Genomic DNA, 57,671 nt, shown 5'->3' with positions numbered 1-57,671 from the left:
CTTTTTGTCGTGTTTCTGGTTTTGAGTCCGATTATCCTTTTGCTTATCATCGCGCGTATTGCCATTTTTGTCATCACGTTTCTGTGGCTGATTTGACTTTGGTCTCGGGTTAGGTTTGTTTTGTTTTTGAGGCGTTTTAGACTTTTCTGGAGCAGGTTTTTGTGTGCTGCTTTCTTTTGTACTGTCCTTACTAGAATCTTTTACACTGTTTTGAGCCGTAGGTTCTTTTGTGCGTTCTGCACTAGGTTTGTTTTCGCGAGCAGGTTTCTGTACGCGTTTTCTAGGTGCTTTTTCAACAGGTTTTTCTGTTGGGCTTTCAGATTTTTTTTCAGAAGGAACAACTTCTTTTACCGCTTTTGGGTTGGCGGCTTGTTGGTCTAAAATTTGATAAACTAAATCTAATTTTTTTAATGAACGATATTTTGGAACGTTCAGTTTTTGAGCTATTTCCTGTAATTCAGGTAGCTTCATTGCTTTTAATTGAGATATTTCAAACATTGATGTTGAATTGAATGTTTTATTTTAATGTTGTTAAGTTGAATGATTCCGAAGAAAAATTGATCTTATTTTTTTGAAGAATTAATGCCTTACAACTCTGATAGTTGCAAATCATTACTGCAATTATACAACTTTATTTTCTTTTTTTTAGTTTAATTTTAAAAGAAACTGCTATTTTTGCTCTGGATAAATTAGATAATTAATGCTTCAAAGAATTCAAACTTTATATTTGTTATTGGCTGCTGTAGTTTCAGGTGGTTTAATTGGTGTGTTTGAATTATGGACCACGCCAGAAGATGTAAAAGTGTTTGCAATGGATATTAATTACATTGTAATTATGTTTATTGTATCGGCAGCATTATCGCTTATCTCCATAACAAGATTTAAAAGTAGGAAGTCGCAATTTATGTTGGGACGACTGAACATCATATTAAACTTTATTTTACTAGGATTATTTGTGTATCTGTCTCTAAACTTATCTGGAGAAACGGTTGTTTCTGAGAAGGGTATTGGGATTTTTCTTCCAATTGTTTCTATCGTGTTATTGGCATTAGCTAATAAGGCCATCAAAAAGGATGAAGATCTTGTAAAATCTGTAGATCGATTACGATAAACCTTTCATCTTAGTAGTATTAGTGCGTGAGCCCAAGGTGAAGATCTTGGGCTTTTTTATTTCTTAAATTCAATAACCTCTAAATTTTCAATTTTTTTCCCATCAATTGTAAAACGTAACATGGTGCGTACTTGATGAAAACCGTGTTTGCCTATGGCACCAGGGTTCATATGTATTAAATTGAGTTTTTTGTCCGGCATGACTTTTAAAATATGCGAGTGACCTGAAATAAAAATACGGGGCGGATTTTCCTTGATCATCTCCCGAACCCTAACATTGTATTTATTTGGATAACCACCAATATGGGTTATCCAAACATCAACATCTTCGCACATAAAGCGGTTGTCTAATGGGAATTCCATCCGGGCTTTTTCATCATCTATATTGCCATACACGGCTTTTAATGGTTTTAACGCTTTAATAGCATCGGTAACTTTTAAGTCGCCAATATCACCAGCATGCCAAACTTCATCTGCTTGTTTTACGTATTTTAAAACGTCATCATCCATATAACTGTGGGTATCGGAAAGTAGGAGTATTTTTGTCATGCTTACTTCCCAGGAATATGGGAGTCTCTTTTAATTTAACTTTTATTTGAAATTTCAAGAACGATTAAAATTCTATCTTTGCGTTTTACAAAAATAGCATAAACCATTGAGATATTTTATAGCGCTTTCATATAACGGAAAAGATTACCATGGCTGGCAAAATCAGCCTAATGCTATTTCAGTTCAAGAGGTTATTGAAAAAGCGTTGTCTACATTATTAGGCCAAGAGACACCTATTGTGGGAGCCGGAAGAACCGATGCAGGAGTGCATGCCAAAAACATGTTCGCGCATTTTGATACAGATGTTGTTTTTGAAAACGAGAATCTGTGTTACAGACTCAATGCGTTATTGCCTAAAGATGTAGCTATTCAGCATATATTTCCTGTAGCACCGGACGCGCATGCGCGTTTTCATGCTACAAGTAGAACCTATTTATATAGAATAGCTTTAGAGAAAAACGCTTTTAATTTTGAAAGCGCCTATTTTATAAAGCAAAAATTGGATATTCCAAAGATGCAAGCAGCGGCCGAAAGTTTATTAAACTATAAAGATTTTCAATGCTTTTCCAAAACAAATACCGATGTAAAGACGTATAATTGTACTATTATGAATGTGCATTTTGAACAGGTAGACGATGAATTACACTTTACCATTCAAGCCGATCGGTTTTTGCGTAATATGGTTCGGGCCATTGTCGGCACTTTAATAAATATTGGGTTGGGAAAAATTAATGAATCCGACCTACACACTATTATTCAATCTAAAAACAGACAAGAAGCAGGCTATTCCGTTCCAGCTCACGGTTTGTATTTAATTCATATTTCGTATCCAGAGACGATAAAAAATGGCAACTAAAACAGATAATAAATTATTAGATACCAATCTCCTTAAAAAGCTTGTGAAGTTCATGAAACCTTACAACAAGGTTTTTGTAGGTGTTCTTTTTGTGGTTATTTTATTAGCACTTCTAAGTGCTGCAAGACCATATATTTTACAGCAAGCTATTGATAATAATATAGCCACGAAAACCTTGGAAGGGTTTCTGCCTTATATTCTATTAATGGCAGCTTTATTATTGTTTGAAGTTATTAGTCAGTTGCTGTTTATATTTTATGCTAGCTGGTTAGGGCAAACTGTTGTTAAGGATATTCGGGTAACGCTATTTAACCACATGCTTCGTTTTAAAATGAAGTATTATGACAACTCGTCGGTAGGTGTTTTAATTACTAGAGCCGTAACGGATATGGAGCGAATTGCGGCTATTTTTGGCGAAGGTTTATTTATGATTTTCCGTGATTTGTTAACCATGATAGTCGTTTCAGCTGTAATGGTGTATATGAATTGGCAGTTGAGTATTATTGTGTTTTTAATGCTGCCTTTGGTTTTATATGCCACACGAATTTTTCAGAAGTATATGAAAAAGGCTTTTGAGGAAGTGCGTACGGAAGTTTCCAACCTAAACTCTTTTGTTCAAGAGCGTGTTACAGGCATGAAAATTTTACAGCTATTTACGCGAGAAGACACAGAATATAAAAACTTCAAAATAATAAATGAGCGTCATAAACAAGGTTGGCTAAAAACCGTTTGGTATAACTCTATATTTTTTCCAATTGCCGAATTATCATCATCTATTACCATAGGTTTAATAGCCTGGTATGGTGGTTTAAATGCCGTTGTGGATGATACCGCAACATTAGGAGATTTAACAGCATTTATCATGATGATTCCTATGTTATTTAGGCCATTGCGCCAAATAGCTGATAAATTTAATACCCTACAAATGGGGATGGTTGCTGCCAATCGTGTGTTTAAAGTTTTAGAAACCACCTCGCAAATTGATGACACAGGGACGCAAGTTGCCGCTCATTTTAAAGGCGATATTCAATTTGAAAAGGTGCACTTTAGTTATGTTTTAGATGAAGAAGTGCTTAAAGGAATTTCTTTAAATGTAAAAGCAGGAGATACCATTGCTATTGTTGGAGCAACAGGCGCTGGAAAGTCAACCATTATCAATCTATTAAATCGCTTTTATGAGATAAACAAAGGCGTTATTAAAGTTGATGGTACCGATATAAAAGAATTCACATTAGCGTCTTTAAGACAACAAATTGCTGTGGTTTTACAGGATGTATTTTTGTTTGCGGATACTATTTTGAGCAACATTACTTTAAATAATCCAAGTATTACAGAAGATGATGTCATTGAAGCCGCTAAAGCAATCGGGATTCACGAATTTATTATGACCTTACCTAATGGGTACCATTATAACGTGAAGGAACGTGGCGCTATGTTATCATCTGGGCAGCGCCAACTGATTTCGTTTTTACGGGCCTATGTAACCAATCCGAGTATATTGGTTCTGGATGAGGCTACATCGTCTGTAGATTCTTATTCTGAACAACTAATTCAAAATGCGACAGATAAAATAACCAAAAACAGAACATCCATTGTTATTGCACATCGTTTGGCAACAATTAAAAAAGCAGATCAAATTATTGTTATGGACGCTGGAAAAATTGTAGAACAAGGAACGCATTCTGAACTTTTAGAAAAAGAGAATGGATATTACAAAAATTTACACGACGTCCAATTTGCTAAAGAAGAAGAGGTAGCTTAATTCTGAATTATGTTAAGTCTTTTCTAATCAATTCAATTAATTCATCCGTGTCTTCAAACCTAATAAACTCACCATCCTTAAAATAGGCAATTTGACCCGTTTCTTCGCTAACAGCTAATGCTAAAGCATCTGTTTTTTCAGTAATTCCTACTGCAGCTCTGTGACGTAAACCAAAACGACTTGGTAAAATTTTATCATTGTTTACCGGTAAAATAACACGAGTGGCTTTAACAATATTATTCGAAATAATAATAGCACCATCATGAAGCGGGCTATTTTTAAAAAAAATACTTTCTATAATAGGTTGCGTTACCGTAATATTCATAGCATCACCTGTGGTAGTCAGGAAATCCAAATTATTATTGTGTTCTAAAACAATTAAAGCTCCCGTTTTAGACGAACTCATTTTAATACAGGCCGAAATAATAGTTTCCACATCCGTTTCATTTTCAGTTTCCGTTTTTAAAAACTTAAATTGCTTGAAAAATTTCCCGCGTTTACTGAAATTAGTGGACCCTACCATAAGTAAAAACTTTCTAATTTCCTGTTGGAAAACGACTATTAAAGCAATTAGTCCAACACTCATAAAACCACCCAAAATCTTGCTTAACATTTTCATTTGTAAGGTTTCAGTAACCAAAAAAATGAGGTAGATTATAACAATACCGATAAAAATGTTGATAGCAACTGTGCCTTTTACCAATTTATAAACGTAGTAGAGTAGTGCTGCTACAAGAACAACATCTATAATATCTATAACGGTAAATTTTAATAGGTCGTCAAAAATTTCCAAAGGCTCGTGTTTTTGTAAATGTAAGAATTATAGATTAATAAATAAATTCATTGTTATCAACTATCAAATCTTCAGAAGTCACTGAAATCAAAGCCGATTTCAAACTAATATAATCTTGAAATGTTAAAGATTCAGATAGGTGAAGAACGACTGGTTTTGATTTGAAAAGTGAATCCGTTTGCAAATCAGAAACCAATTTCTGTAAATTTCGTGTTTGTTCAGAATCTGCAAGCTTGATAAGTTTTAAAGATTCTATTTGAAGGTTTATACTAGACGTTTTCAAATCATTAAAAGCTTTTTTTGTGGAAGCTACTGAATCTTTTAAATGATAATAAACATCTGTAAATTCTATAAAACCTAGATTTTTAATACGCGTATCATTACAGGAATAATAATTTTTGGCATCTTCGTTTTTATGTAATTCAGAACCGCGTTTTTTGTTTTGAAGAAATTGAATTTCGGGAATCAGTTGTTTTAAAGTCAATCGCTTATCCACATTTACTAGCCAATTCGTGGAAATGATTAAATTTTTTCTATTTAGCTCTACCCCATTTACAGCCGTAGAATCGTAAAATAAATATGCTGGAGACACATCCAAAACCTCATGAACGTGGGCTTGTTGTACTTCAGGGAGTAAAATAACCTTGTCAGAACTACAAGCAACGACAAGTAAAGGGATTAAAAATTTAAAATATTTCATAAGTTTAATTCAATTCATTTGTTAGTTTAATGCATTCCATGGCTTCTTTTACATCATGAACCCGAAGGATGTTGGCGCCTTTTTGCAAGGCAATTGTATGCAACACAGTTGTACCATTCAAGGCGTTGTTGGCCGTGCTTTCTAATGTTTTATATATCATAGACTTTCTTGAAACACCTACTAATAGGAGTTTTTCAAGCATTTTAAAATGTTCTAAATGATTTAAAAGCGTAAAGTTTTGTTCCCGTGTTTTAGCAAAACCAAAACCAGGATCGATTATAATATCTGTAATTTGATGTTTTTTTGCCGCGGATACACGTTCAGAAAAATAAAATAATATGTCTTTTACAAGTGCCTCGTATTCCGTTAAGGTTTGCATAGTTTGTGGTGTGCCACGCATGTGCATCATAATGTAAGGAACTTGCAGTTTACCCACAACTTCCAGCATTTGATTATCCAACTTACCAGCCGAAATATCATTTATCAAAGCAGCTCCTGCTGAAATACTTGCCATAGCAACTTCACTCCGAAAGGTATCAACAGATAGTAAAATATTTGGAAATTCAGTAACAAGGGCTTGAATTACTGGAATTATCCTATTTAACTCTTCCGTTTCACTTACAAAACTAGCATTTGGTTTAGAACTATAGGCACCAACATCAATAAAGGTTGCGCCTTGGTGAAGCATCGTTTCCACTTGAGAAAACACCTCGTGTTCGTTTTTATATTTTCCACCATCAAAGAAAGAATCTGGTGTTAAATTCAGTATTCCCATGACTTTTGGTGTAGCTAAATCAATTAGGTTTCCTTGGCAGTTAATGGTCATATCAGGGTATCTGGTTTATAGTTTGAAAGTGGTATCTTCCCACAATCAATTTCAAAAATCAAGCACAAAATTAAGATATTCAGACTAAAATTGATGGGTATTTATGTCAAAATAAAAACAATCATCATTCAACTTTGAACTTTAAACAATTTAAGCGAAATTTACACAAAATTCAATAGTACACATGCCAAATACATCACAAGAATATGATGCTGTAATTTCTATTTGCAGAAACCTTTTCGAGAAAAAAATGTCAGATTATGGTAGCGCATGGCGTATTTTACGTTTGCCATCACTAACCGATCAGATTTTTATAAAAGCGCAACGCATTCGCGGTTTACAGCAAAATGCTGTTCAGAAAGTGGATGAAGGCGAAGTGAGTGAATTTATAGGCATTGTAAATTACTGTGTAATGGCATTGATTCAGATTGAAAAAGGTGTGGTAGAACAACCTGATTTAGATACGGAAGAGGCCGTAAAATTATACACAGAAAAAGTGGCTCTTACCAAACAACTTATGATGGATAAAAATCATGATTATGGTGAAGCTTGGCGTGATATGCGGGTGAGTAGTTTAACAGATTTAATCCTTCAAAAACTATTACGCGTTAAACAAATTGAAAACAACCAAGGAAAAACATTAGTAAGTGAAGGCATTGACGCTAATTATCAAGATATGATTAATTATGCCGTTTTTGCTATGATTCATTTGGGCGTAGCCAAAAATTAATTATAACACCTAATTAGGTTTAAAATAGCATCAATTTCACCATCCTGTTCATATACAGGGAATTTAAATTTTTAGTATCATGAAATACATTGTAGCATTTAGTCGGATATTTGTAGGCGTACTTTTTATCATTTCAGGTTTCATTAAACTGAATGATCCACTTGGGTTTTCATATAAATTGCAGGAATATTTTGGCGAAGGTGTTTTAAATCTCCCTTTTTTAGAACCTTACGCATTAATTATTTCAATTCTTGTAGTTGTTTTTGAAGTCGTTTTAGGCGTTTTCTTACTCATTGGTTACAAACCTAAATTTACAATTTATAGTTTATTGGCTATGATTGTGTTTTTTACATTTCTAACATTTTATTCCGCATATTTTGATAAAGTTAAAGACTGTGGTTGTTTTGGCGATGCCTTAAAATTAACGCCATGGGAGAGTTTTACTAAAGATGTGGTGTTGCTAGTCTTTATTTTAATTTTATTAGTTGGCATCAAATACATTAAGCCGCTATTTGGAAGACCCGTTATAACAACCGCCATTGCTTTATTGAGCTTCTTGGCCTCTTTATCATTTGCTTATTATGTTTTAATGCATTTGCCGGCAATAGATTTCAGAGCCTATAAGGTTGGGGCTAATATTCAAGAAGGCATGACGGTTCCTGAAAATGCGGCAAAACCTGTTCAAGAATTTACTTGGACATTTAACGTAAATGGAGCCGAAGAAATATTTGTAACCGACGGAAGTTACCCATCTGTGGATGGCGAGTATGTTGGTGTAGAATCCAAAGTAATTGATCCAGGGTATGAGCCTCCTGTTGTCGATTTTTCAATAGAAACAGAAGATGAAGATCTTACAGAGTACTATTTAGAAAAAGACAAGCTCATCATGATTGTCATGTATAATCTGGCAACTGCCGAACCGGACGGTGTAGCTAAATTGAAAGCTTTTTCAGATAAAGCCCTTAAAAATGGTTATACAGTAATTGGTTTATCAGCATCTGGAGCGGCTGAAAAAGAGCAGTTTAAAGCGTCACATAAATTAAATTTCGATTTTTATTTATGTGATGAAAAAGCGTTAAAAACAGTTGTTCGAGCTAGCCCTGGTATTGTTAAATTAGAAAAAGGAACCGTTGTTCAAAAGGCACATTGGAATGATATTGAGAAAATAAAACTGTAAGGATAAACACTAATAAAATAAAGAGATTTAATTCTGATAAGCTACCTATTACATAAAATCATGTATGCATTACTGACGCTTTTCGGGGTGGTAACAGTTATATTTCTATTGTTTAATGTATTGCCTGGTGATCCCGCTAAAATGATGTTAGGTCAAAATCAATCTGCTGAACAGGTAGAAGCCGTCCGTCAGAAATACGGTTTTGATAAACCGAAAACGACTCAATATTTTTATTACCTAAACGATTTATTGCCAATATCATTTCACGCTAAAAATGAAGCGGATTATACGTTTTTAAGACCCGGAAAATATGCTGCAACATCTTTGTTTTCTATTGGGAATACAACAACCGTTTTAAAACTGCCCTATTTACGGGAATCCTTTACCAAACAGGGTAAACGCGTCTCTGAAGTGATTGGAGAAACCTTACCAAATACAGCTATATTGGCCGTATCCGCCATAACTATTGCTTTGTTTTTAGGACTTATTCTTGGTGTGGTTTCGGCTATTTACAAGGATACATGGTTGGATAAAGGCATTCAAATTGTGAGTACCGTAGGAATGAGTGTGCCTTCATTTTTTAGTGCTATTCTATTCGCTTGGTTTTTCGGATTCGTATTACATAAATATACCAAATTGGAAATGACAGGCAGTCTGTATGAATTAGATGATTATGGACAAGCCATGCATATTCAATGGAAAAATTTAATACTTCCAGCTATAGTTTTGGGAATTCGGCCGTTAGCAGTGGTTATTCAGCTCATGCGAAATTCACTGTTGGAGGTGTATAATCAAGATTTTATTCGCACAGCAAGAGCAAAAGGCTTAAGCGAATATCAAATTATTAGAAAACATGCCGTTAAAAATGCCTTGAATCCGGTAGTTACCGCCATTTCTGGATGGTTTGCATCTATGTTGGCAGGTGCTGTTTTTGTAGAATATATTTTTGGTTGGAATGGTCTCGGTAAAGAAATTGTAAATGCTTTAAATACACTGGACTTACCGGTTATAATGGGTTCTGTATTGATAATTGCGGTAATCTTCATAATTATCAATATTTTTGTCGATATTATTTATACGTGGTTGGATCCAAAAGTAGCGTTGGAATAGAATCCCTGTGAAAACAAGAACTTTATAAAATCATGCTTAAACTAAAGTCAAGCAGCGCTCAAGTCAAATATATTATTTAAAAGAAGCATAAAGCATTATAAAAATAGGAATATGAGAAAACAAATAGTTGCCGGAAATTGGAAAATGAATAATGATTTGTCGCAAACCGAATTGTTAATTACCAATTTAAAAAGACAGGTAAAAACCTCTGAAGCAGAAATGATGATAGCACCTTCATTTACCAATTTATGGTCTGCTTTTGAATCGCTTCGGGAATATGATGTTGAAGTTGTTGCGCAAAACATGCACTTTGCAGAAAGTGGTGCCTATACAGGAGAGGTAAGTGCGGGTATGTTGAAAAGCGTTGGTATACAAACGGTAATTTTAGGCCATAGTGAGCGTCGTGCGTATTTTAATGAAACCGATGATTTATTAGCTAAAAAAGTTGATGCTGCTTTAAAAAATGATATGCGTGTAATTTTTTGTTTCGGGGAAGAATTAGCAGATAGAAAGTCTAATAATCATGAAACGGTTGTTGAAAACCAAATCAAGAATGGGCTGTTTCATTTGGAAGCAGATGCTTTTAAAACTATTGTCTTAGCTTACGAACCCGTTTGGGCAATAGGAACTGGCGAAACCGCTAGTCCGGAACAAGCACAGGATATGCATGCATTTATCAGAAAAACTTTAACCAATAAATATGGACAAAGCGTAGCGGATTCAGTTTCCATATTATATGGTGGAAGCGTGAAACCTAATAATGCACAGGAAATATTTTCCAAACCAGATGTAGATGGTGGCCTCATTGGTGGAGCAGCATTGAATGCCAACGATTTTATGGCTATTGTTAATGCATTTTAAGTAAAAATATATGTCAAATACAATTTATATAGGTTACGATTTTACCGTAACCCCATTGCAGCCAGCTGTTGAAATTTTAATAGCCGAACTAGGCTATGCCGGTTTTGAGAGTTTTGTGGAAACAGAAACAGGCGTTACGGCTTACATTCAGAAAGACGAATGGCGAAGCGATATTTTAGAAGATATTCAAATTTTAGATTCCGATGAATTTGAAATTACATTCGAATTCAACGAAATAAAACAAGTAAATTGGAATGCCGAATGGGAGCGAAATTTCAATCCAATTATTGTGGATGATGTCTGTGCAGTTCGTGCCCCTTTCCATGAAAAGTTCGATTCGAAATACGATATTATTATCGAACCCAAAATGAGTTTTGGAACAGGACATCATGAAACCACCCACATGATGATTCAGCATATTCTTAAAAATGATTTTACGGATAAAACCGTTTTAGATATGGGCTGTGGAACTGGTGTTTTAGCTATTTTAGCCGAAATGAAAGGCGCCAAAAAACTGGAAGCTATAGATATTGACAACTGGTGTTATTTAAATAGTGTGGAAAATGTGGAGCGTAACAACTGCCATAAAATTTCCGTATACGAAGGCGATGTTAGCTTGCTCAAAAATAAAGCTTACGATATAATTATTGCGAATATCAATAGAAACATATTGCTTCAGGACATTCCAGAATATGCTACTTGCTTAAATGCGAAAGGTTTGTTATTTTTAAGTGGATTTTATTTTGATGATATTCCGGTCATTGAAGAACTTTGTAATAAAATGAACCTTAAACGCGTTGATACATTACAACGTAACGATTGGGTTGCTTTAAAATTCGAAAAAGAATAACCGTTAATTGAAGCTGGCTTCAAATAACGATAAATTTAAAAATTATGAGTACCAAAGAACAAACATTAGAAGATGTTCTCCTTAAAGAAGAGGTTTTAAAGGAAAACGAAATTATTCTTTATAATGATGATGTTAATACCTTTGATCACGTTATAAATACTTTAATTTACGCCTGTGATCATACAGCCGAACAAGCCGAACAATGTTCTATTTTAGTGCATTATAAAGGACAGTGTACGGTAAAAACAGGTTCTTATAAAGAGCTAGAACCACGATGCTCAATGCTTTTAGAAGCAGGTTTGAGCGCGGAGTTAATTTAAAAAAGGTACCCAAATTTATTTGAGTACCTCATTTAAGGAAATCCACTTGATTAAGTGTTAATCCTCCGATTAATAGCATAATAAATATCAAAAATAATTAGCTAAAAAACTATGATTTTTATCAGTATTCAAAATGTTTCTTGGTAGTTATTAAGTCTTCTTTTATTTTCTTCAATCACAATAACGGAACGTTTTGATCATTTTTCGGTAGGCCATAAGCGGTTTTTCAAAAAGAAAAGGCTTTACAAATAGAAGTTATTGTAGGTGTTTTTTTTTAATGTATCCAAACTGATTTATATCATATATAAAACCGTTTTAAAGCTTTAAATTTAAAGATAAAGACCTTTATTTATGAATATCAATCAAATAAGAAATTTAGAATTTTTTCAAAACCTTGGAAGGTTGTTTTATGCTGTGGCTTTTGCCGATAAAAACATCGTTAAAGAAGAGTTTAGTACTTTAGTTTCATGTTTAGATAATTCGAGCTTCAGTCATATTTTTTTAGAAACAGAATTTAAATACCACGTTATATCAATATTTAATACATTGTATTTAGAACAAAGCGATGCACAAAAGTGCTTTGATGAATTTTTAGATTATAAAAAGCAGAATAATAACCTATTCTCAAAACCTATCAATGAAGCTATATTAAAAATGGCGAGTAAACTAGCAGCTAGTTTTTCTGGTCAAAACAAATCCGAGCTTATTATGCTTGCAAATTTGAGTATTGAATTAAAAAAAGGGAACTAATAAATTCGGTATTTAACTTTAAAATTGATTTGAATACTTAAAACATGGATTATACGGTGTAATGGTTTTAAATTCAGAAGTGTATTAAAAAAAATTAGTTTTTTAAATTGCTGCGCATTAAGAAAGCTCCGCTCAAAACATGCTTAAAACAAAAAAAACGCTCAAGCTAGCTTGGCGTTTTTTTTCTTATTTAAGTAATTTTCGTGACCTCGACTGGATTCAAACCAGTAACCTCTTGAGCCGTAATCAAGTGCGCTATTCAGTTGCGCCACGAGGCCGTTTTTGTGGGTGCAAATATATTCGTTTTTATATTATATGCCAAATAAAATGTCAATTAATCTAAAGCATTTTTTGTTACATATAATTTCCAGCCAAAAATTGCCATTTGAAATTTGCTGGCTTTGCTTAAATCCAAACGTTGTTTCGTGAAACTTGGTAGGATGGCTTTGTTTAATTTAGCTAAAAATTTAAAGATTTGTTTTTTCATAGGTGGCCAAAAAAATAGTATCTGTTCAAGATGTTAAATTTAAGAATTTAATAATCTATATAATAATTTATCCTAAAGTAGTTGCTTACATTTGCAAAAACCCTTTTTTATGAGATATAATTTACTTTTTGTTTTATTCATTTTTATTGGACTCCAATCCTTTGGTCAAATTGTTATTAATGAACTGGATTGTGATACGCCAGGTATTGATGATCAAGAGTTTTTAGAACTTAAATCGGATATGTCAAATTTTGATCTAGATGGTTATGTAGTTGTTTTTTTTAACGGTTCTAGTTCCGGAAACAACTCGAGTTATTTTACAGTCGATTTAGATGGTTATACAACAGATGAAAATGGCTTGTTACTTATAGGTAGTGATACTGTAACACCTTTTCCGCAACTTTTAATTGCGGCAAATACCATTCAAAATGGGCCCGATGCCGTTGCCGTTTATCTAGGAAGTGATTTTGATTTTCCCGAGGAAACGGTAGCAACTATTGATAATCTAATTGATGTGCTAATTTATGACACATCAGATGCAGATGATGTGGATATGATTGCCATCTTTAGTGCCCACCCAAATTTTACAGATATTCAACAAATTAATGAAGGTCCTGGAAATAATACCAATTCCATTCAGCGAAATAATGATGGAACCTACACATCAACAACACCTACACCTCGTGCTTTAAATGATGGTAGTGGAATAATTTTTAATAGTATTGCCATTTCAACTGATGCAGAACAGTATCAGGAAACCGATGCTATAACAATCACGTTTACAGCTCAAACCAATGTAACAGCAGATGCAACCTTTTCTTTTTCTATGGATAATGGCGGATTTAATGCGGCAGATTTTACAGGAAACACTACCGTAACCATTCCTAACGGACAAAATACGGTTTCAACAATTATAACATTGCTTGATGATGCGGTGGACGAAGGTGATGAAGAGCCTATTATTAAATTTGTAAACTTACCGTCACCTTATATTCCATTTAATAATTTTATAAAATTGCGGGTTGTGGATAACGACTTCACCCAAGCTAATTTTGGAACACCCTTAAATTCTACTTATGGAAACGTTACAAGTACACAACCTAGCGGTTATTATGATAGTTTGGATAATTTATCTGATGTTAATTTAAAACAAGCCTTACAAGACATTATTGCAGATCCTTCTGTCGTACGTGCTCAAACATATACAGATGTTATTGATATTTTAAAAGAAGCCGATCAGAATCCTGAAAATAGCAATGAAGTGTGGTTGGTATATTTAGAACAAGGACGTGCTAAATTGGATTATCAATTAAATTCAGTTAGTACGGGTAAATGGAATCGTGAGCACACATTTCCAAGATCTAGAGCTGGTTATTATAGTATTGAAGAAGACGAAATAGCGGACGGAAAGGACATTTTTTGGACCACTGAAGCCGATTCATTACGTCATGGAAATTCTGATGCACATGCATTACGTGCGGCAGATGGACCTGAAAATAGCTCAAGAGGTAATCAGTTTTATGGCCAATATACTGGACCTACAGGAACATTAGGAGGTTTTAAAGGTGATGTAGCGCGTGGCGTATTTTATTTAGCCATACGTTATAACGGATTGGATATTGTAAATGGTTACCCGGATGGAAACGTGGGACAATTTGGCGATTTACAAACCCTTTTAGAGTGGCATAGAAACGATCCGCCTGACGATTTTGAAATGAATAGAAATAATATAATTTATACCTGGCAATATAACAGAAACCCGTTTATAGATCAGCCAGATTTAGTAGAGTATCTTTGGGGAGATAATGTGGGTGAAGCATGGGTTCAACCTTTGAGTATTGATGAAAAAACCCTGGATTCCATTGTGATTTATCCAAATCCAACGTCTAGACGTGTATATGTAAAAGGACTGAATAATCGTGCTAATGCAACCGTTTATTCTATAGAAGGGAGAGCGTTATTCACCAAAGAAATTACTAATTCGTATATAGATTTAAACTTGTCAAGTGGTATGTATCTATTACAAATTACTTCTGATAATAAAACAACCACCAAAAAAATTATGGTGAATTAATTATAAAATCAAGCAAAAACACAAAGCCCAAACAGTACATGTTTGGGCTTTTTTATGCTTGTATAAAACTGGTTATTTCTGATTTTTGGTCGTAACAATTATAGCACCGTGTTTGCCTTTTTCGCCATATTTGGCCTTTGCCATGTCTGGTTTTAAAACATTTACGTTTTTAATATTATCGGGTTTAATAGCTTGCATGTCATTCCTAGTAGATGCTTTTCCGTTAATAAGTATTAATACCGTTTCGGGAATCTCCATAAGTTTCGTGTCTGTTTCTCCTGTCGAAATAACAATAACACCATCCTTACCTTTATCACCATATTTTTTCAGTTGATCCTTATTTGTAATAACATTGGTTTTAATAATGGTATTTGGATCAATTTGCTCCATTTCTTCGGGGGTTATTTCCTTGTTATTTAAGAGAATGAGAGGTTTCGTTTCAGTCGTAAAGGGATTGTTTTTATGGGGATTGGAATCCTTGATTTCAAAGGTGGTTTTTCCTTCAAAAATAATAACACCGTCTTTTCCTGCTTCACCATAGCGTTTTAAACCTTCGGTTTTATTTATGGCTGTTATACGTTCAGAAATAGTATAATTTTCATGTTTTAGGTCTTCTTTTTTATATGGTTTCCCATTTATAATATAAAGTGGATTTTCACCTAACCCTTGGTCTTCTTGAATAACTTTTTCTGTTCCTAATTGGGTGGTAGCGGTTTTTCCAAAGGTAATTCGGTCTTTACTCACTCGCGTTGTTTCATCATCAGAAAATTGAAACAAAATATCTTGTTTGTTTTCGGTTAGCCTTAAGGAAAATGGCTTAATGGTTTCTTGATTATCATTTTTAACCGTTACCCGTTTGGCATATTTGGTTCCTGCTTCATGTTTTGTTTTAATGGTGATTTCCCGAATGGTGTTATCCGCATTTCTGGAAACATTACTAAACTTTAATCTTGCGTTTTTATTAGAAAAATGGGATTCAATTTTAGCGAGCTCCACGGTGGTAGACTTTTCGGTAACCCTAAAGATTTGGGATGAGTTTTGAGTTTCAATGGAAGCTTTAGAAATATAAACCTCTTTCGTGTTAAAACTCATAAAAAATAAGGCCAAAGCAGGAATTACTAAAGCGTATTTCCATGCGTTTACAGTGTTCGATTTTGATGTGTGTAACATAACGATTCGTTTTTTGATTAATGAATTATAAAAATTATTCGCCATCACCAATTGATGAGTTGGTATGCTTGCCTTTAATAAAAGACGCTGATAGCTTTGTTTGCAATCGGTTTCCGACTGTATGTGTTTGTCTGCAATAAATTCTAAATTTTGCTGAAGTGCTTTTTTGTAAAACCAAACGAGCGGATTAAACCAAAATGCAATACACGTAAGTTGGGAAATAATTACATCTATAGAATGCCATTGCTTAACATGAATGCGTTCATGATTTAAAATGAGTTGTAGTTCGTCATTATTAAATGACTTGGGATTAAAGACAATTCTATTAAAAAATGAAAATGGGGCAATTGTATCTTCTGTTTTTATATAATAAATACCTGCTATTTGTTTCGAAGACTTATTCCGTATTAATTTGAAAAGTGACAGGAGATTCAAGATGAATTTTCCGAAGAAAAACAAAACACCTATACTATAAACCCAGAAGAATATGCTTTTTATACTAAAGTTTTCAGGTACAATTTGTTCCGTAATAGGCATGTTTGGAACTAATATGGAATTGAAATTTTGTGGAGCAACCTCTACATAAATGGGAATTACCAATAAAGGAAATAATATAGCTATAATTTGACCGCTCAATAGAAACCTACGGTTAGAATTAAAGAAGGTTTCCCGTTGTAAAAACAAAGTGTAACCAAAGTAGAATAGTGCTAATACAGCGGATACTTTTAATAGGTATTCCATGATTATTTGTTTTTCTCAATTAACGCAATTATTTCTTTCAGCTCATCCACGCTTATTTTTTCCTCTTGGGCAAAAAATGAAACCACGTTTTTATAAGAGCTATTAAAATAGTTGTCAATAGCTGTATTCATGAATTTCTTTTTGTACTGCTCTTTGGATACAATAGGGAAGTACTCGTGCGTTTTTCCATACGCTTTATAGCTAACATATCCTTTGTCTTCCAAATTTCTAATAATAGTAGAAAGGGTGTTATAATGTGGTTTTTCTGTTTCTATCGCGGCTAACACGTCTTTTACAAAGGCTTTTTTAAGCGTCCATAAAATGTGCATTATCTCTTCTTCCTTATTTGTTAATTTTTGCATTGCCAGTTATTTAAGTTTACGCAGTAATGGAAATGTATTATTGATGCATTCAAATGTATAACTGTTTTTATAGTTATACAACTGTAAATATAGTTATTTAACGAATTTTTTAGTTTTGATTATAAAATCATAGGAAATAGTATCTTCGCACCTCAATATATCAGAAATAAAAAGCTGTTTAAATTAAAGTAAGAATGAGTATAGTTTGGATGCTATTAGGTTTAGTGTTATTAGTAGTTGGTGGTGAGTTTTTAGTTAGATCTTCGGTAGCACTTTCCTTTAAATTTAATATTTCAAAATTAGTAATAGGGATGACGGTTGTGTCTTTTGCAACTTCAGCTCCTGAATTATTAGTTAGTTTACAAGCTGCTTTAGATGGCTCACCTGATATTGCACTCGGAAATGTTATTGGTTCCAACATAGCAAATATTGGCCTTGTATTAGGTATTACTGCCTTTATTTCACCTTTAACTATAGATAAGGATTTCTATAAATTAAATTGGCCTATGATGATGCTCCTTTCCATAGCATTATATTTTATGTTAAGGAGTGGGTTAATCTTAGACTTTAAAGAAGGTTTAGCTTTAATGGTTTCGCTTATCCTATTTTTATTTGTTTTAATACGTCGCTCTAGAAAGTCATCGGATATTGCGGCAGAAACAGATGAAGTGGACGAAACCTTACAAACCACCTCCAATTTTAAGGTAATTGTATGGTTGCTTATTGGAGGTGTAGCTTTATACTTTGGTAGTGAATGGTTAGTAGCTGGCGCTAAAGATATGGCATTCAGTTTGGGTGTTAGTGAACGCGTTATTTCTGTAACCATGGTAGCTATTGGTACTAGTGTGCCAGAATTAGCAGCATCTGTTATAGCAGCTATGAAAAAGGAAAAAGCTATTTCATTAGGGAATTTAATTGGGTCTAATATATTTAATATTGCTTCTGTTTTAGGATTAACAGCTATGATCCATCCAATACCTGTTAATAATCCTAATATATTAAGTCAAGACATCTTTTGGATGTTAGGATTTGCTGCTATACTTATACCGTTAGCATTTCTGCCAAAACGACTATCATTAGGTCGCTATAAAGGCGCCTTGCTTTTAGGGTCATATATACTTTTTGTGTATTTAGCGTTTATGGGAGGCAATTAGAAGGGTTCGGATTGATTAAAGTTGTTTTATTTTGTCTTAACCCCCTAAAAAAATAGGGGTCAATATTGTTTTTTAAAAAAAAAGTTTACTTTTGTACTCTAATTATTTTAAAAAACCACACACATGTCCACATTAAGATTTTATGCTATTAAGGAAACGTTGAACCGTAAGCCTATTAAAATTGATGAAAATGAACGGCGTTCCGCTATTTTTGGAGCTAACGTTTTTAATGAAGACACCATGCGTCAATATCTAACAAAAGAAGCGTTTGTTAGTGTTATGGATGCCATGCAAAACGGATCTAAAATTGACCGTCATGTTGCCGACCATATTTCTACAGGTATGAAAGAATGGGCTATTTCCAAAGGTGCTACACATTATACGCATTGGTTTCAGCCATTAACAGGAACAACAGCCGAAAAGCATGATGCTTTCTTTGAGCCTATTGGTAATGGTCGTGCTATTGAAAAATTTGGTGGTGGACAATTAGTGCAGCAAGAACCAGATGCTTCTAGTTTTCCAAATGGTGGCATTAGAAATACATTTGAAGCACGTGGTTATACAGCTTGGGATCCTACATCACCCGCTTTTATTTACGGAACTACCTTATGTATTCCAACCGTTTTTGTAGCGTATACCGGAGAAGCTTTAGATTATAAAACACCTTTATTAAGAGCTTTACAAGCGGTGGATGCAGCAGCTGTAGATGTGTGTAAATATTTTGATAAAAATGTTAAAAAAGTAAATGCATCTCTTGGTTGGGAGCAAGAATACTTTTTAGTTGATAGTGCTTTAGCAGCATCAAGACCCGATATCGTTTTAACCGGTCGTACAATGCTTGGGCATTCGCCAGCCAAAGGACAGCAGTTGGATGATCATTATTTTGGAACCATTCCAACTCGTGCTATGCAATTCATGAGAGATTTAGAAACCGAATGTATGTTATTGGGTATTCCTGCAAAAACACGACATAATGAGGTAGCGCCAAATCAATTTGAGCTGGCACCTGTTTTTGATGAAGCTAATTTAGCCGTAGATCATAACTCCTTACTAATGGACTTAATGCATAAAGTAGGGGAGCGCCACAACTTTAAAGTGCTTTTTCATGAAAAACCATACAAAGGTGTTAATGGTTCCGGAAAGCATAATAATTGGAGTTTAACTACAGACACAGGTATTAATCTTTTTCAGCCTGGAAAAACACCTATGAGTAATTTGCAGTTCTTAACCTTCTTTATCAATGCTATTAAAGCAGTTAACGATCATGAGGAAATAATTCGCGCCGCTATCGCATCAGCTAGTAATGATCATCGCTTAGGAGCAAATGAAGCGCCTCCAGCCATTGTTTCTGTATTCATAGGCGAACAGTTAACAAACGTATTAAGCGAGCTACAAAACGTGACGAACGGCAAATTGTCACCAGAAGAAAAAACCGATTTAAAACTAAACGTGGTTGGTAAAATCCCTGAAATTTTATTGGATAATACGGATAGAAATAGAACATCATCCTTTGCGTTTACAGGTAATAAATTTGAGTTTAGAGCTGTTGGTTCCAAAGCTAATTGTGCAAACCCAATGACCGTTTTAAATACTATTATGGCTAGGCAATTAATAGACTTTAAAACAGAGGTTGATGCATTAATAAAGAAAGAAAGTCTTAAAAAGGATGAGGCTATTTTTAACGTATTGCGAGAATATATTAAATTATCTCAAAACGTATTGTTTGAAGGAAATGGCTATGGTGAAGAATGGGAAATTGAAGCCAAAAGACGTGGGTTAAGTAACCATAAAACAACACCAGAGGCATTAAAAGCTAAAATATCTGAAAAGGCTATAAAACTTTTTGAAGATCTAGGTGTTATGAATCGTGTCGAGTCTGAAGCGCGTTACGAAATAGAAATGGAAGATTACGTTATGCGTATTCAAATTGAAGGACGTGTTTTAGGAGATATTGCTCGAAATCATATTGTTCCTGTTGCAGTGCGATACCAGAATATCTTAATTGAAAACGTAAAAGGCTTAAAGGAAATATATGGTAAAGACTTTAAGAAATTTGGACAAGAACAGTTAAATTTAATTGAAGATATTTCTGAACACATTGCATCCATTAATTCCGATGTAACGCTTATGATTAATGAGCGTAAAATAGCCAACAAAATTGGTGAAATTGATAAAAAAGCGGATGCCTATTGCAATAAAGTGAAACCTATTTTTGATGATATTAGATATCATTGTGATAAGCTTGAATTATTGGTTGATGATGAAATTTGGCCTTTGACAAAATATCGCGAATTATTGTTTACTAAATAACAATAAAATCATGCTAATATGCTCTAAACGCCTTACTTATGTAGGGCGTTTTGCATGAGCTAAAGGTTCTATTATGTAGTTTGTCTGATATATTTTGTAAGTCAACGAAAATATAATCTAACATGCAAATTTTTGTAAATAAATCGTATTTTTGATATGCTATTAATCATTACAAATTACATTATGAAAAGGCTTATTATAAGTGTTCTTATGCTTATGGCTGCAACCCTGATTTTTTCTCAAGCTAAAGATTCAATCGATGACAATGCGTCAAAGCAAGAAGTTGTTAGTCCAGAGAAAATGTCAACAACATTAGGGTAATATTTGAGTCGGTCACGTTGATGAATTTACCATATTAAAATTTTAAGTATTGTAATATACTTTAAAATTTTAATATGGTTTTTTTATGGCCTTAAATTTTAGTTTGTTGAGGTTATTCTTATAGGATATTTGTTATATTGCCCACTTGTTAAAAAGCTAATAATGAGATATCTTATTGCAAAATCATCATTTTTAACTCCAATGAAATGGTGTTTTGGTTTAATCATTTCAATTGGTTTATGGAATGGTAGTGCTAGTTTCGCTCAAAATAATTCGGAGCGTGTTCAAGAAACCCAATTACCTAAAACTGATTTCTATGATTATCGCGGCACACATGGTCTGGCTACGGCTTTAGGTTCGGCTGTAATAAATGGGGATTATGCCAATCCGGAATTTGGTATATATATGGGTTTTGGCTATAAAAAATCCATTATTCCACATGTAAATGTTAATCTAACATTTAATAAATTCAATCTCGTATATAAAGATTTGTTTAATAAAGGTTTCATGTCGTTCGATTTGAATGCGGAAGTTTTAGTTTTTCCGCACGAGCGTTTCTCACCGTTTGTGTTTTTTGGTGGTGGGGCAAATGCTTCTAACTATTTTGAAGCTGTAGATCCAAAAATGCAAGGAGGTCTCGGTTTAGAGTATATTATTTATGAAGGATTAAGTTTTAGAATTTTTAGTGATTATAACCACGTGTTTAGTGATGCGCTTGATGGTAAAATATATGGCGATGCGGATGATGTTTATTGGCGAATGGGTTGTGGTCTGAATTTTTATTTTGGTGGTGCCAAGAAAAAAGCCAAACTGTTAAATGCTGTGCCAACAATTATTAAAACTAACCCAATTCCTGCCGATAACTAAATAACAATTCTTATTTTTGTGGCTCAATTTTAGGATATGAGTGAAGAAGTAAGTAAACGATATGCACAAAGAGGTGTTTCGGCCTCAAAAGAAGATGTGCACAACGCCATAAAAAACATAGATAAAGGCTTGTTCCCTAAAGCTTTTTGTAAAATAGTTCCCGATTATTTAACCAACGATTCAGAATATTGCCTAATCATGCATGCAGATGGTGCCGGAACAAAATCATCATTAGCTTATATGTATTGGAAAGAAACAGGCGATTTGTCTGTTTGGAAAGGTATTGCACAAGATGCGTTGATTATGAATATTGATGATTTACTTTGTGTTGGTGCTACAGATAATATTATGCTTTCTTCAACCATTGGCCGTAATAAGAACAATATTCCTGGCGAAGTGCTTTCGGCTATCATTAATGGAACCGAAGCGCTTATTGCCGATTTAAAATCCTTTGGCGTTACTATTCATTCTACAGGTGGTGAAACAGCTGATGTTGGTGATTTGGTACGAACCATAATTGTGGATTCTACCGTTACAGCTAGAATGAAACGTGCCGATGTAATTGATAATGCAAACATAAAACCTGGAGATGTTATTGTAGGTCTTGAATCTTTTGGTCAAGCTACTTATGAGAAAAGTTACAATGGCGGTATGGGAAGTAATGGCTTAACATCTGCCAGACATGACGTGTTTCATAACTATTTAGCAGAAAAGTATCCAGAAAGTTTTGATGCAGCCGTTCCTAATGACTTGGTTTATTCGGGAGCTATGAAATTAACAGATAGTGTTCCAGATTCGCCAATTGATGCCGGTAAACTAGTGTTATCTCCAACACGAACCTACGCGCCAATTATTAAAGAAATTCTTGATGAATTTTCTAGTGATACCATTCATGGAATGGTGCATTGCAGTGGAGGCGCACAAACAAAAATCTTACATTTTATGGATAACCTTCATATTGTAAAAGATAATTTATTTCCAGTGCCACCGCTGTTTAAGCTAATCCAAGAACAATCTAAAACAGATTGGAAAGAAATGTACCAGGTGTTTAATTGTGGGCATCGTATGGAGTTATATGTAGATCCAAAAGTAGCAGATACGATTATTAAAATATCTAAATCCTATAATGTTGATGCTAAAATAGTTGGTCGAGTAGAAGCGGCTTCAGCGAAAAAACTAACAATAAAAAGTGAATTTGGTGAGTTTGTATACCATTAAGTTTTAAATCTCCCAAAAAAAAGTAGTTCAATGCATAAGAGTGTTTTTGTAATTTTTATTCTTCTCGTTCAATTTGTAAGTGCGCAACCAGATTCTTTATATTTTAAACCCGCTACTAACCCTAATATTCCCGTTTGGACAAATACCAATACGGCTGGGTTAGATATTAATGAAGTGGCATTTGTTAATTGGAATTCTGGAGGTAGTAACTCTATTTCAGCACTAATAGGACTTAAAAGTATGTTGCGTTACCAGTACCGAAATTTTATTTGGGACAGTAATTTACTTGCACGATACGGACTAAATAAGCAAGAGGAGCAAGAGTTTAGAAAAACTGACGATTTATTAGAAATTAGTTCCAGTTTAGGCTTTCGGAAAAATAAGTTAACTAATTGGTATTATTCGGCACGATTTAGTTTTAAAACGCAGTTTGCCAACGGGTATAGTTATCCAAATACCTCCAATGAGATTTCAAAATTTATGGCGCCTGGATATTTATTCCTTGGTGGTGGTGCAGAGTACGGAAAGAATATTGATAAATTTTCTCTGTATTTTTCACCCTTAACCCTGAAAACGACATTTGTTTTGGATTCAGCATTGTCAGACGCAGGATCATTTGGTGTTCGGCCTGCCGAATATGACTCAAACGGAAACCTGATTCGGTCCGGAGAACGTGTGAGAAAGGAATTAGGTGTTTTGTTAACGAGTGCTTATGAAACAACGCTATTTGAAAACATATCCATTCATAACCTCATGAGTTTCTACACCGATTATATCAACGATTTTGGAAATGTGGATATTGATTGGGAAATTGTTTTAGATTTTAAGGTGAATAATTTTGTTCGCGCAACTTTAGGTTCACATTTAAAATATGATAACGATGTTAAAATTCAGGAGGAAATTGTAAATGTGGAAACTGATGAAACGGAGTTTGTTCCGTTAGGTGCACGTATTCAATGGAAGCAATTGCTAGGTGTTGGTGTTGTTTATGAGTTTTAGAAAAAAAATAATTATTTGTTAACTTTTTTATGTTGATAAGTAATTAGTTTGCTGACAGTCAGTTTGTTATATATTTTTCTTGGAAACTTCATGATTTTTATCATGGATTAAGTTTAAAATTTTTCCGTTATTTACAGTTCGTAAAAAGCAATAAAATTTTAAATAAATATAATCCATGCCAACACAAACCAAAACCCTTACAAAACCAAAAACATATACGCAAGACGAAGCCTTTGAGGCATCCGTTAAATACTTCAATGGAGATGATCTTGCTGCACGTGTTTGGATTAATAAATATGCTTTAAAAGATTCTCAAGGCAATATTTATGAATTAACACCTAACGATATGCATAAACGTATCGCTAAAGAAATTGCTCGAGTAGAAGTCCGTTATCCAAATCCTATGTCTGAACAAGAGATTTTCGATTTAATTAAAGACTTTAAATACATCGTGCCTCAAGGAAGTCCAATGGCTGGAATTGGAAATCCATACCAAACGGGTTCCTTGTCTAATTGTTTTGTAATTGGTAATGATGGCGATTCAGATTCTTATGGAGGAATCATGAAAATAGATCAGGAACAAGTACAATTAATGAAACGTCGTGGTGGTGTTGGTCACGATTTATCGCATATTCGTCCAAAGGGATCTCCAGTTAAAAATTCAGCCTTAACATCTACAGGCATTGTGCCGTTTATGGAGCGTTATTCTAACTCCACACGTGAGGTTGCACAGGATGGTCGTCGTGGTGCTTTAATGTTATCGGTTTCCATAAATCATCCAGATTCAGAAGATTTTATCGATGCTAAATTAGAGCAAGGAAAAGTAACGGGTGCCAATGTATCTGTTCGTATTGATGATGCGTTTATGAATGCCGTTAAAAATAATGGTGAGTATACACAGACCTATCCTATATTTAGTAAAAACCCAAAAGTTTCTAAAACTATTGATGCCAACGGAATTTGGAAAAAAATTGTGCATAATGCATGGAAATCAGCTGAACCAGGAATTTTGTTTTGGGATACTATTATAAATGAATCCGTTCCAGATTGTTATGCCGATTTAGGGTATAAAACTGTGTCTACAAATCCATGTGGCGAAATCCCATTATGTCCTTACGATTCATGTCGTTTGCTAGCTATCAACTTATTATCTTATGTTGATAATCCATTTTCAAAACAAGCATCTTTTAACTTCGAATTGTTTAAAAAACACGTGGTTGTGGCACAGCGAATCATGGATGACGTTATCGATTTAGAGTTAGAAAAAATTGATGCAATATTGGCAAAAATTGACGCCGATCCAGAACAAGCTGAAATTAAAGCAACAGAGCGTAATTTATGGGTTAACATTCAGAAAAAAGCAGAAGAAGGAAGAAGAACAGGTATTGGTATCACAGCCGAAGGCGATATGTTAGCAGCTTTAGGTATTCAATATGGTAGTGAAGCTGGAAATGCATTTTCAGTGGAAGTTCATAAAACATTAGCTATTGAAACCTATCGAGCATCCGTTATGGCAGCGAAAGAACGTGGCGCTTTTGCTATTTTCGATTCAGAACGCGAAAAGAATAATCCGTTTATACTTAGATTAAAAGAAGCAGATGAAAAACTGTATTTTGATATGTTGGAGTATGGGCGTCGTAATATAGCCCTATTAACTATTGCACCTACAGGGACAACGAGTTTAATGACACAAACATCATCAGGTATAGAACCTGTTTTCATGCCTGTTTACAAGCGTAGACGAAAAGTAAACCCAAATGATAAACATGTACGCATTGATTTCGTTGATGAGGTTGGCGATTCTTGGGAAGAATATGTGGTGTTTCACCACCGTTTTAAGCAATGGATGGACGTAAATGGGATTGATTCTTCGCAAAACTTCACACAAGAAGAGTTAGATGATCTTATTAAGAAATCACCATATTATAAGGCAACGTCTAACGATGTGGATTGGTTAAGTAAAGTAACCATGCAAGGTGCGGTACAAAAATGGGTAGATCATTCTATTTCTGTTACTATCAACTTACCGAACGATGTAAGTGAAGAATTAGTAGGCGATTTGTATTTAAAAGCTTGGGAAGTAGGTTGTAAAGGTGTAACCGTTTATCGTGACGGATCGCGTTCCGGAGTACTTATTTCAAACGATGAGAAAAAGGAAGAAAGTCAAGCAGAAACCTTAACAAATTTCCCTGTTAAACGCCCAGAAGTGTTAGATGCTGATGTGGTGCGTTTTCAGAATAAAAAAGAAAAATGGATTGCATTTATTGGTTTAATAGATGGGAAACCCTACGAAATTTTCACAGGTTTAGCAGATGATGAAGACGGTATTTTAATTCCACGTTGGGCTGAAAAAGGCGTAATCATGAAAAGCCGAAACGAAGACGGAACCTCACGGTACGATTTTCAGTATGAAAACAAACGCGGATATAAAACAACCATTGAAGGCTTATCGCATAAATTTAATCCAGAATACTGGAACTATGCGAAGCTAATTTCTAGTACGTTACGTCATGGAATGCCAATTGATAATATTGTAGAGTTAATTAATAGTTTACAATTAGATAGTGAATCTATCAACACGTGGAAAAATGGTGTAGGTCGTGCATTGAAACGTTATGTTGCCGATGGAACGAAAGCTAAAGGTCATAGATGTACTAATTGCGAATCGGAAAATTTAATTTACCAAGAAGGTTGCCTCACCTGTAAGGATTGTGGCTCTTCAAAATGTGGTTAAAACAAAAAAATGTGTTAATTGTAAAAAAAACGCTATTTCTAATGAGATAGCGTTTTTTTAATTATAATCAGTATTTGCTGCTATTCTAAACCTTAAAGATGTAATTCTGAAACAAATTCAGAATAATGGTATTTGGTGTTTTGGAAGGTTCTTTAATGTTTTTTTACGCATTCAAGAATCGCAATTGGTTGGCGTGAATTTCATAGTACTTCCAATACAAAATTAGTGGCAACAACGCCATTTATCTCAACATATCCTGACTAATATATTTATAATCTTCTAACAATTTTAAATCCGTTATTAATTTAGAATGGCCATCTTTTATCAAATATAAATTATCGCTAGTTTCAATAATATCACGATATAAATGATCGGTTATAATGATAATTTTTCGCTGTTTTTCTTCAGCAATAAGCTCTTTTATTTTTTCAATATACAAAGGTACTACATGAGAAAATGGTTCATCTAAAAGCACAATGTCTGTCGGGCTTTTTAATAGCATGTATGTTTCCACAACACGACGTTCGCCACCTGAAAGCTGATGAAATTTATAGTTTTTATAGATGGAAAAGGATTCAAAAAGCGCAATGAATTCGTTCCAATTCACTTGAAATAATTTGAAAGCTGTTTGCAGTTTTAAGTTGTTGGGCGCAATTGGAAGTTGTGGTAGAAAATGAACGCGTTCGGTTCTGTACAAAGGTTTTAATATGGGTTTACTATCCAATCGGATTAGTTTATACTTTGGTTTTAAGGTGCCAAAAATAATATTCAGAATACAACTTTTTCCGCAGCCATTACTACCCAATATCCCGGTAACTTCACCCGTTTGGGCTTTTAGATAAATGCCATTAAGAATGCGTTTTTCTTTAAAATACAGCTCAACATTATCTAATTCTAAAATCATATAAAAACGCCAATCAACTTATAAAATAGGCTGGTTATAAAGATATCAATAATATAAATAATACCGAAGAGTTTGAAGGATGATATCCCCAAGTTCTTATAAAAAATGAGTTTGCGTTTGGCGGTTGTTTCGGAAAGGAAATACCATAAAAATCCGGTTAAAAATAGTTTTGCTAGGCAAATAACAGCATATTCAGAACCAAGAGAAATTAATAAAATAGTTGCCGCAAATGACCAAATTAGGTAAGGTTTGTAAAATAATAATATGGCTCCGAAACGTTGTATCATGAAATAAAAACGGAAAAATAGATTAATTATTTTTAAAGTCATTCATAAAAAATATATCAATTCATAAATTATCGTATTTTTGGGGTACAATTCAAGGAAGAAGATGTTAGACAAATTACAGATTATAAAGCAGCGTTTTGATGAGGTGAGTGATTTAATCATTCAACCGGATATTATTACAGATCAGAAACGCTATGTGGCTTTAAATAAAGAGTACAAGGATTTAAGGTTGTTAATGGATAAGCGTGAGGTCTATTTGGAGCTTACCAACAACCTAAAAGAAGCCGAAGAAATTCTAGATGATGGTAGCGATCCAGAAATGGTAGAAATGGCTAAAATGCAATATGAAGAAGCTAAAGAAGGGATTCCGAAATTAGAGGATGAAATTAAATTTATGTTGATTCCGAAGGATCCCCAAGATTCTAAAAATGCAGTGGTAGAACTACGTGCCGGAACTGGTGGTGATGAAGCGAGTATTTTTGCGGGTGATTTATTCCGTATGTATTCCAAATACTGCGAGAGTAAAGGATGGAAGGTAGACACGGTAGATTATAGTGAAGGTACTAATGGTGGATTTAAAGAAATTCAGTTTGAAGTTACGGGTGATGATGTATACGGAACGCTTAAATTTGAAGCAGGTGTTCACCGTGTACAGCGTGTTCCGCAAACAGAAACCCAAGGTCGTGTGCATACCAGTGCAGCAACGGTTATGGTATTTCCGGAAGCTGAAGAATTTGATGTAGAAATTAATCCGAAGGATGTTCGAGTCGATTTTTTCTGTTCGTCAGGTCCTGGTGGTCAGTCGGTAAATACAACCTATTCAGCCGTACGTTTAACGCATATTCCTACCGGATTGGTAGCCCAATGTCAAGATCAGAAATCCCAACATAAAAACAAGGAAAAAGCTTTTAAAGTATTGCGTTCCCGTTTATATGATATGGAATTAGCCAAGAAAATGGAAGAAGATTCTGCCTTGCGAGGCACGATGGTAACATCTGGTGATAGAAGTGCGAAAATTAGAACGTACAATTATTCACAAGGTCGTGTAACCGATCATAGAATTGGATTAACGCTTTACGATTTATCGAATATAGTAAATGGTGATATTCAAAGAATTATAGACGAATTAATGCTGGCGGACAACACCGAGAAGTTGAAGGCTAGTGATGAACATATTTAATTTTAAAGCCTCTATTTTTGAGGCTTTTTTTATAACATGACAACACAACAACTAACGGAACAAATCCAAAAAAAACAATCCTTTTTATGTATTGGATTGGATGTCGATTTAAATAAAATACCACACCATTTACTGGAGGAAGAAGATCCTATTTTTGCGTTCAATAAAGCTATTATTGATGCCACACATCATGTATGCGTAGCCTACAAGCCCAATACAGCATTTTATGAAGCTTATGGTTTAAAAGGTTGGCAAGCACTTGAAAAAACAATACATTATTTAAACGAAAAGCATCCGGATATTTTTACCATTGCAGATGCAAAACGTGGCGATATAGGAAATACAAGTAGCATGTATGCCAAAGCTTTTTTAGAGGATTTAGCCTTTGATAGTGTTACCGTGGCACCTTACATGGGTAAAGATTCAGTGGAACCGTTTTTGGCTTTCAAAAACAAACACACCATATTATTAGCTCTAACCTCTAATCAAGGTGCTTTCGATTTTCAAACGAAACAGATTGATGATAAAGAGTTGTACAAACAGGTTTTAGAAACCTCTAAAACATGGGAGAATTCTGAAAACCTCATGTATGTTGTTGGTGCGACTAAAGCAGAATATTTTTCGGAAATTCGGAAAATTATTCCAAACAGCTTTTTGCTCGTTCCTGGTGTTGGCGCGCAAGGTGGCAATTTACAGGATGTTTGTAAATATGGTATGGCTGATAATGTGGGCTTGCTCATTAATTCATCTCGTGGCATTATTTATGCATCCAATCAAGCCGATTTTGCCGAAGCTGCTGCCCAAAAAGCACAGGAGATGCAACAGGAAATGGCAAGTATTTTAAACCATGCAGATTAAAGATCAACTACAAAGACCTATTACTTTAAACAACAGGCCAAAACGTATAATGTGTCTTGTGCCGAGTATTACCGAACTAATTTGCGATTTAGGTTTGGAGTCATCACTGGTTGGTATTACCAAATTTTGCGTGCATCCGCAGCATATCACAACAAAGGTGGCAGTAGTTGGTGGAACCAAGCAAGTGCATTATGATAAAATTAGAGATTTAAATCCGGATATTATTCTGTGTAATAAAGAAGAAAATACGCTGGAAATGATTCGTGAGTTGGAAGCTATTGCAACAGTCCACATTAGCGATGTTAATACGGTTGAAGATTGTTTGGAGCTAATTGAAATGTATGGTACTATTTTTCAATGTTTACCTCAAGCCAAAAACCTAATTTCAAAAATTACAACCGTTAAAACAGATTTTGAAAACTTTATAAAATCGCAACCTGTTAAGGAAGTAGCTTATTTTATTTGGAAAGATCCTTGGATGGTTGCCGCAAATGACACCTTTGTTAACTATATGCTTTCGCTAAATAATTTCAAAAACACCTTTCAAAAGGCGTCGCGTTATCCTGAAATTGCTATGGAAAAAGTATATCCAACTATAGAGCTGGTATTATTATCCAGTGAGCCCTATCCATTTAAAAATGAACATAAAAGCCTCATTCAAACACAGTTTCCAAACGCCAAAATCCATTTAGTAGATGGCGAAATGTTTTCATGGTATGGCAGCCGATTGGTATTAGCTTTTGATTACTTTAAAACGTGGCATTGCACTGTTTTGACTTCAGAATAATCTGCTTTATTTTTCGAGCTTCAAAATATAACATATCGCTTAAACTTGTATCTGTCATACTCACATTGTAAGCTTCTTCAATAAAATTTTTATATGTATTCTCTAGTTCTTTTAAACCTAATATTTGTTTTAAATCGACTTTTACTTTTCCTATTTTACAGAATTGTGCACTCATAATTACTTGTTTTAAAAAGATATACGAGTGAAGCCTTGACAACAGATGTTGGTAAAAGTTAAAGTTAATCTAAAATTAAGACGAAATAGTTCGTTGTGAAGTCTCTCTATTTAAATACTTTAAACGATTTAATTTATTTAAAAGCTTAATGGCTTTAAATTCTGAAATATCGCTTTGTGCAGAATCTGTTTGCCTTAAATTATAAGCTTGTTCCACGAGTATTTTATAGCGTGATTGCAGTTTTATTTGGGACTGCTTGAGTTTTGAGAGATTTTCCATTTTTTGCCATATTGAATATTAAATATATTTAAAATATTGATAGAGAGCAAATTAAAATTAAAAATTGTTAATAAAAAAAATCGATTTGTTTTCAAACCGATTTTTAAACTAACTAACTCTGCAATCCAAAGTGAAATTGGACGCCTGTACTAAAGATCTATACAAAGATACTTCAACGCTTCAAATAGGATGTTATGAGGTTGTTATCAAATAATTAATCTTGTAAAGCAAACACTTTTCGTAAAATATCGGTGCTTCTAGAACTTAATTTAGTTCGGATATCTTTCTCTTCCACCGCAATCATTTTATAAACACCTTTTAGTGCTTCTTCGGTAACATAATCTGTTAAATCTGGATTCACATTAGATGTAAATGGAATACTATTATAACGCGTAATTAAGTTTGACCAAATTTGATCTGCACCTACTTTTTTAAAGGAGTTATTAATAATAGGTTGAAATTCTGTATATAATTCCGATTCTGTTCGGCCAGCCAAATAACGTGTTGCGGCATCATCGTTTCCTAATAAAATAGATTTAGCATCATTAAACGTAATGCCTTTTACAGCATTAATAAAAATAGGCGTTGCCGTTCCAACAGCATCTTCGGCTGCACGATTTAATACTTTTAAACCTTCATCTGCTAAACTTCCTAAACCAATATCGCGTAAGGCTTTATCTACTTTCTGTAATTCTTCTGGGAGGAGGATTTTTACAAGATCATTCTTATAAAAACCATCTTGTTTCATAAGTGTGCTCACTTGTTTGTCTATTCCTTGATCCAATGCTTGACGTAAACCATTGGCAATATCCGTATTGGAAATGCCAGGTGTGTTTTCAGGTAAATTATCAACTACTTGTTGCAGTTCAGCACATGCTGTTAGATTCAAAATTAGGACGAGGGCAATTAAACGTTTTATCATGATTTGTTTTATTCAATTTTGAACAAAGATAAATATTCAGAACATATATTATTTCAAAAGCCTTATTAATTTCTAGCCATTTCTAGGTCTCGTGCACATTAAAATCCTGAAATTCAATACTATTTTTAATATTCTTACTGAAAAATGCATGCGTAAAGGGCATCTCATGGCTCATCTTTAAATTAATACAGTAATATTCCTTAAATTTGCCATGCTTAAAAAACAATTTGAATGAAAAATATTGCACCATATAATCCAAAATATAAAGTACGAATCGTAACGGCCGCCTCGCTTTTTGATGGTCATGACGCATCCATAAATATTATGCGTCGTATTATCCAAGCTACAGGTGTTGAGGTGATTCATCTTGGACATGATAGAAGTGTTGAAGAGGTTGTAAATACAGCAATTCAAGAAGATGCAAATGCCATTTGCTTAACCAGTTACCAAGGTGGTCATAATGAGTATTTTAAATATATGTATGATTTGCTAAAAGAAAAAGGTGCTAGTCATATTAAAATCTTCGGAGGAGGAGGAGGTGTAATTTTACCTTCAGAAATTAAGGAATTAATGGATTATGGAATTACCCGTATTTACTCGCCAGATGATGGTCGTGAAATGGGTTTACAAGGCATGATTAATGATTTGGTTCAGCAATCTGATTTTGCCATAGGCGATTCTTTAGATACTAAAATTGATGAATTGCCAAGTAAAAATCCGAAGGCTATTGCTCGCGTTATTTCTTCAGCTGAAAACTTTCCGGATGTTGCTAAAAGTACCTTGGATAAAATTCATGAAAAGAATAAAAATTCAAAAACGCCAGTTCTTGGAATTACGGGAACGGGAGGTGCTGGTAAATCATCATTAGTTGATGAGTTAGTAAGACGTTTTTTAATCGATTTTCCGGAAAAAACGGTAGGTCTAGTTTCTGTGGATCCATCTAAACGTAAAACAGGTGGCGCACTTTTGGGTGATAGAATTCGTATGAATGCTATTAATAACGCTCGCGTTTATATGCGTAGTTTGGCAACACGTCAGTCTAATTTAGCGTTGTCTAAATATGTGCATGAAGCCGTTCAGGTTTTAAAAGCGGCAGAATATGATTTAATTATTTTGGAGACATCGGGAATTGGACAATCCGATACCGAAATTATCGAGCATTCAGATGTGTCTTTATATGTTATGACGCCGGAATTTGGAGCAGCCACTCAATTGGAAAAAATAGACATGCTTGATTTTGCTGATTTAGTAGCTATCAATAAATTCGATAAACGTGGTTCTTTGGATGCGCTTCGTGATGTAAAAAAACAATATATGCGTAACAATCATTTGTGGGACACTCCACAAGATGAGTTGCCAGTTTACGGAACCATTGCATCACAATTTAACGATCCAGGTATGAATACGCTTTATAAAGCTGTCATGGATAAATTGGTTGAAAAAGCGGATTCTGAATTACAATCAACCTTCCATATTTCGGATGAAATGAGCGAGAAGATTTTTGTTATTCCGCCATCAAGAACACGTTACTTATCAGAAATTGCCGAAAGTAATCGCGCTTATGATAAAACAGCCAATGAACAAGTTGATGTTGCACAAAAATTATATGGAATTTATAAAACGATATGTTCGGTTGCTAACATTTCTACCGAAAGTGAGAAATCGCTTTTAAACAAGTTTGGTTTTAATCAAGAAGAGATTCTTCACGCTGTTCAGAAGGATAAAGCCGACTTTGTTAAAATGCTTATAGCAGAATTTGATCGTGTTAAATTAAATTTAGACCCTTACAATTGGGAAGTCATTACCGGTTGGGATGACAAAGTAAACAAATATAAAAATCCAATTTATTCCTTTAAAGTTCGCGATAAAGAAATAAAAATTGAAACCCATACCGAGTCCTTATCACACACGCAAATTCCAAAAGTAGCCTTACCAAAATATCAAGCATGGGGCGATATTTTAAGATGGTGTTTACAAGAAAATGTACCTGGTGAATTTCCATACACATCAGGTTTATATCCTTTTAAACGTACAGGTGAAGATCCAGCACGTATGTTTGCGGGTGAAGGTGGACCAGAACGTACCAACAGACGTTTTCATTACGTAAGTGCAGGTTTACCAGCCAAGCGTTTATCAACTGCTTTTGATAGTGTAACGCTTTACGGAAACGATCCAGATTTACGTCCAGATATTTATGGGAAAATTGGAAATGCTGGTGTGTCTATTTGCTGTTTAGACGATGCCAAGAAACTCTATTCTGGTTTCGATTTAGCCAACGTGATGACTTCGGTTAGTATGACAATTAATGGTCCAGCACCAATGTTATTAGGCTTCTTTATGAATGCAGCTATCGATCAGCAATGTGAAATGTATATTAAAGAAAACGGCCTTGAAAAAGAAGTAGAAGCTAAAATAGCCAAACTTTATAAAGGTAAGGAGCGTCCGCAATATTATGGCGATTTACCAGATGGTAACAATGGTTTAGGCCTTATGTTGTTAGGTGTATCAGGCGATCAAGTATTACCTGCAGATGTGTATGCAGACATTAAAAAGAAAACCATTGCGCAAGTGCGAGGAACGGTTCAAGCAGATATTTTAAAGGAAGATCAAGCACAAAATACTTGTATTTTCTCTACCGAATTCGCTTTGCGCTTAATGGGAGATGTTCAGGAATACTTTATTGAGAATAATGTGCGTAATTTTTATTCGGTTTCTATTTCTGGGTATCATATTGCAGAAGCAGGAGCCAACCCAATTACACAATTGGCCCTGACTTTATCTAATGGTTTCACTTATGTGGAATATTATTTAAGTCGTGGGATGGACATCAATAAATTTGGTCCAAACTTATCCTTCTTTTTCTCAAATGGAATTGATCCAGAATATGCGGTTATAGGTCGTGTGGCCCGAAAAATATGGTCCAAAGCCATGAAAAACAAGTATGGTGCTAATGCTAGAGCGCAAATGCTGAAATATCATATCCAAACATCCGGACGTAGTTTACACGCGCAGGAAATTGATTTTAATGATATTAGAACCACGCTTCAAGCTTTATATGCTATTTATGATAACTGTAATTCCTTACATACCAATGCGTATGATGAAGCCATTACCACACCAACAGAAGAATCGGTGCGTCGTGCTATGGCTATACAGTTAATTATTAATAAAGAATTAGGATTGGCCAAGAATGAAAATCCAATTCAAGGTTCGTTTATTATAGAAGAATTAACCGATTTAGTTGAAGAAGCTGTCTTGTTAGAATTTGATAGAATTACGGAGCGTGGTGGTGTTTTAGGCGCTATGGAAACCATGTACCAACGTAGTAAAATACAAGAAGAAAGCTTGTATTACGAAACCTTAAAGCATAACGGCGATTTCCCAATTATAGGTGTGAATACCTTTTTAAGTTCTAAAGGGTCTCCAACAGTTCAACCAGCGGAAGTTATTCGCGCTACAGAAGCCGAAAAGCAAAATCAGATTACAACCTTAAAGAATTTACATGAGTCCAAAGACACGACGGACTTATTAAAAGATCTTCAAAATAGAGCCATTCATAATGAGAATATTTTTGAAGCTTTAATGGATGTTTGTAAAGTGTGTAGTTTAGGTGAAATTACATCTGCTTTATTTGAAGTAGGCGGTCAGTATAGACGAAATATGTAAGCTAATTATCTATGCAATTATAAAAAAAGAGGATAACATAGGTTGTCCTCTTTTTTGTTGGTAAAACTAACATAGTGCGTTTATTTCTTGGACGGTTTCCTACTTGATGAGCTGCAATGCGTCACGCTTACTTTCGTCAGAGCGTTTTTTTTGCTCCCAATACGGTTCGTTGATACTTTTTTTCAATTGCGCTTCCGTTATTAACCCATCACCATTATTTTCGGTCCACGCGAGAATTTTATACGGAAATTGTTTTTCAACATTAATCGTAACTGTTCTGTTATAATTCACGTACTGAACGGTGTAGTTTGTTGTGGAATCTGTTTCGGTTTTGCTAATTTCGGCTTTGGTAGCTTCTAAATCTTTATGGTTAAAACGACTGTATAATGTGGAGAAAATCATGTTGGTTTTTCCCAAAGGAAGTTGCCCTTTATGGATGCGAATTCGCGTCATCAATTCGTCTTCTAAAAGTGCAATAGGCATATCCTTTTCCGTATCTCCTTCTGCTTCAAAGTATGAGAATTCCTGAAAATGATAATTGCTTTCCTTCAAGTTGAGCTGCGTAAATGTATGTCCACACCATTCTTGGATACTTGTGTTTAGCTTTAAAGTATGCGGATGTTTTTGTGAGTTTATAGGTGTAAATGTTGAGCTTACAACAGAATAATCGTAGATCCCTGTATTGAATTTTCTAATATTATTAAGTTTCATAACTGATACATTATCTGCACCAGCAGCATCGGGATTGTCAAGTTTCACCTGTTTGCTTAATGAAAATGGTTCAGTAACAAAGATAAGAACCACTTCGCCATCACGAATTTCACCATAACGAGATTGCTTTAAAGAATAACTGTTCAGCTCGGCTTTGCCTGTATACCAATACGCTTTAAACTCGTCGTCCACGGCTGCTGGATTCCATTGTATTTCTGCCGTTGTTGCCGTATCGGCTGCCTTCTTATCCTGTTTACAGGCAAGCAACGAAAAAATGGCTAATACGCAATATGTTTTTAAAAGGTGTGTCATTTCTTGAAAGGATTTATTTATTGCTATGGACAGTGCTTATTAGATTCTTGTGGTTTTATTCAGGACGGATGAAATTTCTGTCTAACGGTTTTGTATAAGATTAGTGGCGTGTTTAAGCACCTAATTTAGCAAATAAATTACAGATAGAAAGTCCGCAAGGACTTTCGTAAGTAGGCTTTAACCAGGCAATTAATTTTAAACGGTGTTGGCAGTAATTTTTTATTCAGGTTCTCGTTTCTAAAGACTATTCAATTCTGCTAATTTGTCAAGTAGCAGACTTCTATAATTTTCTATATAATCAGGATATATAGCATTCCTAAAACGCCAAGATTTATGAAATCCATCATCATCTTCATATTCTAAATAAAATCCGCCATTTTCATTTGTGCAGTCGCTACAATCCAAATACCCATTCGGTTCATTAAATATTTCATTTGGTAATTCAGTTAACAATGATTCAAAATCTTGATAATTTGCATTATTCATAAGTTGAAAATTACCCTCAAAAAATGTGTTTTCAGGATAATCATAATCGATATCTCTATAAATATTTTCAGCGTCAATTTTGTAAATTGTAGAACAATCTCCAGAACAGCTCGAATCGGCAAACCATCCAAAAATTAGTTTTCCATTCCTTTGAGTATTTTCATTTCCATTGTCATCATCAGAACTACATCCCGATAAAATTAAAATTAATGATAAGCTTAAAATAAAATTTAGTTTTTTCATTTCGTAATATTTGGGTTAAATTATTGTCAACAATCACATACAACCATCTGTTCTAAACTAACTACTAAAATAACAATCTAAAACCAGTAAACAAGCAGAATAATGGGTTAAATTCCATGAGCTGTTTATAAAGAGACGCGGAGTTGTGTTTAAAATAAAAAATCTTTTTTTGCATCTTTTTGGAAATATTCACGTCTATTATATGAATTTAAAATTAGATAGTATGAAAAATATAGATTGTACATGTAACTGTTCAAGTTGTAAAGGTGGTAATTGTGCTGGATGCACCTGTGAAAACTGTACCTGTAACAACTGCAACTGTTAAGATGTGCTAAAAACATTGTAAAGCAGAACGTATTTAGTAAATTTATACTAAAGGTTCTGCTTTTTTAATATTGAGAAAATGACCACACACGATATATGGAATACCTATGCTGATGATATTAAATACTTTATTTTAAGTAAAGTAAAAGAGCCTGCCATTGCTGATGATTTGCTGCAAGAAACCTTTATAAAAGTGCATACCAAAAAGTATATGCTAAAAAATGATGAGAAGTTGAAATCTTGGTTATTTAGCATTGCACGCTTTACGGTTATGGATTATTTTAGAGCACAAAAAACCATAGCCAAATTACCGGAAAATGAATTAGTGGACACAGATTTTACGCCCGAGCATACGGAACATGACTGCTTAAGAAGCATAATAAAAAGTTTACCAAAAAAATATAGAGATCCCTTGTTTTTATCTGATATCAAAGGGATGAAACAAGCGGATATAGCACATCAATTACAGTTGGCATTACCTACCGTAAAATCGCAAATACAACGGGGTAGAAAGCTTATTACCCAAGGTTTCATGTATTGTTGTGACTTTACACGCAATGATTCTGGTTTTCTAGTTGGTGAAATAAAAGACAAAAAGGACTGTAAAATTTGCCGTTAAAATACCAATTCGCAAACGAGCTTGTATAATTCAACACCTTATTTTCAGGTGCCAAAGTTGTAATTATATTTGACGTTTAAAACCAACGATATAATGAAAGAAAACTACTTTAACCTGTACTATAAATTAGTAGCTGTGGTCTGCTTTTTTGTGGCTATTAGCTTTACCCAACGGGTTCATGCGCAAGCCTTTGAAATTACACCATCTTATGGGTATCAATTTGGTGCCAAATTAAATTATGGTGGAAATTATATTAAATTTAATGATAGCGACCAATATGGTGTTACCGTAGGATTTGAAACGTTAAATGAATTAATGGTTGAAGTCAGTTATATTCACAATGGTTCTGAAGCGTTAATAAAGGATTATTTTATTAGTCCTATTGAAAGTCGGTTGGCAGATTTATCAGCAGACTGGATATTGATTGGTGGTAACAGATATTTTGGTAATTCGGATAAAGTGAAGCCCTTTTTTGGTGGAAATTTAGGTATGGTAATTTTATCATCTAGCAATGAAAATCCTCTTTTAACCAACCGCTCGTATAGCGAAACAAAATTCGCATTTAGCTTTAAAGGTGGTGTAAATATCATGTTTAATGAAGTTGTCGGTTTAAACCTGCAAGCCAACCTTATGATGCCCGTGGATTATGGTGGATTTTATGTTTATGGAGGCTCTGGAGGAATTTCAACAGGCGCGGGTGCCAATAGTACAATTGCGCTTTTTGGATTTAGTGGTGGTTTCGTATTCAGAATAGAATAAATATTTAAACGGTATAAGTCTAAAACATTTAAAAAATGACCTCACAGGTTTAGCATCTGTGAGGTTTTTTTATTGTTATATACTTTACTTTCAGAAAATAAGAATCGGTATTAAAGTTGTAAGTTTGTGCCATTCAAATCAACAAACTAAAGTCTACATGTCCTTTAAAAAATTCCATCCCATACTTAAAGAAGCTTTACAGGCTCAAAATATGGAAGCACCATTACCATTTCAGAATGCCATTTTACCAAAACTAAAAGGTGGTATGGATGTTTATGGAATAGCGCCAGCGGGTGCCGGAAAAACAACGGCTTTTATTTTAGCGGCTGTTCATAAATTAAAAGCGGAAGCTTTTGAAGATTCGCCACGTGCTTTAATTATGGTGAAAGATAAAGAAGCAGCTTTGCACCTAAAAGACCAGTTTGAGCAGTTTACAAATGAAACCGATTTGCGTATTTATTGCGCCTATGATGAGTATGATTTGGAAAAGCAAAAGGAAGAAATTTATTTTGGAGTCGATATCATGATTGTTACACCAAAACGCTTAAATAAGTTATACTTTTTAAACGGAATTCATTTAGGACAATTGCAATTGTTTATCATGGAGGATGCCGAATTCTTAATGCGAAATAACTATCAGAATGATGTGTTGCGTGTGGCCGAAAGTTTAAAGAAATGCCAATATGTTATTATGGCTGAAAAGCTATCGCCTAAATTAAAAAGTCTTCAAGAAAATATGATGAGTAACGCGCACATTGTTACTGGTTAAATATCTTATAAGGTTAAGGTCCAGGTATGTTGCAACTGCTTGAATTTTTTCAGTTCTGAACGTAATAAAGGAAGGTAATCCTTGCCATCACTATTACAGTTTTCTAAACGTTTAATGTTTTTATTTAGCAAATACGTTAAGCGTTTTACTGAAGCAATGTGCTTGTATTTATTTTCAGAGTACCGCGCCTCTTCGGCTTTTGCTATTTCTGGTGCTAATGAAACGGATTGCTGAACAATATCTCCTGAAAAATATATAAATGCATTTTCCGAACCATCTTCATGTAAAGCAGATAAGTCTTGGTTTAAGTAGGTTGAAATGCTTCGCGAAAGCGTAATAATATCCATAGCCTTTTGATATAGAGGCGAATGGAATAAGCTTGAAGAGATGTGGGTAATCATATTATATTAGCAATTTTATCAAAAATAGCGACAAGTTTTCACATCTTACTTTCGATATTAAAGTAAAAGCGTATATTTGATTTAATAATCGACTTATTATTGTTAAATAACCTTAATATGAGTATTGATAGCTTAAATTGGAAAATATTAAAGTGTTTACAACAAAATGCAAGGACTTCCAATGCCGAAATTGGTAGGCAAATTGGTATTAGTTCGCCAGCCGTTTCTGAACGTATAAAAAAAATGGAAGATGCTGGGATTATTCAACATTATCATACAACCGTTTCCCCTTTTGAAGCTGGTTATCAGTTAAAAGCATTAATTACTATTCGTGCTTTTATGGGTATGTTAAAGCCGTTTTTAGAGAAAGTAAAAACCTATGATGAGGTTATTAATTGCTACCGTATTACAGGTAATGAGAACATTGTCATGGAAGTGGTTCTAAAAAACCAGAAACATTTGGAGGCTTTTATAGACCAATTAATTGTTTACGGTGAAACAAAAACACAGATTGTTTTATCGCATGTGGTTAAACATAATGCAGTGAAACCTTTGAAATAGTTAATTAAATTTTTAACACCTGTAATAAGAATTTACCCATTACGAAACCGCTTCATGTTTCTTTAAATAGCGCATTAATAACCATAATAAAGCAATACATAAAATGGATAACAGTGTCATGATGTACCAAGTGTTTTCAAAGCCTACGGAATCGGCGAGCTGCATTCCTGCGTTATGCCCAAAAATATGCGCTATGGAAAAAGCAATGCTGTAAAGTGCCATATATTCACCTTGGTTTCCCTTTTTAGCACGCTCCATAGCGAATGCATTTGAGAATGGAAATGTTATCATTTCGCCAACCGTCATAAATAACATACCAATTAGTAAAATGCCAATCCAAGGCGTAACATTGAGTACTACAAAACTAATTCCAACCAAAATAGCTCCAAAAACCATTAATGTTGTTTTGCTATACCCTGTATTTTCTAGCCACTTAATGAGTGGCATTTCTAAAATAAAAATGAAGGCACCATTTAAACCTAGGAGAATACCAATTTCTAATTCGGTTAAATAATGCACATCTTTATAGTAAAGCGGCATGGTTGAGAAATATTGTAAAAATACAATACCAAACATGGTCATGGCAGCTAGAAAAATCCAAAAGGCTTTATCTTTATAAGCGGATTGTGGGTTTTCATTAATGATACTATCTTGCGTTTTGGCTTTTTTAGGATGCAGAACATTTACTAATAAAATAGTGGCTAAAATACAGGTAATACCATCCACCCAAAAAAGTCCCGCATAACTCATAGTAGTTATAATGATACCGCCAACAGCCGGACCTGCAGAAAAGCCCAGATTTATAGCTAAACGAATAAGCGTTACAGAACGTGTTTTATTTTCAGGTTTACTGTACGCGCTTAATGCTACAAACATTGCAGGACGGAACATATCTGCCACCAACATAACCAAAAATATGCCCAAGCAAACACCAGCAAAGGTGTGTAAAAATTGCAAGCCTATAAACAGGATTCCTGTGGCTAGTAAACTTCTTACCATTACTTTATAATAACCAATTTTATCAGTTAGTTTGCCACCAAGCCATGAACCACAAACGGATCCTAATCCAAAAGCAGACATAACCCATCCCACTTGTGCAAAGGATAAGTTTAAATCTGTAGTCAGGTATAACGACAAAAATGGAATAACCATGGTGCCAGCACGATTAATTAATGTAATTAATGCCAGCCACCATATTTCTGAAGACAAACCTCGAAAGGTATCTATATAGCTGTTGTAAAGTTTTTTCATGTTAGTTATTGGTGGTTATATAAACTAAAAAATCCGACGCAATGGTCGGACTTTCATATAATGGTTATGTTCATTTAAAATTATTCACATACATATAGCGTCCAACTCATCAATGATGAGATATGAGATTTTCTATACGTGGTGACTCTTTTTAGCATGATGGTATGTTAATTTGCTTACCAAAGCTAAACAAAATATGAATAAGTTGTACTTTTGAAGTCAAAAAAATAATTCTCATGAAAATAGTTTTTAGTTTTTTAGTGCTTTTTATAGTAATTAGTTGTGCTCAAAATAAAGAACCATTATTAGGGGAAACAGAATGGCAGCGCCAACAAAATGCCGATTTTAAGGATGCCAGCAAATCGCCACTTAAAGCCAAGGATAGAAAGAATTTTAAGACCTTGGATTTTTTTCCTGTAGATTCTTCCGCAATTGTCAAGGCTACATTAAAACGAACGCCAGATTCCGATTGGTTTTTAATGCAAACCACAACCGATCGTGTTTCTAATGAGCGCGTTTATGGAATTATAACCTTTGAACTTCAGGGAAAAACGTTTGAATTATCTGTTTACCAAGGTCAAGATTTAATGACTCAAGAAGGTTTTGAAGATTATTTATTTTTGCCGTTTATAGACCATACTAATGGTGAAACTACTTATGGTGGTGGCCGTTATATTGATTTAAGAATTCCTGAAAACGATACAATGATTATCGATTTCAATAAAGCTTATAACCCTTATTGTGCCTATGACGAAAAGTATTCCTGTCCCATTGTGCCACGAAATAATTATTTAGACATTGAGGTAAAAGCAGGTGTGCAAGCATTTAATAAAAATTAAAGCGTCCAACAAATTTGTCAGACGCCTTAATTGCCACTAATCTAAACTTAATTTTTAATAATACGTTTGGAAATACGTCCGGTTTCAGTGGTTATTTGTAATAAATACACACCTTGTTGCAAGTTAGAAATCTCTATTTTTTCAAGATGATTCTGTATGCGCTTCACAACTTTTCCATTCATATCAATAACTATGAGTGATTTTATTTGAACGCTATTTGGTGTTTTAATATGTACATAATCTGTTGCTGGGTTTGGGTATATTTTTATTTTTGAAAGGGTTTCAGAATCTATACCTAAGGTCCCATTTATTTCAAATAATTTCTGATCATAAATAGACCAGGTACCATTGGCATTTTGAACGCGAATATGCAGGAAATGATCACCTTGAGCCAATCCTCTGGTTGTAGGAATCACTAAATTTTCATTTAAATCATCACCCGAAACGGTTATAGCTGTTGCTAACCCAAAACCTGGATCCGCATCTATATAGAATTCGGCAGCTGTAATAGAAGCCGTATTAACTTCGGTTTGTGGTGCTATATTAATGGCTCTGTGTTCATATAAACTCCATGTATTATTACCGTTTTTAACACGAACAAATAAACGATGCGTTCCAACTGGTAGTCCGTTTGTTGAAACGGTTAAAACGTCGTTAATTGTTGCCGCATCCGTTACATCTATGTTTGTTGCTAAACCCAGTCCTGGATCTTGGTTGAAGAAATATTCGGCTTCCACCATATCAAATGTATTTGTTTCAACAGGAGGTGCCATATTAACGGTTCTATGTTCATATAAACTCCATTGGTTATTACTGTTTTTAACACGGATAAATAAGCGATGCGTTCCTACTGATAAGCCACTGGTTGAAACGGTTAAAACGTCGTTAATTGTTGCCGCATCCGTTACATCTATGTTTGTTGCTAAACCCAGTCCTGGATCTTGATCGAAAAAATATTCAGCTTCCACCATATCAAATGTATTTGTTTCAACAGGAGGCGCCATATTAACGGCTCTATGTTCATATAGACTCCATTGGTTATTACTGTTTTTAATACGGATAAATAAGCGATGCGTTCCTACTGATAAGCCACTGGTTGAAACGGTTAAAACGTTGTCAATAGCTCCCGCATCTGTTACATCTATAGCTGTTGCTAAACCCAATCCGGGATCTTGATCGAAGAAATATTCGGCTTCAACCATATCAAATGAATTCGTTTCAGCTGGAGGTGCAACTCTAAAACTTTTGTTTGCATACAAACTTATTGTTTCATCTGCATTAACTGCTCGTATAAATAATCTGTGAACACCATCAGATAAACCGGTAGTAGAAATATTAAAACTTTGATTAATTATCTCAGCATCTGGATTTATGTCTATGGTTGTAGCCATTCCAACGCCAGGATCTTGATCAAAATAATACTCTAAACTAGAAATATTGGATTGTGCGTAATTAACAGAAATATAGAGGAAGCTAATTATAATTACAAGTAGCTTTTTCATATTAATTTGTTTTATTTGCGTTAGCCTTTAAGTTAATATTCAAGTTTTCGCCTGCCTGAACAACATTATTGATTATAGTCATTTCCTCTAAATATGGTAATGGTGTTGGGTATCCTCTCATATCAAAATCATATCCACCATTAAATAAACCAACATCATTTCCGTCTGTACCTAAAGAACCAGATCCAATATTATAGTTGTTATTCACTAAAAATGCAGGATTTGTACCGGGAATACTTACAAATTGTGGGTTTGTATTATCAAAATTTCCTGTGCCTGTTAAAGGAGCAAGCGTTGTGCCATTATAACTGTAGCTTATGCAATTATTATATGTTGTTGGTGTACCATTATATTGCCAGTTTGTGCCATTAAATGTACTCGTAAAAATAAAAATATTATTTTGTGCAACTAGGTCTATTGGTGTGCTTAAAAAAGAACTATTGGCAGTTATTGCAGAGGTTACAATATTATTATTAAAAATAGTAGAGCTGTTAAAGCCATTTAAGCTGTAAATTCCAATACCATCTAAAAAATTGTGTGTAACAGTAATATTTGTGCTTGTTGTTGCGTTAAGTGTTATTCCTCCTTTAATTACATTTCCTTGAATTACTCCATTAGTAACACCAGACATACCAATGGTATTAGCAATTAATGATTTTTCAACAGTAATGTTGGATCTTGTTGCATTTGTGCTTATAGAATTAGTTGATGCAACACCGCTTATTTTTACATTGTTAGCTGCAATAGTTACAATATTAAACGTTGCGCTTCTACCAGCATTTAACTCTGGTGTATGGCCTAAACCATAAATAGTTACTTCCTTATTTATGGTAACATTACCATAAGAAGTTATAGATGGTTGTACATAAATAATGTCGCCATTTGCAGCTGCAGCTATTGCAGAGGTAAATGAGTTATACATGTGTGAAGGTGTTGTGTCCACATTGGTGTTGTTGTCAACAATTAAAATGTTTTGTGCATTTGTAAAGCTTACTACAAGTAAAGCGATACCTAAAATAAATTTTTTCATGATAATTAGATTTAAGATTAATATTGTCAAAAATCCTAATTATATGCATGCCAGAACATACGTAGAATGTCGTATATTTTAAATTACTTCAAAATTTTAAAAGTGAAGGATTTTCCTCTATTCATGAAGTGTTACAAGGAAATAGGTTGAGAATTTGATTTTTAAATTTCCGTTCTAAATACGCTTTTTTTTATTTAACGAGAAAAATTCCTAGGAAAACGGCCAGAAAACCAAGGGCAAAACTAGCAATGGTATACATAGCGAAACTCATAAAGTCTCCGGATTTTAAAAACACATGATTTTCATAAGCAAAAGCAGAGAAGGTGGTAAAGCCGCCACAAAAACCAGTAGCTAGTAACGCCAAATGATTTTCGGACAAGGAATTATTTTTAGCCGCCATACCCAATATGATACCAATAAGTAAGCTACCTAAAATATTTGCTAAAAACGTACCGTAAGGGATACCTGTTTCAGTATTGTTTAAAAATTTACCGACTAAAAAGCGCAATACACTTCCAAAACCACCTCCAATAAATACCAATAGGATTTGTTTCATTTGTATTTTAATTAATAGCAATATAAATTTCGGTAATCCAATTGGCTGGATTTGGTTTTTGACTTGGTTCTGTTAAATAAACTTCTAACATCGGGCCTGTTTCGGAAGTTTCCATATTATATTGTCTAATATAACTCCTTGTCGCGTCTCTAGCTTCCTTTAGGTTTGTATAATTTCCTTTTAATGTTGTTTTAACCGCTTTAAAGGGTTCCAGCTGTCCTGTTAAAATATCGCTTTGTGTTGTTATAACTTGTGTGGTTGTTGGAATACAAACGGAGAACATAACGGCATTATTAGGTTCATCCCAATTGTGATAATATACAAATGGAGCACCTGCCATGGCAATGTTGTTTTTTATGCTATAACTTTTTACACTTGGTAGCACTTTGCTAATCGTTGTTTGTATGTCTGAAATTTTACTAGAGGTGGTTTTGTAAATATAGAAACCACCACCATGTTGCGCAATTCCATCCACCTGAATACTGTAAACCTCCATAGCAGCAATAACTATGTTGTTTAATTTGTTTAAACCACGCTCCAATTCAGGACTCATCATTTTTTCATGACCACCATTTATTAAGGCGTATCCTTTTTCATAAAATGATAAATTATCAGAATATAGAGTCCAAGACACTTCCGTTTCTTTGGCTGAAATTTGTTGGAACTCCCAATTTACTTGTACTGATGCCGATTCATTTAAAAACAGCTCTTGGTTGATGGTTTGAAACGAAATGGCTTCAACCGTTTTTATATGTCCCTTTTCATCACTGCTTTCCCAGCTATATGTGCTGCCAATACCCATAGTGGTATCGGAAAGAACCGTTTTTGTTTCAGGATCAATTTCAACCCAAGGAGACAAGGCGTCCCAATTTTTATAATCAATGACATGGTTGTAAATAACTTGCGATGGTGCCGCAATAGTTCGCGTTCGTGTTACCTTAAAATCATTGGGTTGCACAGCAACATATATAGAGATACCAATAATTAAAATAAGTAAAAAGAACAGGATGTATTGAATTGTTTTCATGAATGATTGGGTTATAAATCAAAGATAAACAATTTTATGCGTTAATAATTAATGTTACATTTGTGAATACTAAAAAAACACTTAAACATATGAAATTAAAATTGATTGTAGGTTTGGCGTTAGTGGCTCCTTTTTTCTATTCATGTAATAATGATAAATCGGAACCAAAAGCCGAAATAGTTGAAACTGAAACAAAGGTTGAAACTGAATTTGATTTTAATGTAGAACAATTTGCAGACATTAAAATCTTACGTTATCAAATTCCGGGTTGGGAAAATTTAACGCTAAAAGAACAAAAACTGGTTTATTATTTAGGACAAGCGGGTTTAGCTGGTCGCGATATTACTTGGGATCAGAATTATAGACACAATTTAACCATTAGAAATGCTTTTGAAAATGTGTACACCACATATACAGGTGATAAATCATCAGCAGATTGGGAAGCTTTCGAAACGTATTTAAAGCGTGTTTGGTTTAGTAATGGTATTCACCATCATTATTCCAATGATAAAATGAAACCTGAATTTTCAAAAGACTATTTAGTTGGTTTATTAAAACAAACGAATACAACTTTAGAAGGCGAAGCTTTAGAAGTTTTATTTAATGACAAGGATTCTAAAAAAGTGAACCAAGCTAAAGATGTAGATAATGTATTATTATCAGCGGTTAACTTCTATGGTCCAAATGTGACTATGGCAGAAGTTGAAGCATTTTATAAAACGAAAAAATCTCCAGATCCTGAAAAGCCATTATCTTTTGGATTAAACTCTAAATTGGTAAAAGAAAACGGGAAAATTGTTGAACAAGTATATAAGTCTGGTGGTTTATATGGTTCAGCTATTGATAACATTATTCCTTGGTTAGAAAAAGCACAAGGTGTTGCTGAAAACAAAGCACAAGGCGATGCTATTGCCCTATTAATTAAATATTACCAAACAGGTGACTTGCAAACTTGGGATGACTACAATGTAGCATGGACGGCTGCTACCGAAGGAAATATTGATTATATAAATAGTTTTATTGAAGTATATAATGATCCATTAGGTTACACCGGAAGCTACGAAACCATTGTACAAATTAAGGATTTTGATATGTCTGAAAAAATGTCTGTTTTATCAGAAAATGCGCAGTGGTTTGAAGATAATTCGCCATTAATGGAAGATCATAAAAAGAAAAATGTTGTCGGTGTTTCTTACAAGGTAGTTAATGTAGCTGCAGAAGCTGGTGATGCGTCTCCAAGTACTCCAATTGGCGTTAATTTACCAAATGCTAACTGGATTCGTGCAGCAGTAGGAAGTAAATCGGTTTCTTTAGGAAACATAATTCATGCGTATAATAATGCAGGAAGTACAGGTCGCTTAAAAGAGTTTGCAAATGATGCCGAAGAAATTGAACTCGAAGAAAAATACGGACAAGTTGCAGATAAATTACACACTGCCTTACACGAAGTAATTGGTCATGCTTCAGGACAATTAAATCCAGATGTTGGTGAAACGAAAGAAACACTTAAAACCTATGCGTCTACATTAGAAGAAGGTCGTGCAGATTTAGTAGGTCTTTACTATCTATACAATCCAAAATTACAAGAATTAGGTTTAGTGGACGATTGGAAATCTGTAGGAAAAGCAGCTTATGATGGCTATATTAGAAACGGTTTAATGACACAATTAATTCGTTTAAATATAGGTGATGAAGTTGAAGAAGCCCACATGCGTAACAGACAGTGGGTGAGTGCTTGGGTTTTTGAAAAAGGACAAGAAGCAAATGTTATTGAAAAAGTAACTCGCGACGGTAAAACTTATTTCAATATTACAGATTATGATAAATTGCATGATTTATTCGGACAATTATTACGTGAAACACAACGTATTAAATCAGAAGGTGATTTTGCAGCTGTTCAAGCTTTGGTTGAAACTTACGGTGTAAAAGTAGATCAAGAAATTCATGCCGAAGTTTTAAAACGAAACGCACAATTTAAATCGGCGCCATACAGTGGATTTGTAAATCCTATGTTGGTTCCAGAAATGGATGATAATGGCGAAATCACTAAAATTAATGTGGTTCAACCAGAATCGTTTCCAAAGCAAATGTTAGACTATAGTGAGAAATATAATTTCTTGCCAGAAGTTAATTAAATATAACTATTTATTATGGAAAAAGCCTCAACGCTATTGTGTTGAGGCTTTTTATTTATGCTAGATTTATATAAAAAAAGTAGCTATGTTATAACAGATTATTGGAACATCCATTTAATAGAAAGTATAAATAAAACAAAACAAATAAAGGCAATCAATACCCATACAGTTCCTTTGTAGTGTTTTCTATGCAGCGCTAAATCCTTTCTATAAGCATAGACTAAAATTAATACAAAAGCGACCGCAAATAAGCCTCCAAAAATTATTTGTCCAGTAGTAAACATGTCGTTTTTTTTGCAAATTTAAGAAAACAAACCCATAACCAAATTTTTATTCAGTGATATTAATACGGAATCAAAAATTAATTAGATTTTAAAATTATTACTTTTGAATAAACACAGAAAACCAAACTATGAAAAATAAAATTGAAGCCGTAAAAGCATTTCATACTGCCTTTAAAATTGGTCATCGTGAAACACCAAAAGCTGATTTAGGTTCTAATAAAAACATGTTGCGTTATAAATTAATGCGTGAAGAAAATGAAGAGTATCTGGAAGCTGTAAACAAAAATGATTTAGTTGAGGTTGCCGATGCTCTAGGTGATATGCTCTATATTTTATGCGGAACTATAATAGAACACGGATTACAGCATAAAATAGAAGATGTCTTTAATGAAATTCAACGTAGCAATATGAGTAAGCTTGGCGAAGACGGCGAACCCATTTATCGCGAGGATGGTAAGGTTTTAAAAGGGCCAAATTATTTTAAGCCTAATATCTCTTCTATTCTGAAATCGTAATCTAAATCACATGATAAAAAAAATTCCAATCCTGAAATTTTCAGGATTGGAATTTATGTTTTGTAGTAATAAAATATTCAACGACTAACGTGACGTTTCGGGTTGATTAATCTCAAAACGCCATCCGTGTTTATCTTCGGCAAGATTATGTTGAATATCTAATAATTTCTTTTTAAATATTGTGGCATACGAATCGCTGGCATCTGGAATTTCAAAAACTTCTTCAGAATGCTCAAAAGCTGAAATTGGACTAATTACAGCCGCAGTTCCTGTTCCAAAAATTTCTTTAAGACTACCATTTCTAGCAGCTTCTTTTATTTCGCTTACAGTTACACGTCTTACTTCTACGGGAATATTGTTGTCTTCTGCTAATTGTAAAATACTTTTTCTAGTAATACCATCTAAAATCCGATCACTTGTAGGTGCAGTTACCAAGGTGTCATTAATTCTGAAAAAGATGTTCATAGTACCAGCTTCTTCTAGATATTCATGCGTACTAGCATCGGTCCAAATAATTTGCTGATAGCCTTTTTTCTGTGCCAAACTAGTTGGGTAAAACTGTGCGGCATAATTTCCAGCAGCTTTGGCATAACCAACGCCACCATCTGCAGAACGACTATATTTTTCTGCAAAAAGCACACGAACTTTACCTGTGTAATATGCTTTTGCTGGAGAACAGATTATCATAAAACGATATGCTTGAGCAGGCGCAGCTGAAATAGCTGGCTCAAAAGCAAAAACAAACGGTCTAACATATAATGAATTTCCAATACCTGGTTTAATCCAATCTTTATCCATATCCATTAAAGTCGCTAAACCTTTCATGAAATATTCTTTTGGGAATTCTGGAATCGCTAATCGTGCCGCGGAGATATTAATCCGTTTGTGATTATCTTCTGGACGAAACAAAAAGGCCTTTCCGTTATCATCTTTATAAGCTTTCATGCCTTCAAAAACAGCTTGCCCATAATGAAACACACGAGCTGAAGGTTCAATGGTCATGGCTTGGTAAGGAACTATTTTCGGTTGTTGCCAAGCGCCATCAATAAAATCACAATAGAACATGTGATCTGTGAACTTACGCCCAAAATCGATATTATTAAAATCAACATCATTGATTTTTGATTTTTCTATTCGTTCTATGTCGATTTTGTTATATTTCTGATCCGTCATGTTTCTTAAAAGTTTGGTTTTGCGAAAGTACTGTTTTTTGGACTCATATAAAACTTAAAATTTACTTAAAAAAAGTGTATATTTGGCCTTAAATTTTATAAAAATCTCGAATAATGAAAAATATAATTTTAGCACTTTGTTTAGTGTTTGTAGCAGTTTCTTGTAAGAATAATGATAAATCTACAGAAATTATTGAAACAGAAATTAACGAAATGGCTTATGTTTCTTTTGGAGATGTTATTGAAGCCGATAATACATTAAGTGCATCTGAAATAAGCGAAAAATACCAAAACTTGAAAGCTGGTGACACCCTTCACACTAAAGTAAAGGCAAAAGTAAACAGTGTTTGTCAGTCCAAAGGATGTTGGATGCGTTTGGATTTAGAGAACAATCAAGAAGTGATGGTAAAATTTAAAGACTACGGTTTTTTTATGCCTAAAAATATAGCAGATAAAGAAGTTATAATTAATGGTAAAGCTTATGTAACTGAAGTTTCTGTTGATGAGCAACGTCATTATGCGGAAGATGCAGGAAAAACAGAAGAAGAAATTGCTGCTATAACAGAACCGCAACGTACCTTGTCTTTTGAAGCAGATGGTGTGTTGCTAATTGAAGAATAATGAAAACGTTTTTTAGCTGTTTAAGCCTACTTATCCTTGTTGCCAGTTGTAATAACGCTGAAGAAAAAGTAATTCCTGAAAAGTCTAAAAAACAGGAAGTTGTTTATGATATGTATGAGCCGTCTGAAATGGCCAATCTCATGAATCAAATGTATGCGCACAATTTGGACGTTAAAAATGCGATAGTTTTAGGTGAAGATATACAAGAATTTCCATTAGATTTCTTAAAAATCCATACAGCGGAATTATCCGATTTTAAAAAACGCAATGAAACGTTTGAGAGTTTTTCAAAATTATTTATTCAAGCCGAAAAGGAACTTTATAATCCGGAATCTGCTTTGTCAGAAACCGAAAGGTTCAATAATGTGGTAAATCTTTGTATTTCTTGTCACCAAACCGAATGTACTGGGCCCATTCCACGTATTAAAAAACTATTAATTAAATAGTTTGAAACGCCATATTATAACCACGGCTGATGGTTCTAAAACCATCCAGATAGACGATTGGAATGAACAATACCATTCTATCCATGGCGCCATTCAAGAAGCAAATCACGTGTTTATAAAAACAGGTTTCGAGGCTGTTATTTCGGGATTGCAGTTGAACTCTTTGTCCATACTAGAAATTGGTTTTGGCACAGGATTAAATGCCATAATTACCTTATTAAAGGCAGAAAAAGAACAAGTTCATGTGGATTATGTGGGTATTGAAGCGTATCCTGTTTTAACCTCCGAAATTAGCCAATTAAACTATGCAGAACTGTTGAAAGGTGATTCTGCTGAAGCACAGTTTAAAGCCATTCATACTATTTCTTGGGAAATAAAAGTATCACTTTCTAAATTTTTCCAATTAACCAAACAAGAAAAGAAGTTTCAGGATATTACGAATATAAATCAGTTTCATCTTATTTATTTTGATGCGTTTGGAGCACGTGTGCAACCCGAATTATGGACAGAACCTATTTTCGAGAAAATGTATAATGCGCTAAAACCAAAAGGTGTTTTGGTTACCTATTCAGCAAAAGGGAGCGTGCGTCGCGCCATGCAAGCTGTAGGGTTTGTGGTGGAACGCCTACCAGGGCCTCCAGGCAAACGTGAAATGTTAAGGGCCACAAAGCCCGAAACATTCAATGATGCGAAGTGAGTTACATGTTTCCTTTTAAAGCCCGAAACATTCAATGATGCGAAGTGAGTTACATGTTTCCTTTTAAAGCCCGAAACATTCAACGATGCGAAGTGAGTTACCTGTTTCCTTTTAAAGCCCGAAACATTCAACGATTCGAAGTGAGTTACCTGTTTCCTTTTAAAGCCCGAAACATTTCAGTAGAAATATTCATAGTCAAGCAACTTTTCTTCGTTATCCATTCAAGGCTTCAACATGAGCTTAATACATACTTAATCTTTCGTTAATTCTGTTAAACCTTCTTTAAAAGCAATTAAAAACACTGTTTTAACCCGTATCTTTATATAAAAATTGTACATGAAGGTATTAATTACAGGCGCTACGGGTTTAATTGGTAAGGCAATAGTTGAACAATGTCATGATCAAAATATTTCCGTTCATTATTTAACAACTTCTAAAGAAAAAATTGAGCAACACGATGACTATAAAGGGTTTTATTGGAACCCTAAAAATAATGAAATAGATGTGGCTTGTTTGGAAGGTGTTGAAACCATTATAAATTTGGCAGGTGCTACCATTGCTAAACGGTGGACTGCAGCTTATAAAAACGTTATTATTAATAGTAGGTTAGATACATTACGATTAATAAAAGAAACATTACAGCGTGAAAATCATTCGGTAAAACACGTTATTTCGGCAAGTGCTATTGGCATTTATCCAGATTCTTTAACTAACTATTATGATGAAGAAACAACGGAAATTTCCACTAGTTTTTTAGGACAGGTTGTAGAAAAGTGGGAGGCCATGACAGATACGTTTAAGACGCTTGATGTTTTGGTTTCTAAAGTTAGAATTGGCTTGGTTTTAGATGCTGAAGAAGGTGCTTTGCCACAAATAGTGAAACCGGTTAAATTTGGTGCTGGTGCAGCTTTTGGTAGTGGTAATCAGTGGCAATCATGGATTCATATTACAGATTTAGCGCGTATTTTTGTGTATGTATTAAACCATAAAATTGAAGGTGTTACCAATGCCGTAGCACCAAATCCCATAACAAATTCTGAACTTACAAAAGCCGTTGCTAGCGTTTTAAATAAACCATTATTTTTACCAAACATTCCAAAAGCATTAATGAAATTGATTTTGGGCGATATGCACATTTTATTATTCGAAAGTCAACGTGTAAGTTGTAAACAAGTAGAGGAGGAAGGGTTTCAGTTTGAATTTGTAAACATTAAACCAGCCCTGGAAAACCTATTAGCTTAAAGTCATAAAACAGGCATAAAAAAATCCGCTACATTTCTGTAGCGGATTTTTAAAATTATTAACAAAAATGAATTACGCTTTATTAGCCGTAATAGTTATTTGTAATTCCATATCATCGTTGATGAATTTATCTCCTAAATCATCAAAGAAAGATTTTGAACCATATTTCACATTCCATTTAGAACGATCAATAGTAAATGTTTCACTAGTAATAGTTACAGAATCATTGTTTTCTGAAACAGTTACTGGAATAGAGATGTTGTTTTCTGTATCTTTCATTTTAAGATTTCCAGATAACATCATTTTTCCATTTTCATTTGTAAAACCAGTTACTTCAAAAGCTGATGCTGGAAACGCTTCAACGTCAAAAAAGTCTGGGCTTTTTAAATGACCAGTTAATTTTCCATGATTTTCATCATCTTCAGGAAGATCTGTTACATAAAGTGAATTCATGTCAATTAAAAAGCTTCCGCTTTCAATAGCATCACCATTCATAGTAAATACACCACTTTCAACTTTAATAGTTCCAGTATGTGTTCCTGTTGGCTTAAAGCCTTTCCACATAATAGTAGATGCTTCTGTGTCAACTAAATATTTTGTTGAAACTTCAGTTACTTCAGCAGCTACTTCAGCTTCTGTTGTTTCAACTTCTTGTGCTTTATCTTTACAACTTGCAAACGTTACAACTAATGCTAATGTTAAGATTGGTAAAAAACGATTTTTCATTGTTTTAATATATTTTAGTGTTAAGCTGCAAAAATAGTTGTTTCAGATTTAAAAATGTTTAAAAAAATATTAAATTATTTTTAATGACATTTTGACATTTTAAGGATAATGGCAGTACTTTTGCCATCCATTTAACGTATTTTAAAAATAGAGATACACAATGAGCAAGAAAGATAAAAATAATACTACTGCCCATGAGCAAGTAGACGAGCAAATACTGGATAACAACGAGGTGTCTTCTGAAGATACACGAACCGTTGAAGAGCAATTGAATGAATCTTTAGCATTAGAAAAAGATAAATTTTTACGACTGTTCGCTGAATTTGAAAATTATAAGAGACGTACTGCCAAAGAACGTAATGAGTTGTTTAAAACAGCAAGTCAAGATGTAATGGTGGCATTATTGCCAATTTTGGATGATTTTGACCGTGCTTATACTGAAATATCTAAAACAAAAGAAAAGGATTTATTGAAAGGTGTGGAGCTCATTAAAAATAAGCTTAAAAACACACTAGAAAGTAAAGGTCTAGAATTAATAGATTTGCGCACTGGCGACGAATTTAACGCAGATAATCACGAAGCAATAACGCAAGTACCAGCACCTAACGAAGCTTTAAAAGGCAAGATTATAGATGTTATAGAAAAAGGGTATAAGTTGGGTGATAAAATAATAAGATTTCCAAAAGTAGTTATAGGACAATAATATGGCAAAACAAGATTATTACGAGGTTTTAGGAATTGATAAAAATGCAGATGCCGCCGTAATTAAAAAGGCGTATCGTAAAATGGCATTGAAATATCATCCAGATAAGAATCCTGATAATAGCGAAGCAGAAACGAAGTTTAAAGAAGCAGCTGAAGCTTATGAAGTATTAAGTAATGCTGATAAAAAATCACGTTATGACCAATTTGGTCACCAAGCCTTCGAAGGTAATGGTGGTTTTAATGGTGGTAACATGAATATGGATGACATATTCAGTCAGTTTGGCGATATATTCGGTGGTGCCTTTGGCGGTGGCGGCGGATTTTCCGGCTTTAGTGGTGGTGGTTTTGGCGGTGGCGGACAACGCCGCGTTAAAGGTACCAACATGCGTATTCGCGTGAAATTAACTTTGGAAGAAATTGCCAATGGTGTTGAAAAGAAGGTGAAAGTTAGACGCAAAGTTCAAGCGCCTGGAACGACGTACAAAACCTGTTCAACCTGTAATGGAGCCGGGCAAGTAATGCGTGTTACTAATACTATACTTGGTCGTATGCAAACCGCAACAACATGTACAACATGTGGTGGAGCAGGACAAATTATAGATAAAAAACCGAATGAAGCGGATGCACAGGGTATGCTTGTAAAAGAGGAAACGGTATCTATAAAAATTCCTGCAGGTGTGGTTGATGGTATGCAACTAAAAGTTACTGGTAAAGGTAATGAAGCCCCTGGAAATGGTGTTTCCGGTGATTTATTAGTGGCCATAGAAGAAGAAACACATGCAACGCTTCAACGAGAAGGCGATAATTTACATTATGATTTATATGTGAGTTTACCGGATGCTGTTTTAGGAACTTCAAAAGAAATAGATACCGTAACAGGAAAAGTGCGAATTAAAATTGATGCAGGTGTACAATCTGGTAAAATTTTAAGACTTCGTGGCAAAGGTATTCCGTCTATTAATGGTTATGGAAAAGGCGATTTGTTAGTACATGTTAATGTCTGGACGCCAAAAACCTTAAGCAAACAACAAAAAGACTTTTTTGAATCTATGCGTGAGGACGAACATTTTGATCCAAAACCAGAAGTTGGTGATAAATCATTCTTTGAAAAAGTAAAAGATATGTTTTCATAAATTAAAAACATCCATGTAGTACAAATCCGCCTTTTTGGCGGATTTGTTGTTTATAGCTAAAGTTAATTACAGTCTTTCTATAATTGTTTAATAAAAATTACTATATTTGGTTTATTACTATAGATTATAGTAATAATTTTTCTTTTTCATAGCAATTTTTTCCCATCCTTAAGCGTAAGTTTTAGGATGGGTTTTGTTTTTATTGAACAAGCACAATTTCTTTTTTATTAATTTCGGATGGCAGTATTACATTTAATATATTTACAATCATTTCAATTAACTAGCAATCAAGTATGGGTAACTTATTAGAAGCGCATAACGTTTCTAAAAAATTTGGAGATTATACAGCTTTAAACAATGTGTCTATTGCCGTGCCACAAGGAAGTATCTTCGGGCTTTTAGGGCCAAATGGTGCGGGAAAAACAACACTTATTCGGGTTATTAATCAAATAACCATGCCAGATTCAGGACATGTTATTTTAGATAATGAACCATTACAAAATCATCATGTTAGAGACATTGGTTACCTGCCTGAAGAACGTGGCCTGTACAAATCTATGAAGGTTGGTGAACAAGCTTTGTATCTTGCACAACTTAAGGGCTTAAGTAAAACAGAAGCAAAAAAACGCTTGCATTATTGGTTTGATAGATTAGATATTGGCGATTGGTGGAATAAAAAAATACAGGAGCTTTCTAAAGGAATGGCTCAAAAAGTA

The 57,671-nt window shown here is 34.2% G+C and carries 57 protein-coding genes and 1 tRNA gene (2 of these 58 cut by a window edge); 35 read left to right on the top strand and 23 right to left on the bottom strand.

The features are described from left to right. Positions 1-498, bottom strand: the start of a protein-coding gene (rho, locus tag ACFPH8_RS12720; RefSeq protein ID WP_376861477.1) for a transcription termination factor Rho. The gene continues 1,167 nt to the left of window position 1, outside the view; the window shows 498 of its 1,665 coding nt (coding positions 1-498); the start codon lies at positions 496-498; the stop codon falls past the left edge of the window. Between the two features lie 202 nt (positions 499-700). On the opposite strand from rho, the gene ACFPH8_RS12715 reads away from it, so the two are divergent. Further along, entirely contained in the window at positions 701-1,111 is a 411-nt protein-coding gene (locus ACFPH8_RS12715) for a DUF4293 domain-containing protein (protein WP_248398294.1), read from the top strand. A 56-nt stretch (positions 1,112-1,167) separates the two neighbouring features. On the opposite strand, the gene ACFPH8_RS12710 is transcribed toward ACFPH8_RS12715, so the two are convergent. Then, positions 1,168-1,659, bottom strand: a complete 492-nt coding sequence (locus ACFPH8_RS12710) for a metallophosphoesterase family protein (protein ID WP_376861475.1) — start codon at positions 1,657-1,659, stop codon at positions 1,168-1,170. A 106-nt stretch (positions 1,660-1,765) separates the two neighbouring features. On the opposite strand from ACFPH8_RS12710, the gene truA reads away from it, so the two are divergent. Together truA and ACFPH8_RS12700 are read left to right on the top strand one after the other, a co-directional pair. Beyond that, on the top strand, positions 1,766-2,515 hold the full coding sequence (gene truA, locus ACFPH8_RS12705; RefSeq protein ID WP_248398297.1) for a tRNA pseudouridine(38-40) synthase TruA: 750 nt from the start codon (positions 1,766-1,768) through the stop codon (positions 2,513-2,515). Then, positions 2,505-4,277 (top strand): ABC transporter ATP-binding protein, encoded by a 1,773-nt coding sequence (locus ACFPH8_RS12700; RefSeq protein WP_376861472.1) that lies wholly within the window; start codon positions 2,505-2,507, stop codon positions 4,275-4,277. Before truA ends, ACFPH8_RS12700 begins: the two co-directional genes overlap by 11 nt. A 7-nt stretch (positions 4,278-4,284) precedes the next feature. Here ACFPH8_RS12700 and ACFPH8_RS12695 read toward each other — a convergent pair whose 3' ends face one another. From ACFPH8_RS12695 to folP, 3 genes are read right to left on the bottom strand one after another with little or no spacing between them, the layout of a single operon-like run. After that, on the bottom strand, positions 4,285-5,070 hold the full coding sequence (locus tag ACFPH8_RS12695; protein WP_248398303.1) for a diadenylate cyclase: 786 nt from the start codon (positions 5,068-5,070) through the stop codon (positions 4,285-4,287). A 34-nt stretch (positions 5,071-5,104) separates the two neighbouring features. Beyond that, entirely contained in the window at positions 5,105-5,770 is a 666-nt protein-coding gene (locus tag ACFPH8_RS12690; RefSeq protein ID WP_376861470.1) for a hypothetical protein, read from the bottom strand. Positions 5,771-5,774: 4 nt separating this feature from the next. Beyond that, positions 5,775-6,596 carry a dihydropteroate synthase gene (gene folP / locus ACFPH8_RS12685; protein ID WP_376861468.1) on the bottom strand — a complete coding sequence of 274 codons (822 nt, stop codon included), beginning with the start codon at positions 6,594-6,596 and terminating at the stop codon, positions 5,775-5,777. Positions 6,597-6,780: 184 nt separating this feature from the next. Between folP and ACFPH8_RS12680 the strand changes: the two genes are divergently transcribed. From ACFPH8_RS12680 to ACFPH8_RS12650, 7 genes are all read left to right on the top strand, one after another. Then, on the top strand, positions 6,781-7,326 hold the full coding sequence (locus ACFPH8_RS12680) for a DUF1599 domain-containing protein (RefSeq protein ID WP_248398308.1): 546 nt from the start codon (positions 6,781-6,783) through the stop codon (positions 7,324-7,326). Between the two features lie 79 nt (positions 7,327-7,405). After that, entirely contained in the window at positions 7,406-8,503 is a 1,098-nt protein-coding gene (locus ACFPH8_RS12675) for a BT_3928 family protein (protein WP_248398311.1), read from the top strand. 33 nt (positions 8,504-8,536) lie between these two features. Next, entirely contained in the window at positions 8,537-9,613 is a 1,077-nt protein-coding gene (locus ACFPH8_RS12670; protein WP_376861579.1) for an ABC transporter permease, read from the top strand. 111 nt (positions 9,614-9,724) lie between these two features. Continuing rightward, positions 9,725-10,474 (top strand): triose-phosphate isomerase, encoded by a 750-nt coding sequence (gene tpiA, locus ACFPH8_RS12665; protein ID WP_376861465.1) that lies wholly within the window; start codon positions 9,725-9,727, stop codon positions 10,472-10,474. Between the two features lie 10 nt (positions 10,475-10,484). Next, positions 10,485-11,324 carry a 50S ribosomal protein L11 methyltransferase gene (gene prmA, locus ACFPH8_RS12660; RefSeq protein ID WP_376861463.1) on the top strand — a complete coding sequence of 280 codons (840 nt, stop codon included), beginning with the start codon at positions 10,485-10,487 and terminating at the stop codon, positions 11,322-11,324. Between the two features lie 44 nt (positions 11,325-11,368). Next, the gene (locus ACFPH8_RS12655) at positions 11,369-11,644 is read left to right on the top strand and encodes an ATP-dependent Clp protease adaptor ClpS (RefSeq protein ID WP_248398318.1); all 276 of its coding nucleotides are present in this window, start codon (positions 11,369-11,371) and stop codon (positions 11,642-11,644) included. Positions 11,645-11,995: 351 nt separating this feature from the next. Next, positions 11,996-12,394 (top strand): hypothetical protein, encoded by a 399-nt coding sequence (locus tag ACFPH8_RS12650; RefSeq protein WP_376861461.1) that lies wholly within the window; start codon positions 11,996-11,998, stop codon positions 12,392-12,394. Between the two features lie 204 nt (positions 12,395-12,598). Here ACFPH8_RS12650 and ACFPH8_RS12645 read toward each other — a convergent pair. Both ACFPH8_RS12645 and ACFPH8_RS12640 read right to left on the bottom strand, forming a co-directional pair. Continuing rightward, a tRNA-Arg gene (locus ACFPH8_RS12645) sits at positions 12,599-12,672 on the bottom strand. A gap of 56 nt (positions 12,673-12,728) precedes the next feature. Beyond that, positions 12,729-12,881, bottom strand: a complete 153-nt coding sequence (locus ACFPH8_RS12640; protein WP_066253112.1) for an SsrA-binding protein — start codon at positions 12,879-12,881, stop codon at positions 12,729-12,731. Between the two features lie 109 nt (positions 12,882-12,990). Here ACFPH8_RS12640 and ACFPH8_RS12635 point away from each other — a divergent pair, with 109 nt between their 5' ends. Then, positions 12,991-14,955, top strand: a complete 1,965-nt coding sequence (locus ACFPH8_RS12635) for an endonuclease (protein WP_376861458.1) — start codon at positions 12,991-12,993, stop codon at positions 14,953-14,955. Between the two features lie 72 nt (positions 14,956-15,027). On the opposite strand, the gene ACFPH8_RS12630 is transcribed toward ACFPH8_RS12635, so the two are convergent. Next, positions 15,028-16,866, bottom strand: coding sequence for a M56 family metallopeptidase (locus tag ACFPH8_RS12630; RefSeq protein WP_376861456.1), 1,839 nt, complete (start codon positions 16,864-16,866; stop codon positions 15,028-15,030). A 2-nt stretch (positions 16,867-16,868) separates the two neighbouring features. After that, on the bottom strand, positions 16,869-17,228 hold the full coding sequence (locus ACFPH8_RS12625; protein WP_376861454.1) for a BlaI/MecI/CopY family transcriptional regulator: 360 nt from the start codon (positions 17,226-17,228) through the stop codon (positions 16,869-16,871). A 194-nt stretch (positions 17,229-17,422) separates the two neighbouring features. On the opposite strand from ACFPH8_RS12625, the gene ACFPH8_RS12620 reads away from it, so the two are divergent. The 6 genes from ACFPH8_RS12620 (at position 17,423) to ACFPH8_RS12595 (ending at position 26,831) form a co-directional block, all read left to right on the top strand. Beyond that, on the top strand, positions 17,423-18,382 hold the full coding sequence (locus ACFPH8_RS12620) for a calcium/sodium antiporter (protein WP_248398364.1): 960 nt from the start codon (positions 17,423-17,425) through the stop codon (positions 18,380-18,382). 123 nt (positions 18,383-18,505) lie between these two features. Continuing rightward, entirely contained in the window at positions 18,506-20,692 is a 2,187-nt protein-coding gene (locus tag ACFPH8_RS12615) for a glutamine synthetase III family protein (protein ID WP_376861452.1), read from the top strand. Between the two features lie 483 nt (positions 20,693-21,175). Further along, positions 21,176-21,880 carry a Curli production assembly/transport component CsgG gene (locus ACFPH8_RS12610; RefSeq protein ID WP_376861450.1) on the top strand — a complete coding sequence of 235 codons (705 nt, stop codon included), beginning with the start codon at positions 21,176-21,178 and terminating at the stop codon, positions 21,878-21,880. A gap of 36 nt (positions 21,881-21,916) precedes the next feature. Then, complete coding sequence (locus ACFPH8_RS12605; protein ID WP_376861448.1) at positions 21,917-23,098, top strand: AIR synthase related protein; 1,182 nt, start codon at positions 21,917-21,919, stop codon at positions 23,096-23,098. A 30-nt stretch (positions 23,099-23,128) separates the two neighbouring features. After that, the gene (locus ACFPH8_RS12600) at positions 23,129-24,097 is read left to right on the top strand and encodes a DUF3078 domain-containing protein (RefSeq protein WP_248398372.1); all 969 of its coding nucleotides are present in this window, start codon (positions 23,129-23,131) and stop codon (positions 24,095-24,097) included. 175 nt (positions 24,098-24,272) lie between these two features. Further along, positions 24,273-26,831 (top strand): adenosylcobalamin-dependent ribonucleoside-diphosphate reductase, encoded by a 2,559-nt coding sequence (locus ACFPH8_RS12595; protein ID WP_376861445.1) that lies wholly within the window; start codon positions 24,273-24,275, stop codon positions 26,829-26,831. A gap of 241 nt (positions 26,832-27,072) precedes the next feature. Here the strand turns inward: ACFPH8_RS12595 and ACFPH8_RS12590 are convergent, their stop codons facing one another. Then, positions 27,073-27,735 (bottom strand): ATP-binding cassette domain-containing protein, encoded by a 663-nt coding sequence (locus tag ACFPH8_RS12590; RefSeq protein ID WP_376861443.1) that lies wholly within the window; start codon positions 27,733-27,735, stop codon positions 27,073-27,075. A 390-nt stretch (positions 27,736-28,125) separates the two neighbouring features. Here ACFPH8_RS12590 and prfA point away from each other — a divergent pair, with 390 nt between their 5' ends. The 3 genes from prfA to ACFPH8_RS12575 are packed head-to-tail and all read left to right on the top strand — an operon-like array spanning position 28,126 to position 30,847. Beyond that, the gene (prfA, locus tag ACFPH8_RS12585) at positions 28,126-29,202 is read left to right on the top strand and encodes a peptide chain release factor 1 (RefSeq protein ID WP_248398381.1); all 1,077 of its coding nucleotides are present in this window, start codon (positions 28,126-28,128) and stop codon (positions 29,200-29,202) included. A gap of 36 nt (positions 29,203-29,238) precedes the next feature. Continuing rightward, the gene (gene pyrF, locus ACFPH8_RS12580; protein ID WP_376861441.1) at positions 29,239-30,060 is read left to right on the top strand and encodes an orotidine-5'-phosphate decarboxylase; all 822 of its coding nucleotides are present in this window, start codon (positions 29,239-29,241) and stop codon (positions 30,058-30,060) included. Further along, positions 30,050-30,847, top strand: a complete 798-nt coding sequence (locus ACFPH8_RS12575) for an ABC transporter substrate-binding protein (protein WP_376861439.1) — start codon at positions 30,050-30,052, stop codon at positions 30,845-30,847. The genes pyrF and ACFPH8_RS12575 overlap by 11 nt, the downstream gene beginning before the upstream one ends. On the opposite strand, the gene ACFPH8_RS12570 is transcribed toward ACFPH8_RS12575, so the two are convergent. The 3 genes from ACFPH8_RS12570 to ACFPH8_RS12560 form a co-directional block, all read right to left on the bottom strand. Continuing rightward, complete coding sequence (locus ACFPH8_RS12570) at positions 30,810-31,022, bottom strand: Lacal_2735 family protein (protein WP_376861437.1); 213 nt, start codon at positions 31,020-31,022, stop codon at positions 30,810-30,812. The genes ACFPH8_RS12575 and ACFPH8_RS12570 overlap by 38 nt on opposite strands. Before the next feature lie 75 nt (positions 31,023-31,097). Next, positions 31,098-31,301 carry a Lacal_2735 family protein gene (locus ACFPH8_RS12565; RefSeq protein ID WP_066253249.1) on the bottom strand — a complete coding sequence of 68 codons (204 nt, stop codon included), beginning with the start codon at positions 31,299-31,301 and terminating at the stop codon, positions 31,098-31,100. Positions 31,302-31,515: 214 nt separating this feature from the next. After that, complete coding sequence (locus ACFPH8_RS12560) at positions 31,516-32,223, bottom strand: DUF4197 domain-containing protein (RefSeq protein WP_376861435.1); 708 nt, start codon at positions 32,221-32,223, stop codon at positions 31,516-31,518. A 231-nt stretch (positions 32,224-32,454) separates the two neighbouring features. On the opposite strand from ACFPH8_RS12560, the gene ACFPH8_RS12555 reads away from it, so the two are divergent. Then, a complete protein-coding gene (locus ACFPH8_RS12555; protein WP_376861433.1) occupies positions 32,455-35,889 on the top strand; it encodes a methylmalonyl-CoA mutase family protein in 3,435 nt (1,144 codons plus the stop codon). Positions 35,890-35,988: 99 nt separating this feature from the next. Here ACFPH8_RS12555 and ACFPH8_RS12550 read toward each other — a convergent pair whose 3' ends face one another. Together ACFPH8_RS12550 and ACFPH8_RS12545 are read right to left on the bottom strand one after the other, a co-directional pair. Then, complete coding sequence (locus tag ACFPH8_RS12550; protein WP_376861431.1) at positions 35,989-36,912, bottom strand: septum formation inhibitor Maf; 924 nt, start codon at positions 36,910-36,912, stop codon at positions 35,989-35,991. Positions 36,913-37,149: 237 nt separating this feature from the next. After that, the gene (locus ACFPH8_RS12545; RefSeq protein ID WP_376861429.1) at positions 37,150-37,641 is read right to left on the bottom strand and encodes a hypothetical protein; all 492 of its coding nucleotides are present in this window, start codon (positions 37,639-37,641) and stop codon (positions 37,150-37,152) included. 403 nt (positions 37,642-38,044) lie between these two features. Here ACFPH8_RS12545 and ACFPH8_RS12540 point away from each other — a divergent pair, with 403 nt between their 5' ends. The 3 genes from ACFPH8_RS12540 to ACFPH8_RS12530 all read left to right on the top strand — a co-directional run bounded on the left by ACFPH8_RS12540 (position 38,045) and on the right by ACFPH8_RS12530 (position 40,112). Next, complete coding sequence (locus tag ACFPH8_RS12540; protein ID WP_376861427.1) at positions 38,045-38,584, top strand: sigma-70 family RNA polymerase sigma factor; 540 nt, start codon at positions 38,045-38,047, stop codon at positions 38,582-38,584. 93 nt (positions 38,585-38,677) lie between these two features. After that, positions 38,678-39,343, top strand: a complete 666-nt coding sequence (locus ACFPH8_RS12535; RefSeq protein WP_376861425.1) for a hypothetical protein — start codon at positions 38,678-38,680, stop codon at positions 39,341-39,343. 157 nt (positions 39,344-39,500) lie between these two features. Beyond that, a complete protein-coding gene (locus ACFPH8_RS12530; protein WP_376861423.1) occupies positions 39,501-40,112 on the top strand; it encodes a DEAD/DEAH box helicase in 612 nt (203 codons plus the stop codon). A gap of 5 nt (positions 40,113-40,117) precedes the next feature. On the opposite strand, the gene ACFPH8_RS12525 is transcribed toward ACFPH8_RS12530, so the two are convergent. After that, positions 40,118-40,513, bottom strand: a complete 396-nt coding sequence (locus ACFPH8_RS12525; RefSeq protein ID WP_248398403.1) for a hypothetical protein — start codon at positions 40,511-40,513, stop codon at positions 40,118-40,120. A 117-nt stretch (positions 40,514-40,630) separates the two neighbouring features. Between ACFPH8_RS12525 and ACFPH8_RS12520 the strand changes: the two genes are divergently transcribed. Then, positions 40,631-41,074: an Lrp/AsnC family transcriptional regulator gene (locus ACFPH8_RS12520; protein WP_248398405.1), complete on the top strand. Its 444-nt coding sequence runs from the start codon at positions 40,631-40,633 to the stop codon at positions 41,072-41,074. A gap of 39 nt (positions 41,075-41,113) precedes the next feature. Here ACFPH8_RS12520 and ACFPH8_RS12515 read toward each other — a convergent pair whose 3' ends face one another. Next, positions 41,114-42,325 (bottom strand): MDR family MFS transporter, encoded by a 1,212-nt coding sequence (locus ACFPH8_RS12515; RefSeq protein ID WP_376861420.1) that lies wholly within the window; start codon positions 42,323-42,325, stop codon positions 41,114-41,116. Between the two features lie 236 nt (positions 42,326-42,561). Between ACFPH8_RS12515 and ACFPH8_RS12510 the strand changes: the two genes are divergently transcribed. Then, positions 42,562-43,164: a DUF1684 domain-containing protein gene (locus ACFPH8_RS12510; protein WP_376861418.1), complete on the top strand. Its 603-nt coding sequence runs from the start codon at positions 42,562-42,564 to the stop codon at positions 43,162-43,164. A 47-nt stretch (positions 43,165-43,211) separates the two neighbouring features. Here ACFPH8_RS12510 and ACFPH8_RS12505 read toward each other — a convergent pair whose 3' ends face one another. From ACFPH8_RS12505 to ACFPH8_RS12490, 4 genes are all read right to left on the bottom strand, one after another. After that, on the bottom strand, positions 43,212-44,666 hold the full coding sequence (locus ACFPH8_RS12505) for a T9SS type A sorting domain-containing protein (RefSeq protein WP_376861416.1): 1,455 nt from the start codon (positions 44,664-44,666) through the stop codon (positions 43,212-43,214). Between the two features lies 1 nt (position 44,667). Next, positions 44,668-45,696, bottom strand: coding sequence for a right-handed parallel beta-helix repeat-containing protein (locus ACFPH8_RS12500; RefSeq protein ID WP_376861414.1), 1,029 nt, complete (start codon positions 45,694-45,696; stop codon positions 44,668-44,670). A gap of 190 nt (positions 45,697-45,886) precedes the next feature. Continuing rightward, positions 45,887-46,252 (bottom strand): fluoride efflux transporter CrcB, encoded by a 366-nt coding sequence (crcB, locus tag ACFPH8_RS12495; RefSeq protein ID WP_248398415.1) that lies wholly within the window; start codon positions 46,250-46,252, stop codon positions 45,887-45,889. Positions 46,253-46,259: 7 nt separating this feature from the next. Next, positions 46,260-47,279: an SRPBCC family protein gene (locus ACFPH8_RS12490; RefSeq protein ID WP_376861412.1), complete on the bottom strand. Its 1,020-nt coding sequence runs from the start codon at positions 47,277-47,279 to the stop codon at positions 46,260-46,262. A gap of 89 nt (positions 47,280-47,368) precedes the next feature. On the opposite strand from ACFPH8_RS12490, the gene ACFPH8_RS12485 reads away from it, so the two are divergent. Together ACFPH8_RS12485 and ACFPH8_RS12480 are read left to right on the top strand one after the other, a co-directional pair. Then, the gene (locus ACFPH8_RS12485) at positions 47,369-49,414 is read left to right on the top strand and encodes a dipeptidyl-peptidase 3 family protein (protein ID WP_376861410.1); all 2,046 of its coding nucleotides are present in this window, start codon (positions 47,369-47,371) and stop codon (positions 49,412-49,414) included. 412 nt (positions 49,415-49,826) lie between these two features. Then, entirely contained in the window at positions 49,827-50,213 is a 387-nt protein-coding gene (locus ACFPH8_RS12480; protein WP_376861408.1) for a pyrophosphohydrolase domain-containing protein, read from the top strand. Between the two features lie 84 nt (positions 50,214-50,297). Here the strand turns inward: ACFPH8_RS12480 and ACFPH8_RS12475 are convergent, their stop codons facing one another. Then, on the bottom strand, positions 50,298-51,386 hold the full coding sequence (locus ACFPH8_RS12475) for a branched-chain amino acid aminotransferase (protein WP_376861406.1): 1,089 nt from the start codon (positions 51,384-51,386) through the stop codon (positions 50,298-50,300). 113 nt (positions 51,387-51,499) lie between these two features. Here ACFPH8_RS12475 and ACFPH8_RS12470 point away from each other — a divergent pair, with 113 nt between their 5' ends. The 4 genes from ACFPH8_RS12470 (at position 51,500) to ACFPH8_RS12455 (ending at position 54,391) form a co-directional block, all read left to right on the top strand. Further along, positions 51,500-52,006: a DUF4920 domain-containing protein gene (locus ACFPH8_RS12470; protein WP_248398426.1), complete on the top strand. Its 507-nt coding sequence runs from the start codon at positions 51,500-51,502 to the stop codon at positions 52,004-52,006. Then, on the top strand, positions 52,006-52,452 hold the full coding sequence (locus ACFPH8_RS12465) for a hypothetical protein (protein ID WP_248398427.1): 447 nt from the start codon (positions 52,006-52,008) through the stop codon (positions 52,450-52,452). Before ACFPH8_RS12470 ends, ACFPH8_RS12465 begins: the two co-directional genes overlap by 1 nt. A gap of 1 nt (position 52,453) precedes the next feature. Next, positions 52,454-53,149, top strand: a complete 696-nt coding sequence (gene mnmC2, locus ACFPH8_RS12460) for a tRNA (5-methylaminomethyl-2-thiouridine)(34)-methyltransferase MnmC2 (protein ID WP_376861403.1) — start codon at positions 52,454-52,456, stop codon at positions 53,147-53,149. Positions 53,150-53,485: 336 nt separating this feature from the next. After that, the gene (locus ACFPH8_RS12455; RefSeq protein WP_248398434.1) at positions 53,486-54,391 is read left to right on the top strand and encodes a TIGR01777 family oxidoreductase; all 906 of its coding nucleotides are present in this window, start codon (positions 53,486-53,488) and stop codon (positions 54,389-54,391) included. Between the two features lie 72 nt (positions 54,392-54,463). Here ACFPH8_RS12455 and ACFPH8_RS12450 read toward each other — a convergent pair whose 3' ends face one another. Then, a complete protein-coding gene (locus ACFPH8_RS12450) occupies positions 54,464-55,117 on the bottom strand; it encodes a YceI family protein (protein ID WP_248398437.1) in 654 nt (217 codons plus the stop codon). A gap of 160 nt (positions 55,118-55,277) precedes the next feature. On the opposite strand from ACFPH8_RS12450, the gene ACFPH8_RS12445 reads away from it, so the two are divergent. From ACFPH8_RS12445 to ACFPH8_RS12435, 3 genes are all read left to right on the top strand, one after another. Beyond that, positions 55,278-55,820 carry a nucleotide exchange factor GrpE gene (locus ACFPH8_RS12445; RefSeq protein WP_248398439.1) on the top strand — a complete coding sequence of 181 codons (543 nt, stop codon included), beginning with the start codon at positions 55,278-55,280 and terminating at the stop codon, positions 55,818-55,820. Position 55,821: 1 nt separating this feature from the next. After that, complete coding sequence (gene dnaJ / locus ACFPH8_RS12440) at positions 55,822-56,955, top strand: molecular chaperone DnaJ (RefSeq protein WP_376861400.1); 1,134 nt, start codon at positions 55,822-55,824, stop codon at positions 56,953-56,955. Positions 56,956-57,248: 293 nt separating this feature from the next. Further along, positions 57,249-57,671 carry the 5' portion of an ABC transporter ATP-binding protein gene (locus ACFPH8_RS12435; protein WP_376861398.1) on the top strand. 504 nt of this gene lie beyond the right edge of the window, so 423 of the gene's 927 nt are visible here — the first part of the coding sequence; it begins with the start codon at positions 57,249-57,251; its stop codon lies off the right edge, out of view.

This window comes from Bizionia hallyeonensis (genome assembly GCF_042657385.1).
In the GTDB taxonomy this organism is placed as follows: domain Bacteria; phylum Bacteroidota; class Bacteroidia; order Flavobacteriales; family Flavobacteriaceae; genus Algorimicrobium; species Algorimicrobium hallyeonense.
This window is presented reverse-complemented; position numbering and strand designations above follow the sequence as displayed.

Bases quoted from the DNA above. Each gene is read 5' to 3' on its own strand.
- ACFPH8_RS12715 (WP_248398294.1), top strand. From the start codon at position 701: ATGCTTCAAAGAATTCAAACTTTATATTTGTTATTGGCTGCTGTAGTT.
- ACFPH8_RS12710 (WP_376861475.1), bottom strand. From the start codon at position 1,659: ATGACAAAAATACTCCTACTTTCCGATACCCACAGTTATATGGATGAT.
- ACFPH8_RS12700 (WP_376861472.1), top strand. From the start codon at position 2,505: ATGGCAACTAAAACAGATAATAAATTATTAGATACCAATCTCCTTAAA.
- ACFPH8_RS12690 (WP_376861470.1), bottom strand. From the start codon at position 5,770: ATGAAATATTTTAAATTTTTAATCCCTTTACTTGTCGTTGCTTGTAGT.
- folP (WP_376861468.1), bottom strand. From the start codon at position 6,596: ATGACCATTAACTGCCAAGGAAACCTAATTGATTTAGCTACACCAAAA.
- ACFPH8_RS12680 (WP_248398308.1), top strand. From the start codon at position 6,781: ATGCCAAATACATCACAAGAATATGATGCTGTAATTTCTATTTGCAGA.
- ACFPH8_RS12675 (WP_248398311.1), top strand. From the start codon at position 7,406: ATGAAATACATTGTAGCATTTAGTCGGATATTTGTAGGCGTACTTTTT.
- tpiA (WP_376861465.1), top strand. From the start codon at position 9,725: ATGAGAAAACAAATAGTTGCCGGAAATTGGAAAATGAATAATGATTTG.
- prmA (WP_376861463.1), top strand. From the start codon at position 10,485: ATGTCAAATACAATTTATATAGGTTACGATTTTACCGTAACCCCATTG.
- ACFPH8_RS12655 (WP_248398318.1), top strand. From the start codon at position 11,369: ATGAGTACCAAAGAACAAACATTAGAAGATGTTCTCCTTAAAGAAGAG.
- ACFPH8_RS12650 (WP_376861461.1), top strand. From the start codon at position 11,996: ATGAATATCAATCAAATAAGAAATTTAGAATTTTTTCAAAACCTTGGA.
- ACFPH8_RS12640 (WP_066253112.1), bottom strand. From the start codon at position 12,881: ATGAAAAAACAAATCTTTAAATTTTTAGCTAAATTAAACAAAGCCATC.
- ACFPH8_RS12635 (WP_376861458.1), top strand. From the start codon at position 12,991: ATGAGATATAATTTACTTTTTGTTTTATTCATTTTTATTGGACTCCAA.
- ACFPH8_RS12630 (WP_376861456.1), bottom strand. From the start codon at position 16,866: ATGGAATACCTATTAAAAGTATCCGCTGTATTAGCACTATTCTACTTT.
- ACFPH8_RS12625 (WP_376861454.1), bottom strand. From the start codon at position 17,228: ATGCAAAAATTAACAAATAAGGAAGAAGAGATAATGCACATTTTATGG.
- ACFPH8_RS12620 (WP_248398364.1), top strand. From the start codon at position 17,423: ATGAGTATAGTTTGGATGCTATTAGGTTTAGTGTTATTAGTAGTTGGT.
- ACFPH8_RS12615 (WP_376861452.1), top strand. From the start codon at position 18,506: ATGTCCACATTAAGATTTTATGCTATTAAGGAAACGTTGAACCGTAAG.
- ACFPH8_RS12610 (WP_376861450.1), top strand. From the start codon at position 21,176: ATGAGATATCTTATTGCAAAATCATCATTTTTAACTCCAATGAAATGG.
- ACFPH8_RS12605 (WP_376861448.1), top strand. From the start codon at position 21,917: ATGAGTGAAGAAGTAAGTAAACGATATGCACAAAGAGGTGTTTCGGCC.
- ACFPH8_RS12600 (WP_248398372.1), top strand. From the start codon at position 23,129: ATGCATAAGAGTGTTTTTGTAATTTTTATTCTTCTCGTTCAATTTGTA.
- ACFPH8_RS12595 (WP_376861445.1), top strand. From the start codon at position 24,273: ATGCCAACACAAACCAAAACCCTTACAAAACCAAAAACATATACGCAA.
- ACFPH8_RS12590 (WP_376861443.1), bottom strand. From the start codon at position 27,735: ATGATTTTAGAATTAGATAATGTTGAGCTGTATTTTAAAGAAAAACGC.
- prfA (WP_248398381.1), top strand. From the start codon at position 28,126: ATGTTAGACAAATTACAGATTATAAAGCAGCGTTTTGATGAGGTGAGT.
- pyrF (WP_376861441.1), top strand. From the start codon at position 29,239: ATGACAACACAACAACTAACGGAACAAATCCAAAAAAAACAATCCTTT.
- ACFPH8_RS12575 (WP_376861439.1), top strand. From the start codon at position 30,050: ATGCAGATTAAAGATCAACTACAAAGACCTATTACTTTAAACAACAGG.
- ACFPH8_RS12570 (WP_376861437.1), bottom strand. From the start codon at position 31,022: ATGAGTGCACAATTCTGTAAAATAGGAAAAGTAAAAGTCGATTTAAAA.
- ACFPH8_RS12565 (WP_066253249.1), bottom strand. From the start codon at position 31,301: ATGGAAAATCTCTCAAAACTCAAGCAGTCCCAAATAAAACTGCAATCA.
- ACFPH8_RS12560 (WP_376861435.1), bottom strand. From the start codon at position 32,223: ATGATAAAACGTTTAATTGCCCTCGTCCTAATTTTGAATCTAACAGCA.
- ACFPH8_RS12555 (WP_376861433.1), top strand. From the start codon at position 32,455: ATGAAAAATATTGCACCATATAATCCAAAATATAAAGTACGAATCGTA.
- ACFPH8_RS12550 (WP_376861431.1), bottom strand. From the start codon at position 36,912: ATGACACACCTTTTAAAAACATATTGCGTATTAGCCATTTTTTCGTTG.
- ACFPH8_RS12545 (WP_376861429.1), bottom strand. From the start codon at position 37,641: ATGAAAAAACTAAATTTTATTTTAAGCTTATCATTAATTTTAATTTTA.
- ACFPH8_RS12540 (WP_376861427.1), top strand. From the start codon at position 38,045: ATGACCACACACGATATATGGAATACCTATGCTGATGATATTAAATAC.
- ACFPH8_RS12535 (WP_376861425.1), top strand. From the start codon at position 38,678: ATGAAAGAAAACTACTTTAACCTGTACTATAAATTAGTAGCTGTGGTC.
- ACFPH8_RS12530 (WP_376861423.1), top strand. From the start codon at position 39,501: ATGTCCTTTAAAAAATTCCATCCCATACTTAAAGAAGCTTTACAGGCT.
- ACFPH8_RS12525 (WP_248398403.1), bottom strand. From the start codon at position 40,513: ATGATTACCCACATCTCTTCAAGCTTATTCCATTCGCCTCTATATCAA.
- ACFPH8_RS12520 (WP_248398405.1), top strand. From the start codon at position 40,631: ATGAGTATTGATAGCTTAAATTGGAAAATATTAAAGTGTTTACAACAA.
- ACFPH8_RS12515 (WP_376861420.1), bottom strand. From the start codon at position 42,325: ATGAAAAAACTTTACAACAGCTATATAGATACCTTTCGAGGTTTGTCT.
- ACFPH8_RS12510 (WP_376861418.1), top strand. From the start codon at position 42,562: ATGAAAATAGTTTTTAGTTTTTTAGTGCTTTTTATAGTAATTAGTTGT.
- ACFPH8_RS12505 (WP_376861416.1), bottom strand. From the start codon at position 44,666: ATGAAAAAGCTACTTGTAATTATAATTAGCTTCCTCTATATTTCTGTT.
- ACFPH8_RS12500 (WP_376861414.1), bottom strand. From the start codon at position 45,696: ATGAAAAAATTTATTTTAGGTATCGCTTTACTTGTAGTAAGCTTTACA.
- crcB (WP_248398415.1), bottom strand. From the start codon at position 46,252: ATGAAACAAATCCTATTGGTATTTATTGGAGGTGGTTTTGGAAGTGTA.
- ACFPH8_RS12490 (WP_376861412.1), bottom strand. From the start codon at position 47,279: ATGAAAACAATTCAATACATCCTGTTCTTTTTACTTATTTTAATTATT.
- ACFPH8_RS12485 (WP_376861410.1), top strand. From the start codon at position 47,369: ATGAAATTAAAATTGATTGTAGGTTTGGCGTTAGTGGCTCCTTTTTTC.
- ACFPH8_RS12480 (WP_376861408.1), top strand. From the start codon at position 49,827: ATGAAAAATAAAATTGAAGCCGTAAAAGCATTTCATACTGCCTTTAAA.
- ACFPH8_RS12475 (WP_376861406.1), bottom strand. From the start codon at position 51,386: ATGACGGATCAGAAATATAACAAAATCGACATAGAACGAATAGAAAAA.
- ACFPH8_RS12470 (WP_248398426.1), top strand. From the start codon at position 51,500: ATGAAAAATATAATTTTAGCACTTTGTTTAGTGTTTGTAGCAGTTTCT.
- ACFPH8_RS12465 (WP_248398427.1), top strand. From the start codon at position 52,006: ATGAAAACGTTTTTTAGCTGTTTAAGCCTACTTATCCTTGTTGCCAGT.
- ACFPH8_RS12455 (WP_248398434.1), top strand. From the start codon at position 53,486: ATGAAGGTATTAATTACAGGCGCTACGGGTTTAATTGGTAAGGCAATA.
- ACFPH8_RS12450 (WP_248398437.1), bottom strand. From the start codon at position 55,117: ATGAAAAATCGTTTTTTACCAATCTTAACATTAGCATTAGTTGTAACG.
- ACFPH8_RS12445 (WP_248398439.1), top strand. From the start codon at position 55,278: ATGAGCAAGAAAGATAAAAATAATACTACTGCCCATGAGCAAGTAGAC.
- dnaJ (WP_376861400.1), top strand. From the start codon at position 55,822: ATGGCAAAACAAGATTATTACGAGGTTTTAGGAATTGATAAAAATGCA.